The organism is Acidimicrobiia bacterium (assembly GCA_035651955.1).
In the GTDB taxonomy this organism is placed as follows: Bacteria; Actinomycetota; Acidimicrobiia; order IMCC26256; family JAMXLJ01; genus JAMXLJ01.
In genome coordinates, this window is record DASRES010000061.1 from 1 (window position 1) to 41,209 (window position 41,209).

The following is a 41,209-nucleotide window of genomic DNA, read 5'->3' on the forward strand; positions in this document are numbered from 1 at the left end:
CGTCGCGGGGCGGCTCGGGCAACCCGTGATCGCGCGCCTGTTCCGCCGGGCCGCGGACCCCGACGGCCGGGCGTTGCGCGACCACCTCGCGGCCGCGGCGCGCTATCGCCTCGCCGACCACAACCTGCGCCCGGGCGAGCACCGCGCGATCACCCGTCTCGTGAGACCGTCTCGATGAGCGCGCCCGCACCGCTGCTCACGGTCGGGCACGGAACGCTCACGGCCGAGGAGCTCACCCGGGTGCTCCACGACGCGGGCGTCGAGCTGCTCGTCGACGTCCGATCGCACCCGGGCAGCCGCCGCCACCCGCAGTTCGGTCGTGACGCGATGGCACGCTGGTTGCCGGACGACGCAGGCATCGCGTACGAGTGGGCGCCCGGCCTCGGCGGTCGGCGACGCACGAACCCGGCGTCGCGCAACACCGCGCTCACACATCCCGCGTTCCGCGGCTACGCCGACTACATGGCGACACCGGAGTTCGCCGACGCGCTCGACCGGCTCATGACGAAGAGACAGGGCCGGCGCACGACCGTCATGTGCGCGGAGTCGGTGTGGTGGCGGTGTCACCGGCGACTGCTCGCCGACGCGGCCGTGTTGCTGCGGGACACGCCCGTCGTCCACCTGTTCCACGACGGCCGCCTGCAACCGCACCGCCCGACTCCCGAGGCGCGCGTCGAGGACGGTGTCCTCGTGTACGACGCCGGCGAAGCCCGCTTGCCGGGCGTCTGAGAGAGCTCCACTACGCTCCCCGCCCATGCCGCTCGCCACCGCCGAACGTGCCCTGCTCGAAGAGCGCCGACCGCTGACGCGCGACGAGGTGCTCGCGGTCGCGCACCGCCCGCTCGACGAGCTTCCCGATCTGATCGCGCTGGCGCACCGCGTGCGCCTCGCGTACTGCGGGCCGGAGGTCGAGCTCGAGAGCCTGATCAACGCGAAGTCGGGTGCGTGTCCCGAGGACTGCACGTTCTGCTCGCAGTCGGTCCGCTACCACACGGGCGTCGACGTGTACGCGTTCCTCGATCTCGACGACGTCCTGGAAGCCGCACGCGCGACGCGCGCCGCGGGCGCGACGCAGTTCTGCATCGTCGTCGCGGTGCGCGGTCCCGAGGAACGGCTGCTGCGCAAGGTGATCGACGCCGTCCATGCGGTGCACGACGAGACCGGGCTCGAGGTCGCGTGCTCGCTCGGTCTGCTGACGCGTGAGCAGGCACAGCGCCTCGCGGATGCAGGTGTGCGCCGCTACAACCACAACCTCGAGACGTGCCGCGCGCTCTACCCGTCGATCTGCACGACCCACTCGTGGGACGACCGGCTGCAGACGGCGCAGTACGCGAAGGACGCGGGGATGGAGCTGTGCTCCGGCGGGATCCTCGGCATGGGCGAGACGCTCGAGCAGCGCATCGACTTCGCGTTCGAGCTCGCCGCGCTCGACCCGTGCGAGGTGCCGATCAACCTGCTCGACCCGCGTCCGGGGACGCCGCTCGCCGACTCGGTGCTCATGTCGCCGCGCGAGGCGCTGCAGGCGATCGCCCTGTTCCGGCTCGTGCTGCCGCGCGCGTGGCTGCGACTCGCGGGCGGGCGCGAGCGCGTGCTCGGGGAGCTGCAGTCGATGGGCCTCCTCGCCGGCGCCAACGCGCTCATCGTCGGCAACTACCTGACGACCGGTGGGCGGTCACCCGAGGAGGACCGCGCGCTGCTCGACGCGCTCGGCATGCCGGTCGCGGACGGGCCGGGCGAGGGTCGCTTCGTCGTCGACGACCGCGGCGCGCACTCGCTCCCCGCGCGGACGTCGATCCCCGTGTCGGTCAGCGGCGCAGGTGGACCGTCTCGTTGAAGCTCATCAGGTAGGGACCGGCGCGTCGCCGGCCGAGCCGCGTGATCGAGCCGAGCGACAGGTGCATGTGCCACGCGAGGTCGTCGCCGGCGCCGAGCGCCCAGGCGACCGCGGCCTTGATCGGTGAGACGTGCGAGACGGCGACGACGAGCCCGTCTCGCGCCAACAGCTCGTCGCACAGCGTCGCGACCCGCGTGCCGACGTCGGTCAGGCTCTCGCCGTCCGGGAACGCGACGGCGGGGTCGGACGACAGCGCGGCCGCGTCGCGCGGGACCTCGGCGAGCGACCGTCGCTCCCACGCGCCGTAGTCGATCTCGATCAGCCGCTCTTCGACGGCCGGGACGATCCCGCACGCGTCACCGATCGCGTCCGCAGTCTGCCGCGCGCGCAGGAGCGGGCTGGTGACGATCTCGACCGGGTGTTCGTGAGCGAGCGCCCGCGCGGCCGCACGCGCCTGCATCCGGCCCAGCGCGGTGAGGGGCGGATCGGAGCGGCCGAGGAGACGGCCCGCGCGGTTGTCCGCCGTCTCGCCGTGCCGTACGAAGACGAGCATCAACGGGGCGGTCGGCGGACGGGACGGGCGGTCGCGCGTGGCGCAACCGCGAGCCGGCCCGTCCGTAGGAACGTCTCGCGCGTCCGGCGGTTCGCGAGGCCGAACCGGTCCACCATCCAGACGATCGCGATCGCGCCCGCGAGCTCCTCGAGCACGACGACGCCCCACGCGGGCAGCAGCGCACCGTGCGGGAACGACGCGCCCAGCGTCGGCCACCACAGGACGTGCGTGTCGGTCCACGCGCCCGCGAGCACGAGCCCGCAGAACATGCCGATCGGCAGGCACAGCAACCGCCGGCGGAGCAACCGCGGGCGGCCGATCGTCGCGAGCATCACCGCGGCGAGGAGGGCGACCGCGCCGAGCAGGGTGTGGCCGAACGCGGGGCGGCCCCACGGGGCGTCGATCACGAGCGGCAGCAGCGATCCGAGCGCGACGAGGCGGTAGTCGACGCCGTGGCTGCGGAACACCGCCCACACGATGAGCACCGAGCCCGCGACGTACCAGAGGAACACGGCTCAGACCTCGCCGGGCGGCAGGTCGAGCGCGGCGTTGACGAGCGCGTCGGCGTCGGTGTTCTGCTCACGGGGCACGTGCTCGAGATCGACACGCTCGTAGGGCGCGAGCAACGCGCGCGCCCGGTCGAAGAGCGGACGCAGGCCCGCGTGCTTCACCTTGTAACGACCCTCGAGCTGGCGGATGAGCAGCTGGGAATCGGCGCGAACGTGGATCCCGCGCGCCGGGAAGTCGCGCGCGGCCTCCAGGCCCGCGATCAACGCCTCGTACTCGGCCACGTTGTTCGTCGCGACGCCGATGCGACGGCTGACAGTCGCGAGCCGCGTCGGTGGACGGGTCGACGGGTCGAGCACGACCGCGCCGATGGCGGCGGGACCCGGGTTCCCGCGCGCGCCGCCGTCGCAGTAGAGCAGCACTGCCTCGCGACGCCCGTCGCTCACGGCTGCGGCACCAGGATGCAGCCGCAATTGTCGCAGAACGCGACGGTCCCGTCCGCCGCGCGCTTGATCCGCTCGGCCTCCGTCGCCGGGATGTCGAGGTGGCATCCCTGGCAGGTCCGTCCGACGAGGCGCGCCGCGCCGACACCGCGCGCCTGGGCGCGACAGCGTTCGTACGTCGTGAGGAGGTCGGCCGGGAGGTCGCGCGTCAGCTCGCCGCGCGCGCCACTCTCCTGCGCGATCTCGCCGTCGATCGTCGCCTCCTGCTCGGCCAGCGCCGCTCGCTGGTCCGCGACGCCCGCCTCGATGCCGGCGATCTGCGCCTCGAACGCGGCGACCTCGGCGTCGAGCGACTCGCGCTGCTCCATCAGCGCGAGCTCGTCGTCCTCGACCGACGAGCGGTGACGGCGGAGCTGCTCGATGTCCGCCTGCATGGCCTGCAGCTCCCGCGGTGAGGAGATCTCGCCCGAGTAGAGCCGCTTCTCCGTCTCGATCGCGCGCTGTTCGAGGGCGCGCGCCTCGTCGTCGAGACGGCGCTCCTCGCGGGCGACGTCGTCGCGCCGGGCACGCGCGTCCGCGAGCAGCGGGGTGAGCTCGCGCAGGCGCGCGTCCGCCTCCGCGAGCGCGGCGCGCTCGGGCAGCGTGTCGCGCCGATGCCGGAGGCGGTCGATGGCGGTGTCGCGTTCCTGGACCGCGAGCAACGTGTCGAGCGCGGGCATCCCGGCGAGACTACCGGGGCACTGCTGCGGTGGTGACCGTGCTCGGAGGCGGTGACGACGACGGCGTCGGCTTCGCGGACGTGCTCGTCGTCGCGGGCGCGCTCGTCGACGTCGGGGGCTGCGTCGGCGGCGCCGACGAGGGCGGCGACTGGCCACCCGACCCGCCGCTGTCCGGCTGCGCCGACGAGGTGCCGCGACCCGCGTCGGTGATGCGCCGACCGGGCGGCCACAGCGACTGGTCGGGCGCGACGAAGTCCTCGTTCGGCTGGCCCGCGAGCGCGGAGTTCATGAAGTTCTTCCAGATGATCGCGGGCCACGTCCCGCCGAACACGGTGTTGTAGCGACCGACACGGCCCATCGGGGTCTCGCTCGCGAGGTTCCCCATCCACACGACGGCGGTGAGCTGCGGCGTGTACCCGTCGAACCAGGCGTCGGTCTCGTTGTCCGTCGTGCCCGTCTTGCCCGCCGCGACACGACCGCCGTCGAGCCGCGCGCTCGTACCGGTGCCGTTCGTGATGACGCCACGAAGGATGTCCGTGACGGTGCGGGCGACCTGCGGATCGATCACGCGGTTGCCGGCCGTCTTGTTCTGGAAGATCGTCTTGCCGTCGGGCCCGACGACCTTCGTGACGAAGATCGGGTCGTGACGCACGCCGTCCGCCGCGAAGGTGTTGAAGATCGTCGCCATGTCGAGCGGCGTCTGACCGCCGGCCGACCCGTACACCATCGTCGGCACCTTCACCTGCGCGGTGTTGCCGTTGACGTCGGGCCGGTTGTCGGTCTTGTCGAGCTGCCAGTAAGGGCACGTCGCCTTGGTCGTCGTCGCACCGGCGCAGATGCCGAGCCGCTGCGCCATCTCGGTGATCTTGTCGAGGCCGAGGCTCGCGCCGATGCGCAGGTACGCGCAGTTCACGGAGTCGACCGTCGCAGTGCGGATGCTCTCCGTGCCCGGGCCCTGCTCGGCGTTCTTCAGGGGCGGTGTCGGCGGGTAGCCGGGGAACTGCACGACGCACGGCGACGTACCGCTCACGCTGTCGTTCGGCGAGTAGCCGTTCTCGATCGCGGTCGCGAGCGTGACGACCTTGAACGTCGACCCCGGCTGGCGTCCCGAGTTCGCACCGGCGCGGTAGTGGGTGGCGATGTCGAACTGGTTCTGCTGGAACCCGGGGCCGCCGATCAGCGCGCGCACCGCGCCCGTCTGCGGGTCCATGACGACCATCGCCGCGGTGATGCCGTCGGCACGGGGCGTCGCCTGTGCCAACGTGCCCGCGATCGCCTGCTGGGCCAGGTACTGCAGGCGCGGGTCGTACGTCGTGTAGACGCGCAGGCCGCCGCGCAGGACCGCGTTCTCGCGGTCGGCCGCGGTCGCGCCGAGGCGAGGATCGTCGAGCAGGCGCTGCTCGACCTCGGCGAGGAAGTAGTTGTCGGGGCGGTAGTCGGCCGGTGGCAGCTTCGTCGGCAGCGGCTCGAGCGCGGCGGCGAACGCCTGCATCCGGTTGATGTAGTGCTGGTCGATCATGCGCTGCAGGACGACGAGGCGGCGCTCGCGCGCGGCGTCGGGGTGGACGAACGGGTTGTAGCCCTCGGGGTTCTGGATGAGTCCCGCGAGCAGCGACGCCTGCCCCAACGTGAGCTGGCCCAGCGGCTCACCGTCGAAGAAGCGCTCGGCCGCGGTCTTCACGCCGTAGGAGCCCTGCCCGAAGTAGACGGTGTTGAGGTACTCCTCGAGGATCTGCTTCTTCGAGAACTGGTCGGCGAAGCGGTAGGCGAGGATCACCTCGCGGACCTTGCGGTTGAGGTCGCGCTTCGGCGTGAGGATCCGGTTCTTGATGAGCTGTTGCGTGATCGTCGAGCCGCCCTGCTCGACCCTTCCCGACGTGACGTTCGCCCAGAGCGCGCGGAACGTCGACTGCAGGTCGACGCCCGGGTTCTTCCAGAACGTGCGGTCCTCGGTCGCGATCACCGCGTTGACGAGGTCCTTCGGGACCTGCGCGAGCTTCACGCGCTCGCGGTCGTCCGCGGCGAAGATCCCGATCTGGTTGCCGTTGGCGTCGTAGACCAGTGTCCGCTGCGCCAGCGTGCTCAGGTGGTCGGCGATCTTCGAGCTGAACCGGGTGCTGTTGAACAGCGTCGCGGACGCGGGGATCAGCGCCGCGAAGCACAGACCCAGACCTGCCCCGCCGGCGAGGACGATGACGGCGAAGCGCCGCAGCCTGCGCACGACAGGTCAGGATGGCATACGCGGGTCGCGCGGAGGCGCCGCGGCGCCGCTCACCGTGACGGATGCGTCACCGTGAGCCGACGACGCGGCGAGCGAGGGCCGGGAGCGCGGCCGCGCCTCGCTCGGGCCGGTAGGCCTCCGCCGCCTCGGTGAGCGCGGCGTCGTCGGCATCGGACAGGTCGAGATCCCCGGCGGCTGCGTTCGCCTCGAGCTGCGCGACGCTCCTCGCACCCGGGATCGCCACGACGTTCGGCCGGCGGATCAGCCACGCCAGCGCGACCTGCGCGGGCGTCGCGCCGTGCCGGTTCGCGACGGAGCGCAACACGTCGAGCAGCTCGGCGCCGCGGGTGAGGTTCTCGGGGAGGAACAGCGTGTTCGTGCGCCGCGCGGACCCGGCCGGCAGGTGCTCGGCGTCGTACTTCCCCGACAGGAAGCCCTGCGCGAGCGGGCTGTACGCGATCACGATCCGGTCGTTGGCCTGCGCCCACGGGACGAGATCGCGCAGCGGTCCGCGCTCGGCGAGGTTGAACTTCACCTGGTTCGACAGCAGCGGCCGGCCGAGCGCGTCCTGCGCGCGACGCCAGCGCGCGAGCGAGTAGTTGCTGACGCCCGCGTGCGCGACGAGCCCGCTGTCGAGGACGCGCCGCATGCCTGCCATCGTCGGGCCGTCCGGAACGACCGGGTTCGGCCAGTGCACCTGGTACAGGTCGATGTGCGCGACACCCAGACGGCGCGCGCTGCGACGGGCGCGCCACTCGACGACCGGGGCGAACGGGGCGACCGGGAAGAGCTTCGTGGCGACGAAGACGTCGCCGCGGCGGTCCGCGATCGCGTCGCCCACGATGCGCTCCGAGCGCCCGAACGCGTACATCTCCGCGGTGTCGATCAGGTCGACGCCGAGTGCCAGCGCCCGGTCGACGATGGCGCGGGCCTCGTGACGTGCGTAGTCGTCGCCGTAGCCCCACTCACGGGCCCCGAACTGCCACGTGCCGAGCCCGATCGCAGAGACCCGGACGCCGCCGGCCTCGACGTAGCGCATCCCGCGATGCTGCCCGATTGCGCGTTCGCTGTCACACCCCGTCGTTAGGGTCTGGGTCGTGGGAGTCGCGAACGAAGCCGGGCCGTGCGCGGAGCGCGGGACGGCCCGGCCCGAGGGAGCAATGAGCGCGGAGAACAGGTTGCGGCTCGTCCCGTTCGGCGGTGCGGCGCACCGGGCGCTGGAAGCGCTGCTCGCGGACCTGCAGGCCGACGATCCTCTCGCCGCGGTCACCGTCGTCGTCCCCACGGTGTACGCGGCGCTCTCGGTGCGGCGGCGGCTCGCGTCGCGCCTGCACGACGGGCGCGGGTTCGCGAACGTGCGGTTCGAGCTGATGCCCCGGGTCGCCGGGCTGCTCGGCGCGCCACGTCTCGAAGCGGCCGGCCGCCGGCCGCTCACACCGGCGACGGCAGCCGAGATCGTGCGGTCCGTGCTCGGTGACGTGCCGGGACCGCTCGGCGACCTGCGCGACCACCCGAGCACCGTGCGGGGCCTCGAACGGACGCTCGCCGACCTCCGGCGCGCCCGTCCCGCGACGTTGCAGCGGTTGCGGGCCCGGGGTGCACGCGCCGCGCACGTCGTCGCGTGTCTCGAGGAGTACCGACGGCGGACGCGGAACTTCTACGACGCCGACGACCTGCTCGACGCGGCGGCCGCGGCCGTGCACGACGATCCGTCGGCGACGCGCGAGCTCGGGTTCGTCGTCGTGTACCTCCCCGACGCGCTGTCGGTGAGCGAGCAGGAGCTCGTCGGCACGTTCGCGGCCACGGGCGGCGCGGCCGTGCTCCTCGGTACCACTGGCGAGCCCGACGTCGACGCGCCGACGATCGCGCTCGCGCAACGGCTCGCCGGCGTGCTCGGTCCCGCGGTGACCGTCGCCGGTGACGACGCGGCCGCGCCGGACGTGCTGCTGGTCGACGCGCCCGATCCGGACGACGAGGTGCGCGCCGCGTTGCGGGAGGTGCTGCGACGGGCCGAGGACGGTCCGTCACCGGTGCCGCTGTCGCGCGTCGCGTTGCTGTACCGGATCGCCGAGCCGTACGCGCGCGTCGCGTTCGAACAGCTCGCCGCGGCCGGGATCCCGGCGAACGGCCCGACAGCGCGCCGCCTGCACGACTCCGGCGCCGGCCGCGTCCTCGAGGGTGCGCTCGCCCTCGCGACGTCCGACCTGCGCCGTGACGCGCTCGCGGCGTGGCTCGCGACCGCGCCACTGCGCGACCCGGGTGACGAGCACGGGATCGACGCGCACCGGTGGGACGTCGTGTCCCGGCTCGCCGGTGTCGTCGCGGGCGCCGACGAGTGGACGGCGCGGCTCGACACGCACGAGATGCGGCTCGAACGCCGAGCCGACGACCTGCGCGACGACGCCGACGCGACCGACGGCGTCCGCGGCGCGATCGACGTCGAGCTCGCGGAGACACGGCGGCTGCGTGCATTCGTCGAGCGGCTCGCCCAGGACCTCGTGGCACCCGAGCCGGCGACATGGGCGTCGCTCAGCGCGTGGGCCGTCGACCTGCTCGACCGTTACACCGGAGGAACCGCCGCGCGCGCGCACTGGCCCGAGATCGAGCAGCACGCCGCGCGCGAGATCGTCGCTCGCGTCCGGTCGCTCGGGGAGCTCGACGACGTCGCGGGCGACGCCGACCTCGCGGCGTTCCGCGTCGCGGTCGCCCGTGAGCTCGACGCCCCGCTTGGCCGCGAGGGCACGTTCGGGACGGGCGTCTTCGTCGGCCCGTTGCGCGCCGCGGCCGGGACCGACTTCGACGTCGTCGTCGTGCTCGGGATGAACGAAGGAGCGTTCCCGCCCAGCGCGCGCGACGACCCGCTCCTCCCCGACGACGAGCGTGGCGGCACCGACGACGCCGACGAGATCGCGCCGCGCGCGACCCGTCAGGACGAGCATCGCCGGTATCTCGCGGCACTCGCGTGCGCACCGGCGCGCGTCCTCACGTGGTCGCGTGCCGACGTGCGTGCGCAACGGGCGAGCAACCCGGCGCGCTGGCTGCTCGACGAGGCGTCGCGACTCGCGGGGCGCGTCCTCGGTGCGCCCGATCTCGCCGAGCTGGCCGCGCCCTGGTACCGGTCGGTCGAGTCGTTCGAGTCCGGTCTCGTCGACGAGTCCACGGAACCGGTGTCGTTCGGCGAGCTGGAGCTGCGCGAGCTGCGGTGCCTGCAGCGCGCGGGCGGTCGTGTCGACGACCACCCGTTCGTGCTCGGCGACGTCGCGCTCGCGCGCGGACTCGACGCCGTCCGCACGCGGACCGGTCGCGTGCTCGGCCGCTTCGACGGGTACGTCGGCGATCTCCCCGACGTCGCGGGAGGTCTCGACCGCGTCCAGTCCGCGACGTCGCTGCAGCGGTACGCGACGTGCCCGCGCCAGTACTTCCTCTCGGAGGTCCTCGGGCTGCGCGACGTCGAACGGCCCGAGGCGACGGACGTGATCAACGGCCTGGACCGGGGGACGCTCGTCCACGCGATCCTCGAGCAGTTCGTGCGCGAGGCACGGCCCCGCTCGGCGCCCGGCGAGCCCTGGGACGCCCAGGAGCGCGCCCAGCTGCTCGCGATCGCGCAGCGTCACTTCGACGACGCCGCGGCCCGCGGCATCACGGGCCGGTCGCTGCTGTGGCAGGTCGAGCAGCGCCGGATCCGGCGCGTGCTCATCGACGCGCTCGACGCCGACGAGCAGAACCGCGCGTGCCTCGGTGTCGTGCCCGACCCCGGCCTGCTCGAGCTGTCGTTCGGCGACGACGATGCCGGCGAGCGTGGCGCGAACGTCCCGCCGGTCGAGATCGACCTCGGCGACGGCCGCCGGGTCGCGTTCCGGGGGCGCGTCGACCGCGTCGACCGCTCGCCCGACGGCACGCGTCTCGTCGTCCTCGACTACAAGACCGGCAAGGACGACGAGTACAAGAAGCTCGATGCCGACCCGGTCCAGGCCGGCCGGCTCCTGCAGCTCCCGATCTACGCGCTCGCGGCGCGACACGTGGACGAACGGGTCGCGGCTGTGTCCTCGTACTACTTCTTCCTGGAGCCGTCCACGCGCGACCACCTCCGTGGCTACACCGTGACGGACGAGACGCTCGACCGGCTCGGGGAGGTCCTGCGCGTCCTCACCGACGGCGTGCGCGACGGCCTGTTCCCCGCCCGCCCCGGTCCCGAGGACCGCGAGAGCTGGGCGAACTGCCGATACTGCAGCTTCGACCGGATCTGCGCGCGCGACCGCGGTGCCGCCTGGCAGCGCGTGCAGACGGACGACCGGCTGCGCGCGTACGTCGAGCTCGCGGACGGACCGGTGGAGCCGGAGCCCGAGGAGGTCGGGTCGTGAGCGCGGTCGAACGCGACGACGACGCCGTCCGCGTGCAGGTGCGCGAGCAGCACGGGCGGACGATGTTCGTCGAGGCCGGCGCGGGCACGGGCAAGACCACGACGCTGGTCGCCCGCATCGTCGCGATGGTCGTCTCGGGGTCCGCGCGGCTGTCGGAGGTCGCGGCGATCACGTTCACCGAGGCCGCCGCGGCGGAGCTGAAGGACCGCGTGCGCGTCGAGCTCGAGCGGGTCGTCGCCGACGACACGACCGAGGCCGACCGGAGCGAACGCGCCCGTGCCGCGCTCGACGAGCTCGACGACGCGGCGATCTCGACGCTGCACTCGTTCGCGCAGCGGATCCTGGCGACGTACCCGTTGGAGGCCGGTCTCCCTCCCGGCTTCGAGGTCGCCGACGACATCGCCGCGACGCTCGCGTTCGATGCCCGGTGGAACGCGTTCCTCGACGAGCTCCTCGCCGACGAGGCGCTCCACGACGTCCTCGTCGCCGCGTTCGCGCTCGGGCTGAAGGTCCGTCACCTCCGCGCGCTCGCCCGTGAGCTGCACGACCACTACGACCGCCTCACCCGCGCAGCCGACGACTGCCGCGAGCCGCGTGGCGTCCCCGTCGTCGACACCGCCCGCATCCTCCAGCCGCTCGACGAGGCGTTCGCGCTCGTCCCCCGCTGCATCGCGACCGACGACCGTCTGGCCACGCACGTCCTCGGGCTCGAGCGCTTCCGCGCGCGCCTGCGCGAGGCCGGGGACCGTCTCGACGTGCTCGAGGTGCTCGCCGACGCACCGAAGCTCGCGTCGAGCAACGGGCGCGCCGAGAACTGGCGCGACGGGTGCAAGCGGGACGTCGTCGCGCACCTCAAGCAGGCGAACGACGCGCTGGTCGAGACGTTGCGCGACGTCCGCGCGGCGCTCGTCTCGCCGATCGTGGCGCGCGTCGTGGCGTTCACGGTTCGGAGCGCGGACGAGCGCCGCCGGGAGGGGATGCTGGAGTACCACGACCTGCTGGTGCTCGCGCGTGACCTCGTGCGCCGCGACGCGGCCGTGCGCGGTGCGCTCGCGCGACGGTTCACCCGCGTGCTCGTCGACGAGTTCCAGGACACCGACCCGCTCCAGGCCGACCTCGCGCTCCTGCTCACGTCACGTGCCCCGTCGGCGAGCGGCGCCGACACACCGGTGCCCGTCGACGCCGAAGCGCTCACGCCGGGCGCGCTGTTCCTCGTCGGCGACCCGAAGCAGTCGATCTACCGCTTCCGGCGCGCCGACATGGGCGTCTACCTGCGCTTCCGCACGGGGCTCGGCGACGATCCGATGCTCCTCGTGGAGAACCACCGGTGCGTGCCCGGCATCGTCGACTGGGTCAACCACGTCTTCGCCCGCCGGTTCGCGGACGGGCGGCCGGAGCTGCAGGCACCGTGGGTGGCGCTGACCGCCCACCGCTCGCCGCTGCCCGGGACGCGGAGCCCGGTCCAGGTCTTCGGCGAGGAACGCGACGCCCGCATCGACGAGGTGCGCCGCGCCGAGGCGCGCGACGTCGCCGCGATCGTCAGCCGCGTCGCGGCCGAGCGTTGGACGATCAGCGAACGGTCCGGCGACACGATGCGAGCCGCGACGTACAAGGACGTTGCGATCCTGCTGCCGACGCGTGCCGCGCTCCCGGCGATCGAGGCCGCGCTCGACGACGCCGGCATCCCGTCCCGGGTCGAGAGCCAGTCGCTCGTGTACGCGACGGCCGAGGTGCGCGATCTCGTGACGATCCTCACCGCCGTCGACGACCCGACCGACGAGATCGCGGTCGTGGGCGCGCTGCGCACGCCCGCGTTCGCGTGCGCGGACGACGAGCTCGTCGGCTACCACCTCGCGCACGGGCCCTGGGACTACCGCCGCCGCCCGCCCGACGAGCTGCGCGACCACGTCGTCACCCGAGCGCTCGCCGCGCTCCACGAGCTGCACCGCGACCGCTGGACGACGAGCGTGAGCGGCTTGCTCGACCGGATCGTGCGTGAGCGCCACGTGCTCGAGCTCGCGCTCGCGTACCCGCGCCCACGCGACCACTGGCGTCGGGTGCGCTTCCTCGTCGACCGGGCGCGCGCGTTCGACGCCGCGGGCGGGTCGGACGTCCGTGCGTTCGTCGACTGGGTCGAGGAGCAGGCCTCGGAGCAGGCACGAGCGGTCGAGGTCGTCGCCCCGGAGCCCGACGACGACGCCGTCCGCATCACCACGGTGCACGCCTCCAAGGGGCTCGAGTACCCGATCGTCGTCCTCGCCGGGCTCAACGCCCGCGACGACGACCGCCTCCCGTCCGCGCTCTGGAGCGACGACGGCCTCGAGGTCCGGCTCGCGCCGAAGGACGTCGCCTTCGCGACGCCCGGCTACGAGACCGCGTGCGCGAACGAGAAGGATGCCGTCGCGGCGGAGCGCGACCGGCTGCTGTACGTGGCCGCGACCCGCGCGCGCGACCACCTCCTCGTCAGCCTGCACCGGTCGACGAAGGCCCGGCCGTGCGGTGCGGAACGCCTCGCCGCGTGTCTCGACGGTGCGCCGGGTGAGCGCATCGACCCGGGCGAACCCCGTTCCGGGCACGTCGACGCGGCCGCGGCGGGTCGCGCGGAACGCGCGTCCACGGTCGACGCCGCGTCGGTGGTCGAGGCGTGGCGGGCCCGCCGCGACGCCGTGCTGGCGCGCGCGGCGGATCCCGTCGTGAGCGCGACCGCGCTGTCGCACCGGCTCGCGCTCGCGACGGGCGCGGTCACCTCCGGCGACGACGTCGACGAGGAGGACGGGGCGGGTGCGGGGAAGGACGAGATGCTCGTCGACGACGACGTCGCGGTCTCCGTTCGCCGCGGTCGATCGGGCACCGCGGTCGGGCGCGCGGTGCACGCGGTGCTGCAGACGGTCGATCTCGCGACCGGCGACGGGCTAGCAACGGCCGCGCGCGCCCAGGCCCTCGCCGAAGCGGTCCCCGACCGCGAGGAGGAGGTCGCCCGTCTCGCACGGGCGATGTTGCAGGCGCCGGTGGTCCGGCTCGCGGCCGGCGTGCGGTCCTGGCGAGAGGTGCCCGTCACCGCGCAGGTTGGTGGCACGACCGTCGAGGGCGTGATCGACCTGCTCGTCGACGCGCCCGACGGGCTCGTCGTCGTCGACTACAAGACCGACCGCGTCGCGACGGTGGCGGCCGTCGACCGGGCCGTCGCGCGACATCGTCCCCAGGGCGCCGCGTACGCGCTCGCGCTCGAGACGCTGCTCGGACGGCCGGTGGTCCGCTGCGTGTTCGTCTTCGTGACGCCCGACGGTGCGGTCGAGCGCGACGTCGCGGACCTGCGCGACGCGGTCGCGCAGGTCCGCGAGGCCCTCACGTCCGTGTGATGCCGTCGCGTCAGCGGCCGGAGCGCACCCAGCGTGCGAAGCGGTGCGGTCGCCCGTCGTCGACCATCGCGTCGTCCTCGCGTGCACGCTCGTCGCGCTCGGCGCTCGCGACGTCCACCCTGTCGCCCCCGTCGCGTACGGGGACCGGCGCGTCCGGCGCGACGACCGGGACGACGCGGTCGTCGCGGGTGTCCGCGGTGTCGTCGGCGTGGTTCGTGTCGCCGGCGCGCTCGTACCGACCGCCCTCGGCGCGACCGCGTCCGCCGTCGCTCAGGAAGTCGTCGCGCTCCGCTGCCGCACCCGCGCCCGTGCCCGCGGCGGCGCCGGCTGCCGCGCCGGCGCCCGCGGCCGACGGCGGGCTCGTCGTCTCGACCCGCTCACGCGCCGCGGCGTTGCGCGCCTCGGCCTCGCGACGAGCTTCCGCCTCGGGGCCGATCTCCGGGTCGAGCGCGTCCTCGAGCAGGTGCTGGTGCCACCGCTCGCCGCGGATCCCGCCGAAGAAGCTCCCCACGAGGCCGCCCACGAAGGCGAGCACGCCGGTCAGCGCGCCGATACCCCACCAGGTCGCGCTGTCGGTGGGAGCGCCCTGCGTGCGGAGCCCGTCGCGGATCGTCGTCGGGCCGCCCTCGGCCCACACGATCGCGGCTGCGATCACGAGCACGACCAGGGTCGTGATGAACACGGCCAACCCGTGCGTCGCACCCGCGCGGCGGGCCATGCGGCCGGCGACGTAGCCGCCGAACCACCATGCGCCCAGCACGACGATCGCGGTCGCGATCCCGGACCCGAGCCCGATCGCGCGCCAGTCGCCCCGGCTGAAGCCGCGGGCATCGATCCCGATCACCTGCACGATCGCCACCGCGATGCCGAGGACGAGGGCGAACGCCCCGAACCCGGCGAGCACACCCGCCGCCGTCGACACCCCGGACACCCGTCCCCGGCCGGCGTCGTGCACCAGCGCGAGGCGGGCGTGCCGGTCCTCCACCTTGGTCCCCCGTGCCATGGTCATCGCCTCCATTCGGTCTTGGAAAGAGGCATGCCCACGGCCTCACCTGGGGAAACGCGCCCGCGGTTGGCCCCCGTATCGTCGGGGGTACGGGCCAGTGAGGGGGAACGGAGGGCGACAATGAGACGGACGCTGGCGGCCGTGGCGGCCGTGACGGCCGCGGTGGCGCTGCTCGGGGCGGGCTGCTCGAGCGCCACCCAGAGCTCGGCCAAGGACACCGTGAAGAACGCGACGAACGACGCGAAGCAGGCCGTCGCGCACACGACCGCGGACGGGTTGAGCGCGGCGATCAAGCACCAGGCCGACGTCCAGCACCGTCCGGCCCGGTCCATCGAGGTGGTCAAGGCTGCAGTCGACGACCTGCATCTCGGCGATTCGGTCACCGGCGTGACCGACGCCAACCACGACGGACTCGTCGACAGCGGGAAGATCCAGGTCGAGGTGGCCGGCAAGTTCGCCTGCCTCGCGCTGCCGCCGACCGGCAACGACGTCGTCGTGACCAACGGTCGCTGCTGACGCGAGCGAGACGAGCGGCCGCACGCCCGGACCTCGCACTGGCATGCTGCGTCGGTGATCGCGACCGCGCTCACGCAGCGGCTCGGGTGCCGCGTCCCGGTGCAGCAAGCGGGGATGGGCGGCGTCACGACGGTCGAGCTCGTCGAGGCCGTGGCCGCGGCCGGCGCCATCGGCACGCTGCCCGGGCTCGACGCGATCCCGCTCCGTGACCGCCTGGCCCGCCTGGCCGACCGGCCCGGGCTCGCCTACGGCGTCAACTTCCTCGTCCCGTTCGTCGACCCGGCCGACGTCGAGCTCGCCGCGCGTGAGAGCCGGTTCGTCGAGATGTTCTACGGCGATCCCGAGCGCGCGACGGTCGAGCGGATCCACGCGGGCGGCGCGGAGGCGTGGTGGCAGGTCGGCTCCGTCGCCGAGGCGTGCGCGGCCGTCGACGCCGGGTGCGACGTCGTCATCGCCCAGGGCGTCGAGGCCGGCGGCCACGTGCGCGGCACGACCCCGCTCCTGCCCCTGCTCGACGGTGTGCTCGGCGCGCTCGACCGCGCCGGCACGCGCGACGTCCCGGTCGTCGCCGCGGGCGGGATCGCGACCGCGCGCGGCGTCGCCGCGGTCCTCGCCGCGGGCGCGTCCGCCGCGCGCGTCGGCACGCGGTTCGTCGCGACCGACGAGTCGTGCGCCCATCCCCGCTACAAGGACGCCCTCGTGCACGCGAGCGGAGTCGACACCGTCCTCACCGACCGCTTCGGCGCGGGATGGCCGGACGCACCGCACCGCGTCCTGCGCCGCGCGCTCGACCGCGCGAACGAGGCCACGACCGACGTCGTCGGCGCGACCCGGCACGCGGACGCGGAGATCCCGGTCGTGCGATGGTCGCCGATGCCGCCGACCGTCGACACGACGGGCGCGATCGAGGCGATGGCGTGCTACTGCGGGCAGGGCGTCGACGCCGTCACCGGCAGAGAACGCGCCGCGGACGTCGTGCGCGAACTCGCGGAGGGCGCGGAACGGCTGCTCCGTTCGTGGTCGTGACGACCGAGAGCACGGCGCAACGAGCGGCCGACAGCCCGCGGGTGCAGCGCGCCGCCCGGTGGGGGCTCGCGACACGCGGCGTGTTGTACCTCGTCGTCGGTGTGCTCGTCGTCGAGCTCGCGTTCGGCCGGCGCGTGGAACCGAACTCGCAGGGCGCGCTGCGCGCCGTCGCGCACCAGCCGCTCGGAACCGCGCTGCTCGCGCTCGTCGCGGTCGGGCTCGCGGCGCACGCGTGTTGGCAGGGCCTGCTCGCGGTCGCCGGACCCGACGGTGCCGGTGACGCTCGTCGCGCCGCCGTCGCGCGCGTCGCGAACGTGGGTCGCGCCCTGCTGTACGCGGCGCTCGCGGTGATCGCGGTCCAACTCGTCGCCGGCGCAAATCCGACCGCGTCGAGCACGCGCGAGCAAGAGGATTGGACCGGCCACGTGTTGCGGTGGCCGGGCGGGCGCGCGCTCGTCGTGATCGTCGGTCTCGCGGTCGTCGTCGGCGGTGTGGTCGTCACGTGGCGCGGGTTCGACGGCCGGTTCCGGCGCGACCTCCACCTCGACGAGATGAGCATCCCGATGCGCCGGGTCGTCTCCGCGCTCGCGAAGGCCGGCATCGCGGCGCGCGGCGTCGTCGCGGCGCTCGTCGGCGTGTTCGTGGTCGAAGCCGCGGTGCGCTTCGATCCCGCCGACTCGAGCGGCATCGATGGCGCCCTCGCCCGTCTCCGCAACGCCCGGTACGGCCCGGTGCTGCTCGTGATCGTGGCGGCCGGTCTCGCGGCGTACGGGCTCTACACGTTCGCGCTCGCCCGCTACGGCGACGTGACCCGTTCCTGACCCGGGCCGCCCCCGTCGTACACTGACGCCGACGTCAGGCTCGCGGCGTCGACGTCCAGCCCACTCACCCGTCAGGAGGCGCCATGGCCCGCGTGCGGGTCGACCCCGATCGCTGCGTCGGTCACGGCCGCTGCTACGCGCTCGCGCCCGAGGTGTTCGACGCCGACGACGAGGGCCACTGCCTGATCCCCAACGAGCACGTCGACGGCGAGCTCGAGATCCAGGCGCGCGTGGGCGAGGAGAGCTGCCCCGAGAGCGCGATCACGGTCGAGGACGACTGAACGCCCGTCTCGGGTTCGATCAGCGCGACCGACGTCGACGGCGTGACGGCGAGAGATCCGGCGTCTCCCACCCGGCGTCCGGCGCGGCGACGTCGGTGCCGGGGGCCACGACCGCGTCGATGCGATCGAGCGTGTCGGCGTCGAGACGGACGTCCGCACCGGCGAGCAGGTCGCCGAGCTGCTCCGGCGTACGCGGCCCGATGATCGCGGACGTCACCGCCGGGTGCTCCAGGACCCAGGCCTGCGCGAGATGCGTCAGCGAGAGGCCGGCGTCCGCCGCGATCTTCTCGAGCTCGTCGATCACGTCGAACTTTCGGCGCACGTCGTCGCGCTCGGTGTCGAAGCGCGCAGGCGTACGGCCCCGCGCGGCGCGCGAGTCCTCGGGAACCGGCGCGCCCCGCCGGTACTTGCCCGTCAGCCAGCCACCGTTGAGCGGACCCCACACGATCACGCCCATGCCGTAGCGGAGGCACGTCGGCAGGACGGCGCGCTCGATGCCACGGGCGAGGATCGAGTACGGAGGCTGCTCGCAGACGAACCGCTCGCGGTTGCGTCGCTCGGCGACCCATTGCGCCTCGACGATGAGCTCCGCGGGGAACGTCGACGAGCCGATCGCACGGACCTTGCCCTGGTGCACCAGGTCGCTGAGCGCGCCGAGCGTCTCGTCGATCTCGGTCGCGAAGTCGGGCCGGTGGATCTGGTACAGGTCGATCCAGTCGGTACGGAGCCGGCGCAGGCTGTTCTCGACCTCGCGCACGATCCACCGCCGCGAGTTGCCGCGCTGGTTCGGGTCGGCGCTCATCGGAGCGTGCACCTTCGTCGCGAGGATGACCTCGTCGCGGCGGCCGGCGAGCGCGGCGCCCACGATCTCCTCCGACTCGCCCGCCGAGTACACGTCCGCGGTGTCGACGAAGTTGACGCCCGCACCGAGCGCGGTGTGGATCATGCGGACGCACTCGTCGTGGTCGCGGTTGCCCCACGCGCCGAACATCATCGCCCCGAGGCAATGGGTGCTCACCGTCATCCCGGTCCGTCCGAGCGTGCGCTGCTGCATGGTCCGGTCCTCCCAGGTCACGGCCGCCGACGGCGCCGTCGATCGTACGCGGACCGTCTGCAGGCCTCAGCTGTGCACGGTTCCCGCCGATCAGGCGACGGAGGGCGTGCACCCATGGACGACGACAACCTTCTCCTCGGCGAGGTCACCCGCCTGCCCGTGCACCCGGGCGCCGCCGTGCGGCTCCTCTGGCTGCTCGACGACCCGAACGCGTCCGCCGCGTCGATCGGCGCGCTCGTCGAGACCGACCCGGCGCTGTCGTTGCAGGTGATCCGCATGGCGAACGCGCCGTACTTCGGGCTGACGAACCGGATCGCGAGCGCGCAGCGCGCGGTCGCCGTGCTCGGGTTCGAGACCGTCCGGGCCCTCGCTGCCGGCGCCGCGTTCGACCTCTTCTCGGAGAAGGGCGACTCGGTCCCGCCCGACTTCTGGCCGCACTCGCTCCAGACCGCCGCGGCCGCGGCGCTGCTCGCGGAGTCGGTGGATCTGACGCCCAGCGACGCGTTCAGTGCTGCGTTGCTCCACGACATCGGCAGCGCGTTGCTGTTCCGGCGTGTCCCGCGCCGGTACCGGCGCGTGCTCGACCACGTCGCGCGGGACGCCTGCTCGCTCACACTCGCCGAGCGGGAGGAGTTCGGCATCACGCACGCGCGCATCGGCGCGGTCGTGCTCGACACGCTGCGCTTCCCGCGGTCGATGGCGAACGCGGTCGAGATGCACCATCTCCCGCTCGACCGCACGGATCCTCCGCTCGCACGCGTCATCGCGGCGTCGGACGCGCTCGCGCACCTCGCGGCCGACAGTCGCGCCGACACCTCCGGCGCGCGCCGTCTGCTCACGCTGCTCGACGTCGACCCGGACACGCTCGACACGCTCGTCCCTCGTGTCCACGAGAAGGCCGACGCGCTCGCGGGGTTCATCGCGGCCTGACCGCGCGATCGCCCGGGGGCGGCGCTCGGTTTACAACCTCGTCCCCCGCCGCGAGGATGACGCCTCGCATCCGGCATCAGGGGAGGGGTCATGGGCGCCTGGCGGACGCGCATCACGCGCATGACGGCGTGCCTCGGCGCGCTGGCGATGGTCGGAACGCTGACAGTCGGCACGGCGCACGCCGACGGCCGTGGCGGCGACCATCACGAGACGGGTCACCATCACGGTGACGACGAGCGCACCGTCCCGCACCTGCGCGACCTGCAGCACATCGTCGTGCTCATGCAGGAGAACCGATCGTTCGACGACTACTTCGGTCAGCTGAACGCGTACGGGCAGCGCCGCACCGCAGCCGAGCCGACGACCGGCAACCCCGACCCGACGAACCCGAACGGGCCCGCGATCACACCGTTCCACATGCCCCTGCCGTGCCAGGTCGCGGACACCAACCACTCGTGGACCGGCACGCACGCCGAGATCGACGGCGGGAAGATGGACGGCTTCACCGCGCAGAACGTCGACCCCGCCGACGCGACCGGCAGCCGCTCGATGGGCTACTACGACCAGACCGACCTGCCCTTCTACTACGCGCTCGCGAACACCTTCGGGATCGGCGACCGCTACTTCGCGTCGGTCCCCGGCCCGACGTACCCGAACCGCTTCTACGAGATGACGGGCACGTCGTTCGGTCACATCCAGAACGACGCGCCGCCGCCCGCCGGGTTCACGCAGAAGACCATCTTCGGGCTGCTGTCGGACGCGGGGATCTCGTGGAAGGTGTACTACGCGCAGTTCCCGGTGGCGTCGTTCTTCGCCGACGTGCGCGCACACGCGCAGAACGTCGTGCCGATCGCGCAGTACTTCGCGGACGCCAAGGCCGGGACGCTGCCGCAGGTCGCGTTCGTCGAGCCGATGTACATCGGGACGATGTCGCAGGAGTCGGACGAGCACCCTCCGGCCAACATCCAGGTCGGCCAGCAGTTCACCGCGGGGATCGTGAACGCGCTCATGGCCAGCCCGAACTGGACGTCGTCCGCGTTCATCCTCACGTACGACGAGCACGGCGGCTTCTACGACCACGTCGCGCCGCCCGCCGCGCCCGCGCCGGACAACATCCCGCCCATGTTGAAGCCGGGTGACACGCCCGTCGGGTTCACACAGTACGGCGTGCGCGTCCCGTTCGTCGTCGTGTCGCCGTTCTCGAAGCCGCACTTCGTGTCCCACGACGTGAGCGACCACACGTCGATCCTGCGGTTCATCGAGCGGCGGTACCACCTCGCGCCGCTCACACGACGCGACGCGCAGGCGAACACGCTGCTCGAGTACTTCGACTTCGCGCACCCGCACTTCGACAAGCCGCCCGTCCTGCCCGCTGCGACCATCGACCAGGCCAAGGCGGCGCAGTGCGCGGCGTTGCACCCGGGCATCCTCGGCCTCTGATCGGGAGGAGCTGACGCACCGTGCAGGCACTGCTCTACGGCGTCAAGCCGGAGCCCCAGCCCGAACCGGAGACCGACAACGCGCTGCTGCGCGCGCTCGCGCACACACCGATGCGGCTCGTCGACATGGACGACCCCGGCTTCCTGCTGCCCGACTGGGTCGTGACGCGCCCGCGCATGACGGGCATCTGCGGCTCCGACAGCAAACAGGTGTTCATGGACTGGGGCGACGTCCGCACGCCGGACAACCCGATGAAGGGCTTCTTCTCGATGCCCCAGGTGCTCGGGCACGAGGTCGTGGCGGACGTCGTCGCGCTCGGTCCGGCCGCCGCGGGTCTCGAGGTCGGCGACCGCGTGGTGCTCAACCCGTGGCTGTCGTGCGCGCCGCGCGGCGTCGACCCTGTCTGCGCGAGCTGCGCACGCGGCGATCTCAGCCTGTGCGCGAGCTTCGGCGTCGGCCCGATCGCGCCCGGGATCCACACGGGAACGTCACGCGACGCGAGCGGCGGCTACGCGCAGCTCATGCCCGCGCACGACTCCATGCTGTTCCGGGTCCCCGACGCGGTCCCCGACGAGCTCGCGGTGTTCGCCGACCCCTTCGCGGTCATGCTTCACGCGATCACGCGGCATCCACCGGCACCGGGCGGTCGCGCCATGGTGTACGGCGCGGGCGCGCTCGGCACCTGCGCGAACGCGATCCTGCACGCGCTGTACCCGGACGTCGACGTCCTCGTCGTCGCTCGCTTCGACGCGCAGCGCGACATGGCCCGCAAGCTCGGCGCGACGGTGATCGCGCACGAGCCCGCGATGCAGGTCGTCGAGGAGGCAGCCGCGTGGTCGGGCGGCGTCCTGCAGGCGAGCGACGGGCTGCCGATGGCCTACCCGGGTGGCATCGACGTCGTGTACGACACGATCGGCAAGCGCGAGACGTTCGAGATCGGGACCCGCGTCCTGAAGGCACGCGGAACGCTCGTGAAGGCCGGCGTCCACGGCCCGACGCTGTGGGAGGACACCCCGCTGTACTTCAAGGAGATCTCGATGGTCGGGTCGAACGCATTCGGCGTCGAGGACGTCGACGGCGTGCGCCGGCACGGGATCGAGCACTACCTCGACCTGGTGGCGAACGGTCGCGTCGACCTGACCGGCATGCTCACCCACACGTTCCCGCTCGAGCGTTGGCGTGACGCGTTCACGACGCTGGCGACGCAGGACGCATCCGGCGCCATCAAGGTGGCGTTCGACTTCCGCGACTGATCCCGCGCCCGGCGGGCGCTTCCGCGTGACGCGACAAGGCCCCTCCGAATGGAGGGGCCTTGTCTCACCTTCGCGGACGCGCGACGCGACGCGCGTGCTCAAGCCCTCGCGTGGAACACGCTCACGCCACCGGGACCGATGAGCAGACCGACGATGATCAGCACGATCCCGCCGATGATGGAGCCGCTCAGCAGCCAGATGATGCCGGCGACGACGAGCGCCACCGCGATGAGCCACAGGATGAATGCCATCCGAAACGTCCTCCGTGTCGTCACCCCCGCCGGGGTTGCGCCAGGGGTTACCCCGGAGTCACGGGCTCGAAACGCGGCGCGTAGCCTGCAGCCGTGCACGACAGCGTCGCGAGCGACGTCACGTCCGCGAGCACGCGGCCCGCGCTGTGTGCGCGTGGCCTCGTGAAGTCGTTCGGTGCGAAGCGCGCGGTCGCGGGTGTCGACCTGGACGTGGCACACGGCTCGTTCTTCGGGATCGTCGGCCCGAACGGTGCGGGCAAGACGACGACGTTGCGGATGGCAACCGGTCTGTTGCGTCCCGACGGTGGGCGCGTGTGGGCCGAGGGAATCGACGTGTGGGCGCAACCCGTCGACGCGAAGGCGCGCATCGGTGTGCTCCCCGAGGAGCTCGCGCTGTTCGAGCGGCTCACCGGGTTGGAGCTACTCACGTTCCACGGGTTGCTGCGCGGCATGGACGCCGGCGTCGTCGCGACGCGGTCGCACCAGCTGCTCGACCTCCTCGGTCTCGACGACGCGGCGGACGTGCTCGTCGTCGACTACAGCCACGGCATGCGCAAGAAGGTCGCGCTCGCGGCCGCGCTCATCCACGCGCCGCGCCTGCTGTTCCTCGACGAGCCGTTCGAGGCGATCGATCCCGTGTCGGCGCGGGCCATCCGGAACGTGCTCGAGGAGTTCACGAAGGGCGGCTCGACGATCGTGTTCTCGAGCCACGTGATGGAGCTCGTCGAGCGCCTCTGCGATCACGTCGCCGTCATGGCGGGTGGGCGCGTCGTCTGGGCCGGCGCGCTCGCCGACCTCCGCGGGACCGGAACACTCGAGGACGCGTTCGTCGCGCTCGTCGGCGAACCCGCCTCGCGCCAGGAGCTGTCGTGGCTCTCGTCTTCGCGCGACTGAAGCTGCACCTCCTCCGCAACGGGTTCCGCAGCCGGCAGCGGCTCGTGATGTTCGTGCTCGCTGCGGTCGCGGCGGGCTGGATCGCGATCGCCGGTTTCTCGCTGCTCGCGTCGTTCCGGACACGACCCGACGAGGCCCGTGACGCGACGACGGTGCTCTTCGCGTCCGTCGCGCTCGGATGGACGCTGCTGCCCGTCCTCGGCTTCGGCACGGACGAGACGCTCGACCCGCAGCGGCTGTGGCTGCTCCCCCTGTCCCGGCCCCGTCTCGTCGGCGGCCTGCTGGTCGCGTCGCTCGTCGGCATCGCGCCGGTCGCGACGCTGGCAGCACTGAGCGGCGCGATGGTCGCGTTGCCGCACGCCGCGGTGGAGGCCGTGTTCGTCGCGGTGGGCGTCGTCGGGACGTTGCTCCTCGGCGTCGTCGCGTCGCGCGCGCTCGTCACCGTCCTCACGCCGCTGCTCCGCTCCCGGCGCGGTCGAGACGTCATGATCGTCGCCGTCGCGATCCTCGCGGTCGCGCCGCAGGCCCTGCGGTTCATCGGTCCGCACACGTCCGGTTCGTTGACGCGCCGCACGTTGGCCGATGCGGCGCGGACGGTGCGGTGGACGCCGTTCGCGCTGGGCGGAACGGTCGCGACCGACGGATCGCGCGGACGGTACGGCGTTGCGCTGCTCGCCGCGGTCGCGCTCGCGGCGTTGATCGCCGCTCTGTTGTGGGTGTGGAGCGCGACGTTGGAGCGCGCGTCGACGGCCGCCGACACGCCGTCGTCACGCGCGCAGCAACCGGCACGTAGCCGCCCGGCGCTCGCGCTGTTCCCGCGCTACACGCCGTGGCTCCCCCACGACCGCGCCGGCGCCGTCGCCGCGAAGGATCTGCGCTACCTCGCCCGCGACCCGCGGCGGCGCGCGGCGCTCATCAGCGCGCTGGCCTTCCCCGTGGTGCTGCTCGTCTCCGCGGTCGGCAAGGGATCGGCCGGGCCGGCGACGACGCTGTTCGGGCTCGTCGCCACGCTCCCCGCGTCGCAGCTGTCGATCAACCAGTTCGGGCTCGACGGCGAGGCGTTCTGGGCCAACGTCGTGTCCGGCGACGCGCCGGCCGCCGACCTCGCGGGCAAGAACCTCGCGAACGCGCTCTTCGTCACCCCGTTCGTGATGGTCGCGTCCCTCGTGTTCGCCGCGGTGAGCGGCGGTTGGTCGTACCTGCCGCTCACCTTCGGGCTGCTGCCCGCCGCGCTCGGCGTCGTGCTCGGCGCCGGGAACGTGACGTCGGTGCTCGCGCCATACGCGCTCCCCGACAAGCGCAACCCGACCGCCGCGAACACGGGGCAGGGCTGCATCGCCGGCTTCACGTCCCTCGCGTGCATGGCGGCCGAAGCGCTCGTGCTCGCGCCGCCCGCGATCGTCGTCGCGGTGTCGCTCGCGACGCTGCCCCTCGCGGCGGCGACGCTCGTGTCGATCGCCGTCGCCGACGCCTACGGCGCCGCCGTGTGGCTCGCCGGCCGCCGCATCGCGGCCCGCAACGCCGCGCACCGTCTTCCCGAGATCCTCGCCGCGGTCTCGCCGAAGCACGCGGCCTGAGCCGCGCCGCTCACGCGCGCGCGCCGGCCGATCGTGACGCGTCGTCGTACGCAGCGAGCATGCGGTCGAGGTGCGCGTCCCAGGTGTTGTCGCTCGCTACGTCGGTCGTCACCGCATAGAGCGACGGCTCGGCGGCGAACGCCTCGAGCCGGGCGCGGAGGGCGAACACATCGCGCGCGGGGAACAGCAGCGCGGCCGACTCCGGTGCGACGAGCTCCGGGATGCCGCCGATCTGCGCGCCGATCACCGGGATCCGCCGCGCCCGCGCCTCGTTCACCACGAGCGGCGCCGGGTCCTTCCACTCCGACGGCACGACGAGGCAGTCGATCGACGCGAAGAACGCGTCCTTGCCGGCGTCGTCGACCCAGCCGAGCCACTCGACCGACGCGGGTGTGCGCGTCGACAGCTCGTCGTACACGGGGCCGGTCCCCGCGATCCGCAGGCGCGCGTCACCGACCTCCGCGCCGGTGAACGCGTCGACGAGCGTCGGCACGCCCTTGTGACGCGTCACCTGACCGATGTAGCCGAACGTCACCGGGGCGCCGGGTTGGCGGGGCGCGACGGGGACGGGCTCGACGGGGTTCGGCAGCACGCGCAACCGGTCACGGATCCACGGGAGGTGCCGCTCGTGCTCGCGCGCGACGGCGTACGAGACCGCGGTGACGACGTCGGGCGGATGCGGTCGTACGAGCGCCTCCCGCTCCATCGAGTAGAGGATGCAGGAGGTGCACCGCCGCTCGCACGCGGTTCCCGACCGCTTCACCATCGACATGCGCTGGCACAGGAGCCAGTAGTCGTGCAGCGTGTGCACGTGCGCGTAGCCGAGCCGTGACGGTGTCGCGAGCGCAACGCCCGACAACCCGGCGACGGTGTGCGAGTGGACGACGTCGGGCCGGAACTCGCGGAGCGCGCGCTCGAGCGCCCGCTTGGCGTCCGGGTTGTAGAGATCCCGCGCGTGGAGCAGCGCGTGCTCGATCGCGTTCGCCGACGCGAACTCCTCGAGCGGGACCGGCCAGGGCTTCACCGTCGCCAAAACGCCCGGCCCGTCGACACCGAGCGTCACCGCGCCGACCTCGCAGCCGCGCGCGGCGAGCCGCGTCGCGAGCGCGTGCGCGTAGAGCTCGGCGCCACCGAGGACGCGCGGGGGCCACAGCGAGGAGACGATCAGGACACGACGCATCGGAGATCTCGCTCCCGGGACGGCGCCGGAGCGCGCCGAGTGTACCGGCGTCTCCGTTACCCTCGGACCGCTCGTCGCCTGAAGGGAGCCGTGTGTCGTCCGCATCCGGGAGCGCGCGCCCGCGTGTCGTCTACCTCGACCACACCGCGGTGCTGTCGGGCGCGGAGCTCGCGCTCGTCCGGCTGCTGCCGTCGCTCCACGTCGACGCGCACGCGGTGCTCGCCGCGGACGGACCGCTGGCCGAGCGCCTCCGCGCGGCCGGCGCGGAGGTGGAGGTGCTCGAGCTCGCGGCCGAGGGCCGCTCGGTGCGCCGGTCCGAGGTGACGCCGCGGCTGCCACTCGCGGCGATGCGCGCGACCGGCGCGTACGTCGTGACGCTCGCGCGTCGCCTGCGCGCGCTGCGGCCCGATCTCGTGCACGCCAACTCGCTCAAGGCAGGCGTGTACGGCAGCATCGCCGCACGTCTCGCGGGTGTGCCCTTCGTGTGGCAGGTGCACGACCGGATCAGCACCGATTCGCTCCCGGCGCCCGCGGTCCGTCTGGTGCGCGCGATGCTCGCGACGCTTCCCGCCGCGGTCATCGCGAACTCGCAGTCGACGCGCGACACGCTCGGGAAGCTGTCGCGCCCGATCGTGCGCGTCATCGGGAATGCCATCCCGCCCCCGCCCGAGCCGGCACGTACTGGTGAGCACGGCGGCCCGTTGCGGCTCGGCCTCGTCGGCACGGTCACGCGCTGGAAGGGCCAGGACGTGTTCCTCGACGCGTTCGCGCGCGCGTTCCCGGACGGCAGCGAGCGCGCGGTCGTGATCGGCGCGCCTCTGTTCGGCGACGACGCGTACGCGGCGTCGCTGCACGGCCTCGTGGAGCGGCTCGGCATCGCCGAGCGCGTCGAGTTCCGCGGCTTCCGCGACGACGTCCCCGCCGAGCTCGGCCGCCTCGACGTCCTCGTGCACGCGTCGGTCGAGCCCGAGCCGTTCGGGCAGGTCGTCGTCGAGGGGATGGCCGCCGGGCTGCCGGTCGTCGCGGCGACACCGGGCGGACCGGCCGAGATCGTCGACGACGGCGTGACCGGCCTGCTGTACCCGATGGGTGACCGCGACGCGCTCGCTCGCGCGATGCGCGAGCTCGCCCACGACCCCGCGTTGCGCGCTCGTCTCGGCGACGCAGGTCGCGCCGCGGCGGCGCGCTACGCGCCGGAACGCATCGCGGCCGAGGTCGACGCGCTCTACGCAGACGTCCTCGCCCGCCGGCGGCGCTGACTACTTCGCCGCGGCCTTCGCAGCCGCGTCGAGCCTCCGCTCTCGGCGCCTCCGGCGCCGGGCCGCTAGGCCGCGCTTCCGCTCGCCTCACGGCTCGCTCGCTCGCGCTGCCGCGTGGTCCGGTGCACTGGGTCAGTGTCGATCTTCGGGATGACGTGCTCGCCGAGGAGCTTGATCGTCTTCAGCGTCTCCTCGCGCGTCGTCGTCCCGATGCCGAACACGAGCTGGTCGGCGCCGGCCGACTCCCAGCGGCGGCACTGCTCGAGCGCCTCGTCCGGGTCGCCACAGATCAGCGCGCCGATCTGGGTCATCGCCTCGAGGATCTCCGGCGTGTAGTTCGGGATCAGCTCCGGCCACACCGGCACCTCGGGCGGGTGCGGGAACGTGTCGTGGTAGCGGAACACGTTGCTCTGCAGGTATGTCAACGTCGAGTCGAGCGCCGCCTGACGCGCCTTCTTCGGGTCCTCGTCGACGATCGCGGCGGTCGTGACCATCACGTTGTCGTTGACGAACTTCCCGATCGGCTCCGCGTTCGGGATCGTGTCCTTATACGCCTTGAGCACCGGCTCGAGCTGCTGGATGTCGCCGACCGAGAAGCCGAGGACGCCGAGTCCCTTGCGCGCGGCCATCTCGTAGCTCGACGTGTTGCCCGCGGCGTACCACATCGGCGGATGCGGCTTCTTCCACGGCTTGGGCAGGATCTTGCGGGGCGGCAGCGACCAGAACTTGCCCTGGTAGCCCTCATAGGTGTCCTGGGTCCACATCTTCGGGAACTCACCGATGACGTCCTCCCAGATCTCCTTCGTCCCGGACAGGTCCTTCATGTCGGGGAGGAAGCCGAGGATCTCGTGGCTGCCCGCGCCGCGGCCGGTGCCGAACTCGAACCGTCCCTCGGAGAGATGGTCGAGCATCGCGACGCGCTCCGCGACCTTGGCCGGGTGGTTGACCCGCGGCAGCGGGTTGAAGATGCCCGACCCGAGATGGATGCGCCGCGTCGCGCGCGCGAGGTAGCCGAGCACGACGTCGTTCGCGGAGAGGTGGGAGTACTCGTCGAGGAAGTGGTGCTCGGTCACCCACACGTACTTGAAGCCGGCCTCGTCGGCGGCGACGACCGCCTCGAGGTCCTCGAACAGCACGTGGTGCTCGGCGTCGGCGTCCTGCTCGCGCCGCGAATTCGGCACGAAGTTCTGGATGAAGAGACCGAACTCCATCGGCGCATTCCTCCCGGCGTGGGCGACGTGGTGGGGGGTGCTGGCGGGTGCGGTGCAGATGTGCAACGCTGTGGTTCATAAGCAAACCGCACGTCGACCGTAGGGGAACCCCGCGACGCCGTCAAGGAACACCGCCGTGGAACGCCGCTCGCCGCCCGCACAGCGCGTCGTCAGCGTCATCGACGCGCTCGCCGCGCGCCCTGGGACCCGCCTCGGGCTGTCCGAGCTCGCCCGGGCTGCGGGCATCAGCAAGGCGACGTGCCTCGGGATCGTCAACGAGCTGTGCGGTGCCGGTTGGCTCGTGCGGGCCGGCGAGCCAAAGGCGTACTCCCTCGGCCCTGGCCTGCTCGCGGCGGGGACCGCCGCGCAGCGCAGCCATGCCGCCCTCGGCGTCGCGCGCCCCGTGATGCGCAGGCTCGCCGACGAGCTCGGTGCGGTGTGCACCGCGTCGACGGTGATCGGCGACGACGTCGTCGTGCTCGCCCGCGTCGGTGACGACGCGATCGCTCCTGCGGTCAGGCCCGGCCAGACGTTCCCGTTCGCGCCGCCGTCGGGCGTGATGTTCGTCGCATGGGAGGACGACCGGCGCGTCGACGCGTGGCTCTCGAGCGCGCCGTTGACCACTGACACCGCCGCGATCACGGAGCTGCGCGCCGTGGTCGCGGCGTGCCGCCGGCAGGGCTTCCTCGTCGAGACGCTCGGCGACTTCAACCTCGGTCTCTACTCGCGGCTCGCGCAGCTGCTCGACGACCTGCCGGGCCGCTACGCGGAGGTGGTCGAGGAGATGATGTCGACGATCACCCAGCAGGACTACATCCGCTACCTGACCGACGACGTCGACGGCGACGCGACGTACGCCGTCAGTCACGTGTGCGCGCCCGTCTTCGACGCCGACGCCCACACAGACCTCCTGCTCGCGGTGTTCCTGATGCGCCCCGACGTCGCGGCGCGCGAGCTGCGGGACTGCGCCCGCCGGCTCGTCGACGCGACGTCGTCGTTGACGGCATCGCTCGGCGGCCGCGACCCGTGGAACCGCCACGACGCGTGACGCCACCGCGCGTCGAGATTCCCGCCCGGTGCCGCTGGGAACACGTCCACGCATGACGCCGGTACTGCTGCTGCGCGCCGAGCTCCCCGCCTGCCCGACGAGTGTCGGCACGGCGCGTCACGCGGTGACGACGGAGCTGCGCGCGGCCGGCTTGGACGACCTCACCGACGTCGCGACGTTGCTGACGTCGGAGCTCGCCACGAACGCGGTACGGCACGCGCGAACCCGGTTCCGGCTGTCGGTCGAGCGCGACGGCCCGTGCCTGCGTGTCGAGGTCACCGACGCGAGCGACGAGCCACGGCGCGTCTCACCGAGCGACCCGCTGCACGACCCGGTCACGCCCGAGCCGGGCGGGCTCGGGCTGGCGCTCGTGACCGCGCTCGCGACGCGCTGGGGGTTCGAGCAGCGCCGCGGCGACGGCGAGGTCGTCTGGTTCGAGCTCGCCGCGTCCTGACCCGTCGCGACGTCGAGACGGGTCGCCCGGCGGGGCTCTTCATACGACGACGCATGCGTCGCCGTGGTCAGGACGAGAAGCGGCCGACCCTTGTGGTGGGGACCGCCGCGCACGAGCCCCGTTCGATGTAATGGGAGACGACCCCGACCGGCGCGGCCCGTGCCTCGCCGGCGAGCTCGTCGAGGAGGTTGCTCGCGAGCTCGCGTCCCTCGCGTGCGAGGTCGCGGGTGACGACGCTCAGCTCCGTGCCGTAGGCCAGCGCCCAGTCGGAATCGCCGTACGCGACGACGGACACGTCACGCGGGACGCGCAGGCGCGCGTCCCGCAACGCGACGAGCGTCCACGGCACGAGGACGTGGCTCCCGCAGATCGCCGCCGTCGGCTCCGACTCGGCGAGGAACGCGCGTAGCTCGCGCCGTCCGTCCGCGAACCCGCGGGTCGGATCGACGCGCGCAACCGCGACCTGACCACCGTGTGCCTCGACGCGCGCACGCAGCACGCCGAGGCGGCTGCGCCGGTAGGCGCGCGTCGAGCTGCCGCGCGGCGTGGGAACGCCGACGAACGCGAAGCGCCGGTGACCGAGCGCGAGGAGACGGTCCGCCATCTCACCCGTCGCGCCGGCCTCCCCGGCCTCCCAGTGCCGGACGCGCCGGCCTCGCGCGTCGAGGACCAGCGGTGCGACCGGAACGCCGTGCTCCAGGAAGCGGTCGAACAGGTCGGGCTCGAACGGACCGCCCAGGACGAGACCGTCCACGCCCTGGTCGAACAGTCGTGTGACCGCCTCGCGCTGCACCGCGCCCGAGCGCTGTCCGTCGGCGATCAGCACGACGTACCCGCGCTCTTGTGCCAGCGACTCGACACCTCGCAGGAACGGGAGGAACACCGGGTTCGCCAGGTCCGGCACGAGCACACCGATCGACCGTGACTCGGCGCGACGAAGGCCGCGGGCGCGCTGGTCCGGCCGGTAGTCGAGTCGGGCCGCGGCCGCGGCGACGCGCGCACGCACGTCCGCGCTGCCCTGGCCCGCGTTCAACGCCTTCGAGACCGTCGACGGCGTCACGCCCGCGGCCCGGGCGACGTCGAGGATCGTCGCGCGGCCCCGTCGGCGTGCTCGCTGCGCCACCATCCCGGTCGGCCTCCCCATCGCGTTGGAAAACGATGTCGAGCGATGTTAGCGTGTCGTTGGAAATCGTTGTCGAGGGTTCCGGAGAGCGGATGCGGCGGACACCGTCGGTCGTCCTCGTCGTGAGCATCGCGGTCGCGGTTGCGGTTGGCGGCGTCGCGTGCTCGGGCGGCGGATCCGAGCACGCAACGACCGCGTCGACGAGCTCGGCGGCGACCGTGCCGGGCGCGGCGTGGCAGACGATCGCGCCGGCGAGCGCGGGGCTCGACGGCGCGAAGCTCGACGCCATCGCGCAGGTCGCGCAGCGCGGGAGCTCGAACTGCCTCGTCGTGACGCGCGAGGGTCGCATCGCGGGCGAGTGGTACTTCCGCGGGACGAACGCGTCGAGCGCCCAGGACGTCTACTCGATGACCAAGTCGATCACGAGCACGCTCGTCGGCATCGCGCAGGACGACGGCAGGTTGCGGATCGACGACCCGGCGTCGAGGTGGATCATTGAATGGCAGGGGACGCCCTCCGCGGGCGTGACGATCCGCGACCTGCTGAGCAACGACTCGGGTCGCCAGTGGAGCCCGGCCATCGACTACCGCGACCTGCTCCGGGCACCCGACCGCACCGCGTTCGCGATCGGGCTCGGTCAGGCGGAGCCGCCCGGCCGCGTGTGGGCCTACAACAACTCGGCGATCCAGACGCTGCAACGCGTGCTGCAACGGGCGACAGGCGAGGACGTCGTGCAGTATGCGAAGCAACGGCTCTTCGATCCGATCGGCATGAGCCAGACGACGATGACACGCGACCGCGCCGGCAACGCGCAGATGTTCGAGGGCGTCCGCTCGACGTGCCGCGACATGGCGCGCTTCGGGACGCTGATGCTGAACGACGGCCGTTGGGGTGACCGGCAGGTCGTGTCCGCCGCGTGGGTGCGGGCGGCGACCGGTGCGCCGTCGCAGCCGCTCAACGCGGGATACGGCTTCCTGTGGTGGCTGAACCACGAAGGCGCGATCACGAACCCGCTCGTCGCGACAAGCCTCGATCAAGCTCAACAACCGTCGGAGCACGGTCAGATCGCGCCCGGCGCGCCGGCGTCGATGTACTGGGCGCTCGGGCTCGGCAACCAGTTGGTGCAGGTGGACCCCGGGTCGCGCACGGTCGTCGTACGGCTGGGCACGGGCACGCCCCGGCCGAAGCCGCCGACGTTCGGGCCGGCGGAGGCGAGCACGGTCGTCACCGAGGCGGTGAGGGAGGCACACCGGTGACCCGCACGCGAATCCCGGCGCTGCTCCTTGCGCTCGCGTTGACGTCGACGTCGGTCGCGTCGTGCTCCGGCTCCAGCTCGAAGGCGTCGCCGCGACCGAGCACGCCCGCACCGCACGAGAGCGACACGCAGCTCGCGACCGACGCGTACGTCTGGGGCTATCCGCTCGTCGTCACCGAACGGACGCTGCAGTCGCTGGCGCGGCTGACACCGGTCAACCACCTGACGTTCCAGCCGGCCCGGTCGAACGTGTCGACACGAACGGTCGTGGCGCCGAACACGGACACGCTCTACGCCGTTGCGCCGCTCGACCTGCGTGGCGAGCCGTACGTGCTGACCCTGCCACGGATCACCGACCGCTACTACGTGTTCCAGTTCCTCTCCGCGTACACGGACTCGTTCGCGTACGTCGGCACGCGGGCGACGGGCGGCCGCGCGGGGTCTTGGGCGATCACCCCACCGGGCTGGCACGGCACGCTCCCCGCCGGCATCACGCGCATCGCCTCACCGACGCCACAGCTCCTGATGCTCGGCCGCTTCCTCGTCGCCGACGATGCCGACGTCACGCGCGTGCACGAGCTGGGCCGCCAGATCACGCTGGAACCGTTGTCGAGCGTGACGCACACGACGCCCGCGCCCACGCCGCCGCCGATCGGCACGCCCGCGGGGACGCCGCAGTCAGTCGCGGCCGCCGGCATCCGGTTCTTCGACGAGCTCGGCGACGCGCTCGCCATCAACCCGCCCGTCGACCCGCGCGAGCGCGCGACGCTCGCGAGCTTCGCGAAGCTCGGCATCGGACCAGGACGCCACCCGAGCACGCACGTGCACGACGCGACCGTCCGCGACGCGCTCACGAGCGCGGTCTCCGCGGGTGAGCGACGCATCAGGGATGCCGGCGCGCACGCGGCGCACTCGAGCAACGGCTGGGTGACCAGCACGGACGTGGGCACCTACGACCACGACGCCTTGCAGCGGGCCGTCGTCGCGAAGATCGGCTGGGGCGCGAACATCCCCGCCGAGGCCGTCTACGCGCACTCGACCGGCGACACCGCGGGCGAGGCCTACGACGGCGCGCACGACTATGTCGTCCACTTCGACGCCGGCCGGCTGCCCCCCGTCAAGGCGTTCTGGTCGATCACGTTGTACGGGCCCGACAGCTTCTTCGTCGCGAACCCGATCGACCGGTACGCGATCGGCGACCGCACCGCCGGGTTGCAGTACGGACCGGGCGGCTCACTCGACGTGTACGTGCAGCACGATCCCCCACCGGGACACGAGGCGAACTGGCTGCCCGCGCCGACCGGGCCGTTCTACCTCTCGATGCGCCTCTACCTCCCCGACCGCGCCGTCTTCGACGGGACGTACCGCTATCCGATCGTGACGCGCGTGCGCTGAGACCGCGGGGAGCGAGCCCGCTGCACGCCCCGGCGCGAAGACGACACACTGGTGGTGTGGAACGGCGGCGGTGGACAACGGCCCGCCGGTGACTCCCGTCGGCCTCGAGGTCCGCCTCCTCGGTGAGGGCTCGGTCACGTTCGACGGGCGACCGGCGGACGCGCTCTCGGTGCCGCGCGTCCTGCGCCTGTTCGCGCGCGTCGCGATCGCGCCGAGCGGTGCGGTCGACCGCGCCAAGCTCGCGTTCGACCTCTGGCCCGACTCGACCGACGCGCAAGCGCGCACGAACCTCCGCAAGCTGCTGCACGACGCGCGCTCCGCGCTGCCGGCGCTCGACGACGTCATGCAGCTCGATCGTGGCGTGCTTCGGTGGCGCGAAGGCGCGCCGGCGTACGTCGACGTGATCGCCCTGCGCGCGGCCCTCGACGCCGGAGACGCCGACACGGTCGTCACGCTCTATCGCGGCGACCTCCTGCCCGGGTGCTACGACGACTGGCTCCTGCGCGAGCGCGACGTCTTGCGGATCGCCACCTGCGACCTCCTCGACGCCGCGGCGACCGCCGCACTCGAGGCCGACGACGCCCCGGGCGCCCTCCGGTACGCACGCGCGCTCGTCGCGATCGACCCGCTCCGCGAGGCCGGTCACCGCGCGTGCATGCGGGCGTCCTCGGCACTCGGCGACCGAACCGATGCCGTGCGCGCGTACCACCGGTGCGTCGAGGTGCTCGAGCAGCAGCTCGGTGTGGCGCCCGAGGCCGAGACGGTCGCGCTGTACGAGCAGATCCGCGACGCGCGCGGCCGCGCTCCCACGGTGACCATCGCTCCCCTCTCGTCGCGCACGACGACCGCGACGCTCGTTGGACGAGCGGACGAGCTCGCGACCGCACGAGCGCTGTGGGACCGGTGCGCCGCCGGCGAGCCCGCCCTCCTCGCCGTCACGGGTGAGCCGGGGATCGGCAAGACGCGCCTCGTCGCCGAGCTCGAGCGAGCCATCGCAGCCGACGGCGCCGCGACCGCGCGCACGCGCGCGTACGAGACAACCGCCGTCATGCCGTGGGGACCGGTCGTCGACTGGCTGCGCAGCAGCGCGCTCCAAGCCCGCGTCTCGCGCCTCGCCGACGTGTGGCGGCGGCAGATCGCGCGGCTCGTCCCCGAGCTGCGCAGCCCCGACGGCGACGACCTCGCGCCCGCGGACGCCGGCACGACGGGCAGGCGGATCCTCCTGGACGCCCTCGTCCACGCGCTGACCTCGGCCGGCACGCCGCTGCTGCTCGTGCTCGACGACCTGCAGTGGTGCGACGACGACACGCTCGAGCTCCTCGGGTATCTCGTCCCGGCCGCGCGCGACGCGCCGCTGATGATCGCGTGCACCGTTCGCGACGAAGAGGTCGTCGCGCGACCCGCGCTGCGCGCGCTGCTCACCGGCCTCGTCCGCGAGGGACGCGGGACGGAGATCCGTCTCGGTCGGCTGTCGTTCGACGACACGCTGCGGGTCGCGAGCGAGGTCTCGGGTCGTGCCATCGGGTCGGCGACTGCCCGCCGGGTCTGGGCCGAGACCGAGGGAAGCCCGCTGTTCGCGGTCGAGCTCGCGCGCGCCGACAGCTTCGACGACGACCGGCGCGCCCTCCCGCCGACGATCCACGCAGTCATCACGGCGCGCCTCGCACGGCTGTCGACGCGCGCACGGGATCTCGCGGAGGTCGCGGCCACGATGGGACGCGAGTTCGAGCCGACCCTGCTCGCCCGGGCGAGCGGCGCATCCGACGACGACCTCGTGAGCGGTCTCGACGAGCTCTGGCTGCGCCAGATCATCCGCGAGCACCACCAGGGCTACGACTTCACGCACGACAAGCTCCGCGAGGTGCTCTACGGCACGATCAGCCCCGCCCGGCGCCGACGCCTCCATCGCGGCGTCGCGGACGCGATCGCCGCCGAGCACGAGCGCGACCTCGCGCCCGTCAGCGCGACGCTCGCCGCGCACTACAGGGCTGCCAGGCTGCCCGACCGAGCGGTCGCCGCATACCGGCGCGCCGCCGAGTACGACGTCGAGATCTCGGCGCTCGACGACGCGATCGAGTGCCTCGACCGCGCGCTGGAGCTCCTGGCCGATCTCGCACCAGGTCGCGACCGCGACGAGCTCGAGGTCGAGCTGTGCGTGGCGCGGGGCACCTCGCTCTCGGTGCGGACGGGCTACGGATCCGACCGCACGATGGCGGCGTACGAACGAGGCGCGGCGGTCTGCCGGCGCTCGCGCGGCGTCGTGGATCCCGCGATCTTGCGCGGCCTCGCCCTCGCCGTCATCTCGCGCTGCGACTTCGCGCGCTCCGCCGCGCTCGGCTACGAGACGCTCGCCGCATCGCCGGCCGACCCGGTCGCGCTGGTCGAGGGTCACTACGTCGTCGGCGTGAGCGAGTTCTGGCGGGCCAACTTCGCGGCCTCGCGCGAGCACCTCGAGGCGGCGGTCGCGGCATACCGGGACGACGCGTCGCGCGAGCACATCCGCCGCTTCGCGCAGGACCCGCTGGCCGTCTGTCTCTGCCGCTTGGCCCTGACCCGGCTGTGGCAGGGCGACCGGGACGAGTCGGTTGCGCTCGTCGCGCGGGCGGTCGAGTACGCCGAGCGCCTCGACCATCCGCCGACCCTCGCCTATGTCGTGCTCTTTGCCGCGATCGGCGCGATCGAGCGGGGCGAGCTCGACGTCGCCGCTGACCTGGTCGCGAAGAGCGACGAAATCTTCGGGCGCTACGGCGAGTTCGCGTACTTCCTGTCACTCGACCGTCTGCTGAGGGCATGGGTCGAGCTGGAGCGCGGTGACGGCACCGGGCTGCGCGCGATCCAGCGTGCGGTCGACGGGTGGCGCAACGCGACCCAGTCGCTGCACTTCACCTACGGGCTCACGCTGCTCGCCCGCGCGTACGCCCGCTACGGACGACCCGAGGCAGGGCGGGCGGTCGTCCACGAGGCCCTCGCGTGGGGCGTCCGGCACGACCAGCACTACGCGGACGCCGCGCTCCTCGTCGTCGACGCCGACCTGCTGGTCGCGTCGGGCGACGACCGATCGGCTCGTGACACGCTGACGAGCGCGCTCGAACGGGCGACGAGCCAGGGAGCGGCCTGGTTCGCGCGCCAGGCGCGCGATCGGCTCGCGACGCTCCCGAAGCGTTCCCCGACCGGCGCCTGACGGGGAACGGTTCCGGAACGGCGGCGCCGTCACGGTGGTCGTCGACCGGGCGCGGCGCCCGGCGAGACGAGAGGAGATCCCGCGATGACCACCATCGACGCGCTCCGGGAGCGCACACGGGGCGAGGTGATCACGCCTGGCGACCCCGGTTACGACGAGCACCGCATGGTGCACAACGGCATGCACGACCGCCGCCCCGCGGTCATCGTTCGCTGCGTCGACGCGGCCGACGTGATCGCCGCCGTCGACCACGCGCGCGAGAACGGTCTCGATCTCGCGGTGCGCGGCGGCGGACACAGCGTTCCTGGCTTCGGCACATCCGACGGCGGCGTCGTCGCCGACCTCAGCCTGCTCGCCAACGTCCGCGTCGACCCCGCGCGCAAGACCGCACGTGCGGGCGGCGGCGCGACGTGGGGCGCCTTCGACCACGCGACGCACGCGTTCGGGCTCGCGACGACGGGCGGGGTCATCTCGACGACCGGCGTCGGGGGCCTGACCCTGGGCGGCGGCATCGGCCATCTCGCGCGCGGGTGCGGCCTGTCCATCGACAACCTCGTGTCGGCCGACGTCGTGACCGCGGACGGTCGTCTGGTGAAGGCGAGCGACTACGAGAACGAGGACCTGCTGTGGGCGCTGCGCGGCGGCGGCGGGAACTTCGGTGTCGCGACGTCGCTCGAGTTCCAGTTGCACGATGTCTCGACGATCGTCGGCGGTCCGATGTTCTACGAGCCCGCCGACGCGCCGGCCGTCCTCGCGTTCTTCCGCGACTACATCGCCGACGCGCCCGAGCAGTTCGGCTGCTTCTTCGCGTGGCAGATCGCGCCGCCGTTGCCGTTCATCCCGGAAGACCGTCACGGCGACCTGTTCTGCGCGCTCGTGACGTGTTGGACGGGGCCGATCGACGAAGCGGACCGCGTCCTGAAGCCGCTGCACGACGTCGCCGAGGTCAAGGCCGAGCACGTCGCGCCGATGCCGTACCCGGCGCTGAACTCGGCGTTCGACGCGCTGGTGCCACGCGGCTTGCAGCACTACTGGAAGGCGGACTTCGTCAACGCGCTGACCGACGAGGCGATCGCCGCGCACGTCGAGCACGGCGCGCGCACGCCGGTCGTCAACTCGACGATGCACCTCTATCCGATCAACGGCGCCGTGCACCGCGTCGGCGCGACCGAGACGGCGTTCGGTCACCGCGACGCGCAGTTCGCCGCGGTGATCGCGGGCATGTGGCCCGACCCGGCCGACAACGCCGCGAACACGAAGTGGGTGAAGGACTACTACGCCGCGATCCACCCGTACTCGGGGACGGAGGGCGGCTACGTGAACTTCATGGCCTCCGACGACGCCGGGCGCGTCGAGGCGAACTACGGCCCGAACTACGCGCGGCTCGTCGACGTGAAGCGCACGTGGGACCCGGGGAACCTGTTCCACCTCAACCAGAACATCCGCCCGTGAGCAGGAGGCCTCGTCCGGGCGGCGACGCGAGCGGACGACCGAACGCGCACCGCCGCCCGGGTGGGGCCCGTCGCGTGTTGTTCGTCGAGGGTGCTCAGTCCGCGGCGATCGCGAACGTCATCACGACCCGCACGCGCACGGCCTGGCTCCCGGGCTCGATCGGCATCGGTGCCGCCGCGGCGGACGCGGCGTGGCGTCGCGCCACGAAGGCCGGCGCGAACGGTTGCCCGCCACCGTCGAGGCCCTCTTCGACCGCGAGGACGGGACCGAGACGCACGCCACTCGCCTTCGCGAGCTGCTCGGCCTTGATCCGGGCGTCCTGCACCGCATCCCGCCGCGCGGCCGCGTGGAGTGGAGCCGTATCCGAGACGGACAGCCGGATGCCCTGGATCGTCACCGCGTCCCCGCCCGCAACGACGACGGCGTTCAAGAGGCCACTCACCTCGTCGATGCGGCGATCGGAGACGAGCACCCCGTAGGTCCCGACGCGCGCCGTCACGCGTCCTTGCGCCTGGTTCGAACCAGTCCTGCACGGCGAGGCTCTGTGTCCGCACGTTCTCGGTGGGCACACCCGACCGGTGGACCGCACCGACGACTGCATCGGCGAGCTGCGCGACGGCGGCGATCGCGTCGGACGCGGAGTCCCGCATCGCCGTCACCACGAGCGAGATCAGGCAACGGTCCGGGACGCCGAGCGCCGACCCCTCGCCGGCCACCGCGATCACACGCTCCGCGTCGTTCACGGCGGCACGCTAACGCCTCGGGCCGCCCGCTCAGCGGGGACGCGTGCCCGGTCGCGGCGGGATCGTGTGTACGGCCGGGACTCGCAGTGCGGGGCTGGGCAAGAATGGGTCCTGGCTCCTCTTCACGCGAGCGATGGGCAGGGTGACCCATGAGACTGCACGCAGATCGCAAGGTCCTGCGCGTCCTGGTGAGCGCGTTCTCCGCTGCCGTGTTGCTGACCGGTTGCGGGATCGACTGGACGGGCCGGCTCTTCGACGCGAGCCACGGCAGCACGACCACCGACAGCGGTATCACGGCGTCGAACGTCTCGACGCTCACGATGAAGTGGCGTCTCGCGGCACCTGCGTGCAACGGCCAGTCGTCGGGGTTCGGTTGGTTCGCGACGCCGGTCACGTCCAACGGCGTGATCTACGAAGGGTCGGACTACGGGTGCCTGCACGCGATCCGCGAGTCCGACGGCACGGTGCTGTGGTCGCGGTTCATGGGCTACGAGCCGGTGCTGACCTGCACGATGCCCCTCGGGATCGTGTCGAGCGTCGTCGTGCGCAACGAGAACAACACGACAGTCCTCTACTTCCACGCTCCCGACGGCTACCTCTACAAGCTCAAGGCGAGCGACGGGTCGACCTTGTGGCGAAGCCTCGTCATGGTCCCGTCCACGACCGCGAACGACGTGTACGCGTGGTCCAGCCCGACGGTCGCGAACGGCAAGGTCATCATCGGTGTGTCGTCGAACTGCGACGTGCCGTTCGTGCAGGGCCAGGTGCGCGCCTACGACGCCGCGACCGGCAATCTGCTGTGGATCCACAAGACGATCCCCGACGGATATGTCGGCGCCGGCGACTGGTACGACGCAGCCGTCGACTCGAACGGCGACGTGTACGTGACGACCGGCTCGACGAGCGACGCGACCGGGACCGCACATCCCAACACGCAGAACGGCTTCGAGCAGGGCAGCCTGCTGAAGCTGAACGGCAGCACCGGCGCGTTGAGTTGGAAGGCCCCCGCACCGGACCAGACGGGCGACCCCGACTACGCGTCCAGCCCGATCCTGTTCACCGACGGCACGCGCGCCCTCGTCGGCGCGACGCACAAGGACGGGTGGTTCCGCGTCTACCGCCGCGACACCGGCGTCGAGGTGTGGCAGGCGATGGTGGGAACGCGTGACCCGACCGGCGGCGGAAGCGGGTCGGTCTCGGGCGGCGGCGTGTTCGACGGGACCCACCTGTTCGTGGTCAGCAACGCGACCACGACGGGCGGAACGTGGACGCAGTCCGCGCCGGGTGTGTGGGCGCCGCAGGGCGGCACCGCGGCCGCGGGATCGGTCCGCGAGCTCGACCCCGCGACCGGAGCACTCGTGTCGGTCGGCGGTACGCCGTTCGAGCTCGCGCTCCCGTCCACCGTCCTGGGACCGGCGTCGTTGAACGCCAACGGGCTCCTCGTCATCGCGGGCGGCCAGCTCTACGTGAGCTCGACCAGTCACCAGAACGGTGTGTTCGTCATCGACACGACGAAGCCGCCCAGCGTGCTGCGCCACCTCGAGGACGGCACGAACGCGGGAGAGTTCGCGCAACCCGTGATCGAGAACGGGGCGATCCTCGCGGCGAGCACGTCGGCGATCGTCAAGTGGGGTCAGTAGCGACCACCGCAAGGTCGTAGCGAGCGCTCGGCATGCCGGCGTCTGCGCGCCTCGCACGAGACACATGATCGCCGCGGACCGGCAACCGTGCTCGCGGCGAGCAGCCACGCGGCGCTGAGTCCGAAGGCGACGCTGAACGCGAGGTAACGAGCGTCGAGGTAGCGCCAGTTGTGCAGCGAGAGTCGCTGCGTGAACGCGAAGGGCAAGAGGATGCTGTAGCCC

Annotated in this window: 34 protein-coding genes and 1 pseudogene; 21 read left to right on the forward strand and 14 right to left on the reverse strand. The window is 72.8% G+C overall.

Annotated elements, in window-relative coordinates; genetic code table 11:
- Positions 1 to 174: 174 nt before the first annotated feature.
- Together VFC33_13275 and bioB are read left to right on the forward strand one after the other, a co-directional pair.
- Positions 175 to 729, forward strand: coding sequence for a DUF488 domain-containing protein (locus VFC33_13275; protein ID HZR14206.1), 555 nt, complete (start codon positions 175 to 177; stop codon positions 727 to 729).
- A 25-nt stretch (positions 730 to 754) separates the two neighbouring features.
- Positions 755 to 1,720, forward strand: a pseudogene (gene bioB / locus VFC33_13280) (biotin synthase BioB).
- 85 nt (positions 1,721 to 1,805) lie between these two features.
- Here the strand turns inward: bioB and VFC33_13285 are convergent.
- The 6 genes from VFC33_13285 to VFC33_13310 form a co-directional block, all read right to left on the reverse strand.
- Entirely contained in the window at positions 1,806 to 2,387 is a 582-nt protein-coding gene (locus tag VFC33_13285; protein ID HZR14207.1) for a histidine phosphatase family protein, read from the reverse strand.
- Positions 2,387 to 2,899: a hypothetical protein gene (locus VFC33_13290; GenBank protein ID HZR14208.1), complete on the reverse strand. Its 513-nt coding sequence runs from the start codon at positions 2,897 to 2,899 to the stop codon at positions 2,387 to 2,389. The genes VFC33_13285 and VFC33_13290 overlap by 1 nt, the downstream gene beginning before the upstream one ends.
- A gap of 3 nt (positions 2,900 to 2,902) precedes the next feature.
- Positions 2,903 to 3,340, reverse strand: coding sequence for a ribonuclease HI family protein (locus VFC33_13295; protein ID HZR14209.1), 438 nt, complete (start codon positions 3,338 to 3,340; stop codon positions 2,903 to 2,905).
- Positions 3,337 to 4,056 carry a C4-type zinc ribbon domain-containing protein gene (locus tag VFC33_13300; GenBank protein HZR14210.1) on the reverse strand — a complete coding sequence of 240 codons (720 nt, stop codon included), beginning with the start codon at positions 4,054 to 4,056 and terminating at the stop codon, positions 3,337 to 3,339. The genes VFC33_13295 and VFC33_13300 overlap by 4 nt, the downstream gene beginning before the upstream one ends.
- A gap of 10 nt (positions 4,057 to 4,066) precedes the next feature.
- Positions 4,067 to 6,277 carry a transglycosylase domain-containing protein gene (locus VFC33_13305; protein ID HZR14211.1) on the reverse strand — a complete coding sequence of 737 codons (2,211 nt, stop codon included), beginning with the start codon at positions 6,275 to 6,277 and terminating at the stop codon, positions 4,067 to 4,069.
- Positions 6,278 to 6,344: 67 nt separating this feature from the next.
- Positions 6,345 to 7,316 (reverse strand): aldo/keto reductase, encoded by a 972-nt coding sequence (locus tag VFC33_13310; protein HZR14212.1) that lies wholly within the window; start codon positions 7,314 to 7,316, stop codon positions 6,345 to 6,347.
- A 58-nt stretch (positions 7,317 to 7,374) separates the two neighbouring features.
- Here VFC33_13310 and VFC33_13315 point away from each other — a divergent pair, with 58 nt between their 5' ends.
- Entirely contained in the window at positions 7,375 to 10,638 is a 3,264-nt protein-coding gene (locus VFC33_13315; protein HZR14213.1) for a PD-(D/E)XK nuclease family protein, read from the forward strand.
- Entirely contained in the window at positions 10,635 to 13,997 is a 3,363-nt protein-coding gene (locus VFC33_13320) for a UvrD-helicase domain-containing protein (GenBank protein ID HZR14214.1), read from the forward strand. The genes VFC33_13315 and VFC33_13320 overlap by 4 nt, the downstream gene beginning before the upstream one ends.
- 10 nt (positions 13,998 to 14,007) lie before the next feature.
- Here VFC33_13320 and VFC33_13325 read toward each other — a convergent pair whose 3' ends face one another.
- Entirely contained in the window at positions 14,008 to 15,000 is a 993-nt protein-coding gene (locus VFC33_13325) for a YrzE family protein (GenBank protein HZR14215.1), read from the reverse strand.
- A gap of 144 nt (positions 15,001 to 15,144) precedes the next feature.
- On the opposite strand from VFC33_13325, the gene VFC33_13330 reads away from it, so the two are divergent.
- The 4 genes from VFC33_13330 to VFC33_13345 all read left to right on the forward strand — a co-directional run bounded on the left by VFC33_13330 (position 15,145) and on the right by VFC33_13345 (position 17,647).
- Positions 15,145 to 15,519 (forward strand): hypothetical protein, encoded by a 375-nt coding sequence (locus VFC33_13330; protein HZR14216.1) that lies wholly within the window; start codon positions 15,145 to 15,147, stop codon positions 15,517 to 15,519.
- A 54-nt stretch (positions 15,520 to 15,573) separates the two neighbouring features.
- Positions 15,574 to 16,545, forward strand: a complete 972-nt coding sequence (locus VFC33_13335) for a nitronate monooxygenase (GenBank protein HZR14217.1) — start codon at positions 15,574 to 15,576, stop codon at positions 16,543 to 16,545.
- Complete coding sequence (locus VFC33_13340) at positions 16,542 to 17,366, forward strand: DUF1206 domain-containing protein (protein HZR14218.1); 825 nt, start codon at positions 16,542 to 16,544, stop codon at positions 17,364 to 17,366. The genes VFC33_13335 and VFC33_13340 overlap by 4 nt, the downstream gene beginning before the upstream one ends.
- An 83-nt stretch (positions 17,367 to 17,449) precedes the next feature.
- Positions 17,450 to 17,647 carry a ferredoxin gene (locus VFC33_13345; GenBank protein ID HZR14219.1) on the forward strand — a complete coding sequence of 66 codons (198 nt, stop codon included), beginning with the start codon at positions 17,450 to 17,452 and terminating at the stop codon, positions 17,645 to 17,647.
- 19 nt (positions 17,648 to 17,666) lie between these two features.
- Here the strand turns inward: VFC33_13345 and VFC33_13350 are convergent, their stop codons facing one another.
- A complete protein-coding gene (locus VFC33_13350) occupies positions 17,667 to 18,701 on the reverse strand; it encodes an aldo/keto reductase (protein ID HZR14220.1) in 1,035 nt (344 codons plus the stop codon).
- A 114-nt stretch (positions 18,702 to 18,815) separates the two neighbouring features.
- On the opposite strand from VFC33_13350, the gene VFC33_13355 reads away from it, so the two are divergent.
- From VFC33_13355 to VFC33_13365, 3 genes are all read left to right on the forward strand, one after another.
- On the forward strand, positions 18,816 to 19,631 hold the full coding sequence (locus VFC33_13355) for an HDOD domain-containing protein (GenBank protein HZR14221.1): 816 nt from the start codon (positions 18,816 to 18,818) through the stop codon (positions 19,629 to 19,631).
- A gap of 90 nt (positions 19,632 to 19,721) precedes the next feature.
- Positions 19,722 to 21,071: an alkaline phosphatase family protein gene (locus tag VFC33_13360; GenBank protein ID HZR14222.1), complete on the forward strand. Its 1,350-nt coding sequence runs from the start codon at positions 19,722 to 19,724 to the stop codon at positions 21,069 to 21,071.
- Positions 21,072 to 21,091: 20 nt separating this feature from the next.
- Positions 21,092 to 22,324: a zinc-binding dehydrogenase gene (locus VFC33_13365; protein HZR14223.1), complete on the forward strand. Its 1,233-nt coding sequence runs from the start codon at positions 21,092 to 21,094 to the stop codon at positions 22,322 to 22,324.
- 98 nt (positions 22,325 to 22,422) lie between these two features.
- Here VFC33_13365 and VFC33_13370 read toward each other — a convergent pair whose 3' ends face one another.
- Complete coding sequence (locus VFC33_13370; protein ID HZR14224.1) at positions 22,423 to 22,575, reverse strand: GPGG-motif small membrane protein; 153 nt, start codon at positions 22,573 to 22,575, stop codon at positions 22,423 to 22,425.
- Positions 22,576 to 22,668: 93 nt separating this feature from the next.
- Between VFC33_13370 and VFC33_13375 the strand changes: the two genes are divergently transcribed.
- Together VFC33_13375 and VFC33_13380 are read left to right on the forward strand one after the other, a co-directional pair.
- On the forward strand, positions 22,669 to 23,469 hold the full coding sequence (locus VFC33_13375; protein HZR14225.1) for an ABC transporter ATP-binding protein: 801 nt from the start codon (positions 22,669 to 22,671) through the stop codon (positions 23,467 to 23,469).
- Complete coding sequence (locus tag VFC33_13380) at positions 23,445 to 25,046, forward strand: hypothetical protein (GenBank protein ID HZR14226.1); 1,602 nt, start codon at positions 23,445 to 23,447, stop codon at positions 25,044 to 25,046. Before VFC33_13375 ends, VFC33_13380 begins: the two co-directional genes overlap by 25 nt.
- Positions 25,047 to 25,056: 10 nt before the next feature.
- On the opposite strand, the gene VFC33_13385 is transcribed toward VFC33_13380, so the two are convergent.
- Positions 25,057 to 26,226: a glycosyltransferase family 4 protein gene (locus VFC33_13385; GenBank protein HZR14227.1), complete on the reverse strand. Its 1,170-nt coding sequence runs from the start codon at positions 26,224 to 26,226 to the stop codon at positions 25,057 to 25,059.
- A gap of 92 nt (positions 26,227 to 26,318) precedes the next feature.
- Between VFC33_13385 and VFC33_13390 the strand changes: the two genes are divergently transcribed.
- Positions 26,319 to 27,485, forward strand: coding sequence for a glycosyltransferase family 4 protein (locus VFC33_13390; GenBank protein ID HZR14228.1), 1,167 nt, complete (start codon positions 26,319 to 26,321; stop codon positions 27,483 to 27,485).
- 65 nt (positions 27,486 to 27,550) lie between these two features.
- Here the strand turns inward: VFC33_13390 and VFC33_13395 are convergent, their stop codons facing one another.
- Complete coding sequence (locus VFC33_13395) at positions 27,551 to 28,696, reverse strand: LLM class flavin-dependent oxidoreductase (protein ID HZR14229.1); 1,146 nt, start codon at positions 28,694 to 28,696, stop codon at positions 27,551 to 27,553.
- Positions 28,697 to 28,832: 136 nt separating this feature from the next.
- On the opposite strand from VFC33_13395, the gene VFC33_13400 reads away from it, so the two are divergent.
- Together VFC33_13400 and VFC33_13405 are read left to right on the forward strand one after the other, a co-directional pair.
- Positions 28,833 to 29,744: a helix-turn-helix domain-containing protein gene (locus VFC33_13400; protein HZR14230.1), complete on the forward strand. Its 912-nt coding sequence runs from the start codon at positions 28,833 to 28,835 to the stop codon at positions 29,742 to 29,744.
- Between the two features lie 52 nt (positions 29,745 to 29,796).
- On the forward strand, positions 29,797 to 30,198 hold the full coding sequence (locus VFC33_13405) for an ATP-binding protein (protein ID HZR14231.1): 402 nt from the start codon (positions 29,797 to 29,799) through the stop codon (positions 30,196 to 30,198).
- A 67-nt stretch (positions 30,199 to 30,265) separates the two neighbouring features.
- Here the strand turns inward: VFC33_13405 and VFC33_13410 are convergent, their stop codons facing one another.
- A complete protein-coding gene (locus VFC33_13410; protein HZR14232.1) occupies positions 30,266 to 31,324 on the reverse strand; it encodes a LacI family DNA-binding transcriptional regulator in 1,059 nt (352 codons plus the stop codon).
- Between the two features lie 89 nt (positions 31,325 to 31,413).
- On the opposite strand from VFC33_13410, the gene VFC33_13415 reads away from it, so the two are divergent.
- From VFC33_13415 to VFC33_13430, 4 genes are all read left to right on the forward strand, one after another.
- Positions 31,414 to 32,577, forward strand: a complete 1,164-nt coding sequence (locus tag VFC33_13415) for a serine hydrolase domain-containing protein (GenBank protein HZR14233.1) — start codon at positions 31,414 to 31,416, stop codon at positions 32,575 to 32,577.
- Positions 32,574 to 33,971 (forward strand): DUF1254 domain-containing protein, encoded by a 1,398-nt coding sequence (locus tag VFC33_13420; protein HZR14234.1) that lies wholly within the window; start codon positions 32,574 to 32,576, stop codon positions 33,969 to 33,971. The genes VFC33_13415 and VFC33_13420 overlap by 4 nt, the downstream gene beginning before the upstream one ends.
- A gap of 88 nt (positions 33,972 to 34,059) precedes the next feature.
- Complete coding sequence (locus VFC33_13425; GenBank protein ID HZR14235.1) at positions 34,060 to 37,152, forward strand: AAA family ATPase; 3,093 nt, start codon at positions 34,060 to 34,062, stop codon at positions 37,150 to 37,152.
- Between the two features lie 84 nt (positions 37,153 to 37,236).
- A complete protein-coding gene (locus tag VFC33_13430) occupies positions 37,237 to 38,604 on the forward strand; it encodes an FAD-binding oxidoreductase (GenBank protein ID HZR14236.1) in 1,368 nt (455 codons plus the stop codon).
- 94 nt (positions 38,605 to 38,698) lie between these two features.
- On the opposite strand, the gene VFC33_13435 is transcribed toward VFC33_13430, so the two are convergent.
- The gene (locus VFC33_13435; protein HZR14237.1) at positions 38,699 to 39,205 is read right to left on the reverse strand and encodes an SIMPL domain-containing protein; all 507 of its coding nucleotides are present in this window, start codon (positions 39,203 to 39,205) and stop codon (positions 38,699 to 38,701) included.
- 291 nt (positions 39,206 to 39,496) lie between these two features.
- Between VFC33_13435 and VFC33_13440 the strand changes: the two genes are divergently transcribed.
- Complete coding sequence (locus VFC33_13440; GenBank protein HZR14238.1) at positions 39,497 to 40,987, forward strand: PQQ-binding-like beta-propeller repeat protein; 1,491 nt, start codon at positions 39,497 to 39,499, stop codon at positions 40,985 to 40,987.
- Here VFC33_13440 and VFC33_13445 read toward each other — a convergent pair.
- Positions 40,981 to 41,209: hypothetical protein (locus VFC33_13445; GenBank protein ID HZR14239.1), on the reverse strand; the 229-nt coding region annotated here is incomplete at its 5' end. The two genes, VFC33_13440 and VFC33_13445, sit on opposite strands and share 7 nt — an antisense overlap.

Coding starts and splice junctions, on each gene's coding strand:
- VFC33_13440 (HZR14238.1), top strand. CDS start 39,497: ATGAGACTGCACGCAGATCGCAAGGTCCTGCGCGTCCTGGTGAGCGCG.
- VFC33_13370 (HZR14224.1), bottom strand. CDS start 22,575: ATGGCATTCATCCTGTGGCTCATCGCGGTGGCGCTCGTCGTCGCCGGC.
- VFC33_13430 (HZR14236.1), top strand. CDS start 37,237: ATGACCACCATCGACGCGCTCCGGGAGCGCACACGGGGCGAGGTGATC.
- VFC33_13355 (HZR14221.1), top strand. CDS start 18,816: ATGGACGACGACAACCTTCTCCTCGGCGAGGTCACCCGCCTGCCCGTG.
- VFC33_13350 (HZR14220.1), bottom strand. CDS start 18,701: ATGCAGCAGCGCACGCTCGGACGGACCGGGATGACGGTGAGCACCCAT.
- VFC33_13345 (HZR14219.1), top strand. CDS start 17,450: ATGGCCCGCGTGCGGGTCGACCCCGATCGCTGCGTCGGTCACGGCCGC.
- VFC33_13285 (HZR14207.1), bottom strand. CDS start 2,387: ATGCTCGTCTTCGTACGGCACGGCGAGACGGCGGACAACCGCGCGGGC.
- VFC33_13410 (HZR14232.1), bottom strand. CDS start 31,324: ATGGTGGCGCAGCGAGCACGCCGACGGGGCCGCGCGACGATCCTCGAC.
- VFC33_13415 (HZR14233.1), top strand. CDS start 31,414: ATGCGGCGGACACCGTCGGTCGTCCTCGTCGTGAGCATCGCGGTCGCG.
- VFC33_13405 (HZR14231.1), top strand. CDS start 29,797: ATGACGCCGGTACTGCTGCTGCGCGCCGAGCTCCCCGCCTGCCCGACG.
- VFC33_13275 (HZR14206.1), top strand. CDS start 175: ATGAGCGCGCCCGCACCGCTGCTCACGGTCGGGCACGGAACGCTCACG.
- VFC33_13325 (HZR14215.1), bottom strand. CDS start 15,000: ATGGCACGGGGGACCAAGGTGGAGGACCGGCACGCCCGCCTCGCGCTG.
- VFC33_13385 (HZR14227.1), bottom strand. CDS start 26,226: ATGCGTCGTGTCCTGATCGTCTCCTCGCTGTGGCCCCCGCGCGTCCTC.
- VFC33_13435 (HZR14237.1), bottom strand. CDS start 39,205: ATGCAGTCGTCGGTGCGGTCCACCGGTCGGGTGTGCCCACCGAGAACG.
- VFC33_13300 (HZR14210.1), bottom strand. CDS start 4,056: ATGCCCGCGCTCGACACGTTGCTCGCGGTCCAGGAACGCGACACCGCC.
- VFC33_13395 (HZR14229.1), bottom strand. CDS start 28,696: ATGGAGTTCGGTCTCTTCATCCAGAACTTCGTGCCGAATTCGCGGCGC.
- VFC33_13360 (HZR14222.1), top strand. CDS start 19,722: ATGGGCGCCTGGCGGACGCGCATCACGCGCATGACGGCGTGCCTCGGC.
- VFC33_13310 (HZR14212.1), bottom strand. CDS start 7,316: ATGCGCTACGTCGAGGCCGGCGGCGTCCGGGTCTCTGCGATCGGGCTC.